The organism is Saccharopolyspora endophytica, from assembly GCF_018070075.1.
GTDB lineage: Bacteria > Actinomycetota > Actinomycetes > Mycobacteriales > Pseudonocardiaceae > Saccharopolyspora > Saccharopolyspora endophytica.
Window position 1 is genome coordinate 285,400 of sequence record NZ_JAGPXE010000006.1, and the last position, 57,671, is coordinate 343,070.

General features: G+C 68.3%; 53 protein-coding genes and 1 pseudogene (2 of these 54 only partly in view). 44 read left to right on the forward strand and 10 right to left on the reverse strand.

Translation table 11 applies throughout. The features are described 5' to 3' along the window. The 3 genes and pseudogenes from KBO27_RS16725 to KBO27_RS33705 all read left to right on the forward strand — a co-directional run. Positions 1-716: the 3' portion of a glutathione-independent formaldehyde dehydrogenase gene (locus KBO27_RS16725; RefSeq protein WP_210970918.1), read on the forward strand. 433 nt of this gene lie to the left of the window's left edge; only the last 716 of its 1,149 coding nucleotides appear in the window; the start codon falls outside the window, past its left edge; its stop codon occupies positions 714-716. A 45-nt stretch (positions 717-761) separates the two neighbouring features. Beyond that, on the forward strand, positions 762-1,064 hold the full coding sequence (locus KBO27_RS16730) for a putative quinol monooxygenase (protein WP_210970919.1): 303 nt from the start codon (positions 762-764) through the stop codon (positions 1,062-1,064). Between the two features lie 127 nt (positions 1,065-1,191). Then, positions 1,192-2,392, forward strand: a pseudogene (locus KBO27_RS33705) (IS1380 family transposase); the annotation flags it as partial. 294 nt (positions 2,393-2,686) lie between these two features. Here KBO27_RS33705 and KBO27_RS16745 read toward each other — a convergent pair. Then, positions 2,687-3,097, reverse strand: coding sequence for a hypothetical protein (locus KBO27_RS16745; protein ID WP_210970921.1), 411 nt, complete (start codon positions 3,095-3,097; stop codon positions 2,687-2,689). Between KBO27_RS16745 and KBO27_RS16750 the strand changes: the two genes are divergently transcribed. The 12 genes from KBO27_RS16750 to KBO27_RS34805 all read left to right on the forward strand — a co-directional run bounded on the left by KBO27_RS16750 (position 3,096) and on the right by KBO27_RS34805 (position 13,678). After that, entirely contained in the window at positions 3,096-3,419 is a 324-nt protein-coding gene (locus KBO27_RS16750) for a hypothetical protein (RefSeq protein WP_210970922.1), read from the forward strand. The two genes, KBO27_RS16745 and KBO27_RS16750, sit on opposite strands and share 2 nt — an antisense overlap. Beyond that, a complete protein-coding gene (locus KBO27_RS16755) occupies positions 3,416-3,946 on the forward strand; it encodes a hypothetical protein (protein WP_210970923.1) in 531 nt (176 codons plus the stop codon). Before KBO27_RS16750 ends, KBO27_RS16755 begins: the two co-directional genes overlap by 4 nt. 9 nt (positions 3,947-3,955) lie before the next feature. Then, the gene (locus KBO27_RS16760; protein WP_210970924.1) at positions 3,956-5,098 is read left to right on the forward strand and encodes a putative T7SS-secreted protein; all 1,143 of its coding nucleotides are present in this window, start codon (positions 3,956-3,958) and stop codon (positions 5,096-5,098) included. A gap of 6 nt (positions 5,099-5,104) precedes the next feature. Next, complete coding sequence (locus KBO27_RS16765; protein WP_210970925.1) at positions 5,105-5,551, forward strand: hypothetical protein; 447 nt, start codon at positions 5,105-5,107, stop codon at positions 5,549-5,551. A gap of 1,008 nt (positions 5,552-6,559) precedes the next feature. Then, on the forward strand, positions 6,560-7,363 hold the full coding sequence (locus KBO27_RS16770) for an IclR family transcriptional regulator (protein WP_307870449.1): 804 nt from the start codon (positions 6,560-6,562) through the stop codon (positions 7,361-7,363). A gap of 264 nt (positions 7,364-7,627) precedes the next feature. Then, complete coding sequence (locus KBO27_RS16775; protein ID WP_307870459.1) at positions 7,628-9,007, forward strand: FAD-dependent oxidoreductase; 1,380 nt, start codon at positions 7,628-7,630, stop codon at positions 9,005-9,007. Between the two features lie 28 nt (positions 9,008-9,035). After that, positions 9,036-10,034: a dihydroxyacetone kinase subunit DhaK gene (locus KBO27_RS16780; RefSeq protein ID WP_210970927.1), complete on the forward strand. Its 999-nt coding sequence runs from the start codon at positions 9,036-9,038 to the stop codon at positions 10,032-10,034. Further along, positions 10,031-10,696 (forward strand): DAK2 domain-containing protein, encoded by a 666-nt coding sequence (locus KBO27_RS16785; RefSeq protein ID WP_210970928.1) that lies wholly within the window; start codon positions 10,031-10,033, stop codon positions 10,694-10,696. The genes KBO27_RS16780 and KBO27_RS16785 overlap by 4 nt, the downstream gene beginning before the upstream one ends. Next, the gene (locus KBO27_RS16790; protein ID WP_210970929.1) at positions 10,689-11,960 is read left to right on the forward strand and encodes an MFS transporter; all 1,272 of its coding nucleotides are present in this window, start codon (positions 10,689-10,691) and stop codon (positions 11,958-11,960) included. The genes KBO27_RS16785 and KBO27_RS16790 overlap by 8 nt, the downstream gene beginning before the upstream one ends. Positions 11,961-12,440: 480 nt before the next feature. After that, positions 12,441-12,650, forward strand: a complete 210-nt coding sequence (locus KBO27_RS33710; protein WP_210970930.1) for a sodium:solute symporter family transporter — start codon at positions 12,441-12,443, stop codon at positions 12,648-12,650. A gap of 144 nt (positions 12,651-12,794) precedes the next feature. Next, a complete protein-coding gene (locus tag KBO27_RS33715) occupies positions 12,795-13,523 on the forward strand; it encodes a hypothetical protein (protein WP_246537437.1) in 729 nt (242 codons plus the stop codon). Beyond that, positions 13,442-13,678, forward strand: a complete 237-nt coding sequence (locus tag KBO27_RS34805) for an IclR family transcriptional regulator domain-containing protein (protein WP_372448853.1) — start codon at positions 13,442-13,444, stop codon at positions 13,676-13,678. Before KBO27_RS33715 ends, KBO27_RS34805 begins: the two co-directional genes overlap by 82 nt. A 19-nt stretch (positions 13,679-13,697) precedes the next feature. Here KBO27_RS34805 and KBO27_RS16805 read toward each other — a convergent pair whose 3' ends face one another. Then, positions 13,698-14,591, reverse strand: a complete 894-nt coding sequence (locus KBO27_RS16805) for a LysR family transcriptional regulator (protein ID WP_307870451.1) — start codon at positions 14,589-14,591, stop codon at positions 13,698-13,700. A gap of 123 nt (positions 14,592-14,714) precedes the next feature. Here KBO27_RS16805 and KBO27_RS16810 point away from each other — a divergent pair, with 123 nt between their 5' ends. Genes KBO27_RS16810 through KBO27_RS16830 form a run of 5 tightly spaced genes read left to right on the forward strand, consistent with a single transcriptional unit; the run spans position 14,715 to position 20,259 of the window. Further along, a complete protein-coding gene (locus KBO27_RS16810; RefSeq protein WP_210970933.1) occupies positions 14,715-15,641 on the forward strand; it encodes a dihydrodipicolinate synthase family protein in 927 nt (308 codons plus the stop codon). Further along, on the forward strand, positions 15,634-17,370 hold the full coding sequence (locus KBO27_RS16815) for an oxidoreductase (RefSeq protein ID WP_210970934.1): 1,737 nt from the start codon (positions 15,634-15,636) through the stop codon (positions 17,368-17,370). Before KBO27_RS16810 ends, KBO27_RS16815 begins: the two co-directional genes overlap by 8 nt. Before the next feature lie 29 nt (positions 17,371-17,399). Further along, positions 17,400-18,716, forward strand: coding sequence for an MFS transporter (locus KBO27_RS16820; RefSeq protein ID WP_307870452.1), 1,317 nt, complete (start codon positions 17,400-17,402; stop codon positions 18,714-18,716). After that, positions 18,713-19,486, forward strand: coding sequence for an SDR family oxidoreductase (locus KBO27_RS16825; protein ID WP_210971004.1), 774 nt, complete (start codon positions 18,713-18,715; stop codon positions 19,484-19,486). Before KBO27_RS16820 ends, KBO27_RS16825 begins: the two co-directional genes overlap by 4 nt. Then, positions 19,483-20,259: an SDR family NAD(P)-dependent oxidoreductase gene (locus KBO27_RS16830; RefSeq protein WP_210970936.1), complete on the forward strand. Its 777-nt coding sequence runs from the start codon at positions 19,483-19,485 to the stop codon at positions 20,257-20,259. Before KBO27_RS16825 ends, KBO27_RS16830 begins: the two co-directional genes overlap by 4 nt. 221 nt (positions 20,260-20,480) lie before the next feature. Here KBO27_RS16830 and KBO27_RS16835 read toward each other — a convergent pair whose 3' ends face one another. Further along, positions 20,481-21,500 carry a tyrosine-type recombinase/integrase gene (locus KBO27_RS16835; RefSeq protein ID WP_307870453.1) on the reverse strand — a complete coding sequence of 340 codons (1,020 nt, stop codon included), beginning with the start codon at positions 21,498-21,500 and terminating at the stop codon, positions 20,481-20,483. Between the two features lie 92 nt (positions 21,501-21,592). Then, complete coding sequence (locus tag KBO27_RS16840; RefSeq protein ID WP_210970937.1) at positions 21,593-22,063, reverse strand: hypothetical protein; 471 nt, start codon at positions 22,061-22,063, stop codon at positions 21,593-21,595. 536 nt (positions 22,064-22,599) lie between these two features. On the opposite strand from KBO27_RS16840, the gene KBO27_RS16845 reads away from it, so the two are divergent. From KBO27_RS16845 to KBO27_RS16855, 3 genes are read left to right on the forward strand one after another with little or no spacing between them, the layout of a single operon-like run. Beyond that, the gene (locus tag KBO27_RS16845; protein WP_210970938.1) at positions 22,600-23,370 is read left to right on the forward strand and encodes an SDR family NAD(P)-dependent oxidoreductase; all 771 of its coding nucleotides are present in this window, start codon (positions 22,600-22,602) and stop codon (positions 23,368-23,370) included. Then, on the forward strand, positions 23,370-23,990 hold the full coding sequence (locus KBO27_RS16850; RefSeq protein WP_210970939.1) for a UbiX family flavin prenyltransferase: 621 nt from the start codon (positions 23,370-23,372) through the stop codon (positions 23,988-23,990). The genes KBO27_RS16845 and KBO27_RS16850 overlap by 1 nt, the downstream gene beginning before the upstream one ends. Before the next feature lie 7 nt (positions 23,991-23,997). Next, positions 23,998-24,888, forward strand: coding sequence for a LysR family transcriptional regulator (locus tag KBO27_RS16855; RefSeq protein ID WP_210970940.1), 891 nt, complete (start codon positions 23,998-24,000; stop codon positions 24,886-24,888). On the opposite strand, the gene KBO27_RS16860 is transcribed toward KBO27_RS16855, so the two are convergent. Beyond that, positions 24,885-25,436 carry a PadR family transcriptional regulator gene (locus tag KBO27_RS16860; RefSeq protein ID WP_233576050.1) on the reverse strand — a complete coding sequence of 184 codons (552 nt, stop codon included), beginning with the start codon at positions 25,434-25,436 and terminating at the stop codon, positions 24,885-24,887. The genes KBO27_RS16855 and KBO27_RS16860 overlap by 4 nt on opposite strands. A gap of 106 nt (positions 25,437-25,542) precedes the next feature. Between KBO27_RS16860 and KBO27_RS16865 the strand changes: the two genes are divergently transcribed. The 9 genes from KBO27_RS16865 to KBO27_RS16905 all read left to right on the forward strand — a co-directional run bounded on the left by KBO27_RS16865 (position 25,543) and on the right by KBO27_RS16905 (position 38,140). Beyond that, the gene (locus KBO27_RS16865; protein WP_210970941.1) at positions 25,543-27,111 is read left to right on the forward strand and encodes a class I adenylate-forming enzyme family protein; all 1,569 of its coding nucleotides are present in this window, start codon (positions 25,543-25,545) and stop codon (positions 27,109-27,111) included. An 8-nt stretch (positions 27,112-27,119) separates the two neighbouring features. Further along, entirely contained in the window at positions 27,120-29,564 is a 2,445-nt protein-coding gene (locus KBO27_RS16870; protein ID WP_210970942.1) for a xanthine dehydrogenase family protein molybdopterin-binding subunit, read from the forward strand. 4 nt (positions 29,565-29,568) lie between these two features. Then, entirely contained in the window at positions 29,569-30,348 is a 780-nt protein-coding gene (locus KBO27_RS16875) for an enoyl-CoA hydratase/isomerase family protein (protein ID WP_125089099.1), read from the forward strand. Positions 30,349-30,356: 8 nt separating this feature from the next. Continuing rightward, positions 30,357-31,244 (forward strand): FAD binding domain-containing protein, encoded by an 888-nt coding sequence (locus KBO27_RS16880; protein WP_210970943.1) that lies wholly within the window; start codon positions 30,357-30,359, stop codon positions 31,242-31,244. Next, on the forward strand, positions 31,241-32,464 hold the full coding sequence (locus KBO27_RS16885) for a xanthine dehydrogenase family Fe-S subunit (RefSeq protein WP_210970944.1): 1,224 nt from the start codon (positions 31,241-31,243) through the stop codon (positions 32,462-32,464). The genes KBO27_RS16880 and KBO27_RS16885 overlap by 4 nt, the downstream gene beginning before the upstream one ends. Beyond that, positions 32,464-33,849: an aldehyde dehydrogenase family protein gene (locus KBO27_RS16890; protein WP_210970945.1), complete on the forward strand. Its 1,386-nt coding sequence runs from the start codon at positions 32,464-32,466 to the stop codon at positions 33,847-33,849. Before KBO27_RS16885 ends, KBO27_RS16890 begins: the two co-directional genes overlap by 1 nt. A gap of 110 nt (positions 33,850-33,959) precedes the next feature. After that, positions 33,960-35,360 carry a sodium:solute symporter family protein gene (locus KBO27_RS16895; protein WP_210970946.1) on the forward strand — a complete coding sequence of 467 codons (1,401 nt, stop codon included), beginning with the start codon at positions 33,960-33,962 and terminating at the stop codon, positions 35,358-35,360. Beyond that, entirely contained in the window at positions 35,357-36,742 is a 1,386-nt protein-coding gene (locus KBO27_RS16900; RefSeq protein ID WP_210970947.1) for a UbiD family decarboxylase, read from the forward strand. Before KBO27_RS16895 ends, KBO27_RS16900 begins: the two co-directional genes overlap by 4 nt. A 57-nt stretch (positions 36,743-36,799) precedes the next feature. Further along, positions 36,800-38,140: an MFS transporter gene (locus tag KBO27_RS16905; protein ID WP_210970948.1), complete on the forward strand. Its 1,341-nt coding sequence runs from the start codon at positions 36,800-36,802 to the stop codon at positions 38,138-38,140. 79 nt (positions 38,141-38,219) lie between these two features. On the opposite strand, the gene KBO27_RS16910 is transcribed toward KBO27_RS16905, so the two are convergent. After that, the gene (locus KBO27_RS16910) at positions 38,220-39,512 is read right to left on the reverse strand and encodes an ROK family protein (RefSeq protein ID WP_210970949.1); all 1,293 of its coding nucleotides are present in this window, start codon (positions 39,510-39,512) and stop codon (positions 38,220-38,222) included. Between the two features lie 109 nt (positions 39,513-39,621). Between KBO27_RS16910 and KBO27_RS16915 the strand changes: the two genes are divergently transcribed. From KBO27_RS16915 to KBO27_RS16945, 7 genes are read left to right on the forward strand one after another with little or no spacing between them, the layout of a single operon-like run. Next, complete coding sequence (locus tag KBO27_RS16915; RefSeq protein WP_210970950.1) at positions 39,622-40,440, forward strand: sugar phosphate isomerase/epimerase family protein; 819 nt, start codon at positions 39,622-39,624, stop codon at positions 40,438-40,440. Between the two features lie 43 nt (positions 40,441-40,483). Then, complete coding sequence (locus KBO27_RS16920) at positions 40,484-41,635, forward strand: substrate-binding domain-containing protein (RefSeq protein WP_210970951.1); 1,152 nt, start codon at positions 40,484-40,486, stop codon at positions 41,633-41,635. Positions 41,636-41,690: 55 nt separating this feature from the next. After that, positions 41,691-42,881, forward strand: coding sequence for a levoglucosan dehydrogenase (locus KBO27_RS16925; protein ID WP_210970952.1), 1,191 nt, complete (start codon positions 41,691-41,693; stop codon positions 42,879-42,881). A 1-nt stretch (position 42,882) separates the two neighbouring features. After that, the gene (locus tag KBO27_RS16930) at positions 42,883-44,406 is read left to right on the forward strand and encodes a sugar ABC transporter ATP-binding protein (RefSeq protein ID WP_210970953.1); all 1,524 of its coding nucleotides are present in this window, start codon (positions 42,883-42,885) and stop codon (positions 44,404-44,406) included. 7 nt (positions 44,407-44,413) lie between these two features. Continuing rightward, on the forward strand, positions 44,414-45,412 hold the full coding sequence (locus tag KBO27_RS16935; RefSeq protein ID WP_210970954.1) for an ABC transporter permease: 999 nt from the start codon (positions 44,414-44,416) through the stop codon (positions 45,410-45,412). Positions 45,413-45,464: 52 nt separating this feature from the next. Then, positions 45,465-46,532, forward strand: coding sequence for a Gfo/Idh/MocA family protein (locus KBO27_RS16940; protein WP_210970955.1), 1,068 nt, complete (start codon positions 45,465-45,467; stop codon positions 46,530-46,532). 23 nt (positions 46,533-46,555) lie between these two features. Next, positions 46,556-47,449, forward strand: a complete 894-nt coding sequence (locus KBO27_RS16945) for a sugar phosphate isomerase/epimerase family protein (protein ID WP_246537438.1) — start codon at positions 46,556-46,558, stop codon at positions 47,447-47,449. Positions 47,450-47,558: 109 nt separating this feature from the next. Here the strand turns inward: KBO27_RS16945 and KBO27_RS16950 are convergent, their stop codons facing one another. Genes KBO27_RS16950 through KBO27_RS16965 form a run of 4 tightly spaced genes read right to left on the reverse strand, consistent with a single transcriptional unit; the run spans position 47,559 to position 52,206 of the window. After that, the gene (locus tag KBO27_RS16950; RefSeq protein WP_210970957.1) at positions 47,559-48,914 is read right to left on the reverse strand and encodes an MFS transporter; all 1,356 of its coding nucleotides are present in this window, start codon (positions 48,912-48,914) and stop codon (positions 47,559-47,561) included. Between the two features lie 46 nt (positions 48,915-48,960). Beyond that, positions 48,961-50,415 (reverse strand): aldehyde dehydrogenase family protein, encoded by a 1,455-nt coding sequence (locus KBO27_RS16955; RefSeq protein WP_210970958.1) that lies wholly within the window; start codon positions 50,413-50,415, stop codon positions 48,961-48,963. Positions 50,416-50,420: 5 nt separating this feature from the next. After that, positions 50,421-51,095, reverse strand: coding sequence for an RraA family protein (locus KBO27_RS16960; RefSeq protein ID WP_210970959.1), 675 nt, complete (start codon positions 51,093-51,095; stop codon positions 50,421-50,423). Beyond that, a complete protein-coding gene (locus KBO27_RS16965; protein WP_210970960.1) occupies positions 51,088-52,206 on the reverse strand; it encodes a zinc-binding dehydrogenase in 1,119 nt (372 codons plus the stop codon). Before KBO27_RS16965 ends, KBO27_RS16960 begins: the two co-directional genes overlap by 8 nt. A 321-nt stretch (positions 52,207-52,527) precedes the next feature. Here KBO27_RS16965 and KBO27_RS16970 point away from each other — a divergent pair, with 321 nt between their 5' ends. The 5 genes from KBO27_RS16970 to KBO27_RS16990 all read left to right on the forward strand — a co-directional run. Then, on the forward strand, positions 52,528-53,697 hold the full coding sequence (locus tag KBO27_RS16970) for a CaiB/BaiF CoA transferase family protein (protein WP_210970961.1): 1,170 nt from the start codon (positions 52,528-52,530) through the stop codon (positions 53,695-53,697). 85 nt (positions 53,698-53,782) lie between these two features. Continuing rightward, complete coding sequence (locus KBO27_RS16975; RefSeq protein WP_210970962.1) at positions 53,783-54,961, forward strand: hypothetical protein; 1,179 nt, start codon at positions 53,783-53,785, stop codon at positions 54,959-54,961. Then, positions 54,961-56,130 (forward strand): acyl-CoA dehydrogenase family protein, encoded by a 1,170-nt coding sequence (locus tag KBO27_RS16980; protein WP_210970963.1) that lies wholly within the window; start codon positions 54,961-54,963, stop codon positions 56,128-56,130. Before KBO27_RS16975 ends, KBO27_RS16980 begins: the two co-directional genes overlap by 1 nt. Beyond that, on the forward strand, positions 56,127-57,143 hold the full coding sequence (locus KBO27_RS16985) for a CaiB/BaiF CoA transferase family protein (RefSeq protein WP_210970964.1): 1,017 nt from the start codon (positions 56,127-56,129) through the stop codon (positions 57,141-57,143). The genes KBO27_RS16980 and KBO27_RS16985 overlap by 4 nt, the downstream gene beginning before the upstream one ends. Continuing rightward, positions 57,144-57,671, forward strand: partial view of an IclR family transcriptional regulator gene (locus tag KBO27_RS16990; protein ID WP_210970965.1) — the 5' portion only. 255 nt of this gene lie beyond the right edge of the window; 528 of the gene's 783 nt are visible here — the first part of the coding sequence; it begins with the start codon at positions 57,144-57,146; the stop codon falls past the right edge of the window.

Genomic DNA, 57,671 nt, shown 5'->3' on the forward strand with positions numbered 1-57,671 from the left:
TGCCAGAGGACGCCCAGGAGAAGGAGGACGACTACGTCATGGTCGCCGACATCTTCCCCACCGGCTGGCACGCCACCCGACTGGCCGGGCTGCGCCCAGGGGAGTCGTGCGTCGTCTACGGCGCCGGACCGGTCGGGCTCATGGCCGCTTACTCCGCGATGATCCAGGGCGCCAAGAAGGTCATGATCGTCGACCGCCATCCGGACCGGCTGCGGCTGGCCGAGCAGGTCGGGGTCATCCCGGTCGATGATTCGAAGGGCGATCCCGTCCAGCAGATCTTGGACCAGACCAACGGCAAGGGCGCCGACCGCGGCTGCGAATGCGTCGGCTACCAGGCTCACGATCCGCAAGGCATCGAGCACTCCAACATGACCATGAACAACCTGGTGGGCTCCGTGCGCTTCACCGGCGGCATCGGCGTCGTCGGCATCTTCCTGCCAGCCGACGCCGGTTCCCAGGATGAATTGCAGCGCAATGGCCAGATCGCCTTCGACATGGGCAACTTCTGGTTCAAGGGTCAGAAGGTCGGCACGGGCCAGGCCAATGTCAAGCACTACAACCGCTATCTGCGCGACCTCATCCACGAAGGCCGCGCGAAGCCGTCCTGGATCGTCTCGCACGACCTGCCCCTGCAACGCGCGGAAGAGGCCTACGACCAGTTCGACAAGCGCGAAGACGGCTGGACCAAGGTCGTCCTCAAACCGGCCATGGCTTAGAACGCCTTCGGCCTGTCCTATCCGCCAGTGAAAGAGGTGTGACCAATGGTCAACGTTGGGTTGCTCGTGACGGTGGAAGCCAAGCCGGGTAAGGAAGCCGAGGTGGAGAAGTTCCTGCGGGACGCGCTGCCGTTGGCAGAAGGCGAACCCGCGACCGTGGCGTGGTTCGCGATCAGGCTGAGCGAATCGACGTTCGGCATCTTCGATGCCTTTCCCGACGATGCCGGCCGGAAGACCCATCTGTCCGGCCCGATCGGTCAGGCGCTCTCCGAGCGAGCCGACGAACTGTTCGCCAAACCACCGTCGATCGAGCAACTCGACGTACTCGCGAACAAGCTACCGGGTTAGCCTGACGCTTTCACGTGGTTTGAGGTGACACGTGGCTTGATATGGGCGGGAGTGCCTGTCCTGTAAGGGAAACTGGTGTTTGCGACGACAACAGTTGACCTGAGCAGGAAGGCGCCCCGCGAGAGGCGTTCTGTTGGCGCAGAGAGCCCGGGCGTGCGGCCTGGAGCGGGTGCTGTTGACGGCGTTGGGGCCATGGCGACCGCCGAGTGCGGTGCATGATCCGGCCAAGATCGTGGCCGATCTGGCGATCGCGGTCGCGCTGGGCGCGGACCGCGCGGCCGACATCGCCGTGGTGCGCGCTCAGCCCGAGGCCTTCGGGGTGGTGGCCTCGAATCCGACCGTGTCGCGGCTGATCGACAGACTGGCCGACGATGCCGATCGGGCGCTGGGTGCGATCCGCGGTACCCGCGCCGCCGCACGGGCGCGGGTGTGGGGCCAGGCGGGTACTCCGCGGCAGGCGGGGCTGGTGGTGCTGGATCTGGACGCCACCCAGGTCACCGCCCATTCGGAGAAGGAATGGGCAGCCAAGACCTGGAAGAAGGGCTTCGGGTTTCACCACCTGCTGGCCTATGTGGACCATGGTGATGGCGGCACCGGGGAGCCGGTCGCCGGTTTGCTGCGGCGGGGTAACGCGGGCTCGAATACCACCGCTGATCACATCACCGTGCTTGACGCGCTTACGCGATTACCTGAATCCGACAGAACCATCGACGAGCACGGCAGGCGGGCGATCCTGGTGCGCACAGACGCCGCCGGAGCGCCCCACGGCTTCGCCGCGCGCATCCACGAACTGGGCATGCAGTTCTCCCTCGGCGCCTATCTGCACTAGATCGACATCCCTGCCATGCTGCCGTTGGTACCGAAACACGCCTGGACCCCGCCTACAACGCCGACGGCAAACCCCGCGACGGGGCCTGGGTCACCGAGATCACCGGCATGGTCGACCTGCCAGCGTGGCCCGAGGGCACCCGGCTGATCCTGCGCAAGGAACGCCCCCGTCCCGGCGCCCAGCTGCGTTTCACCGACACCGACGGTCTACGCATCACCGGGTTCCTCACCAACACTGCGGTCGGGCAACTCCCTGACCTCGAATTGCGACACCGCCGCCATGCCCGCGCCGAGGACCGCATCCGGGCCGCCAAAGACACCGGGCTCCGCAACCTGCCCTTCCACAACGCGCCCAAAACCAGATCTGGCTGGAAATCTGCGCGCTGGCGGCCGATCTCATCGCCGGGACCCAACGCGTCGCTTGCACCTGCTGGGCCCAAGTCTCCGGGCCCAAACGACTTCGCCTGCGTCTGTTCACCGTCGCCGGCCGGCGCGTCCGCACCGGTTGAGGCCCAGGGACGCCAGAGGGGATTCGACGTTGATCGTCGGGATACGAAGGGAAACCGGATCCGAGGGCGCCATCACCGGCGCCGGGTCCGTGTCCTCGCGTTGGATGTTAGTCGCCGGTGCAGCGACTCCGGCGGTGCTCGTAGCCGGGGTCGCTGGTGGGGCGGACTCGACGGTCAGCCCTGCGGTGATCGTGGCCAGTCCGCCCACGCCCAAGACCGTGGCGAGCGCTGAGGCCATAAGGCACCGGCGCCCACCGCGGCCAACTGATCTGGTCACGCGAGGGCTCATTGCTGCTGAGGAGTTGTTTCCTCGTCACCGGCCGACCGCTGGTGAGCCGCGTAGGCCGCGGCACCGGCACCAGCGGCCAACAGTCCGGCCCCGGCACCGATCACCGCCCCGTTGGAGCCCTCGTCGGCTGTGCCGCCACCGCCGGTGTCCGCGCCACCAGCGGAGTTGAGTTCACCGTTGACACCGCTGGGGAAGAACCCGCCCTTGGTGGCAGCGCCGGGGGTGAGGTAGACGATGTTGAGGACCTCACCGGGTGTGCGGCCGAACGCGATGCCGTTGCCATTAGCCGGGACGATGTTGGCCTTGCCGTCGACCTCGATGTCTTCGTCCTTGCCGTTGTCCAACTGTCCCCGGGCCGCGGAGATCTTGTTCGCGCCCTCGATCAGAGCCAGGGTCTCCTGCCCCATGGCATACAGCGTGGTGCGGATGTTGGCCGCGTGGTACGCTTCCACGCTCGCGCTGATCGGTGAACGCGCCACCATGACAATCACACGGTTGCGCCGGGTAGTCCTTGCCACTGCGCTCTTCGACGCCTATGCCGCACGCGATGCGTTGCAGAACCAGGCAGTGTACGCCCACCTCACCAGCGACGAAAAACACGAACTCACCGGCGTACTCGCAGCATCAGGGATCGGACGACGGGCCCTTACTGCAAGTCAAAACGACGCCCTCATCTCTACGGTCTCCCGTGCCGAAAAGCAGGTGCGGACGCTACTTGAACGACGATGAAGGGTCCCGGCCACCGACGTGTCGCCGAGCTGGGTCCTGAAGATCGCAACGCTCAACGTCAAGGGCGAGACATCTGCCTGCTCTATTCGTGCGACGTGTGGTCAACACCGCCGTACTGGCTGAAGGCCAGAGCTATGGTCCTGCGCGGTCTTGTTGAAGATCATGAGGCTTGGGTCGTGTGGTGTATGGGGGCGTGGCTGTTGGATGGGGCGGGGTTTCACGTTGATGTCGAGGTCTTGGAGACCGCGGCGAGGGCGATGGGGGAGATCGCGGCTGATCAGAACGCATCTGAGCTCGCGGAGCTGTGTGACGGCGATGCGCAGGCGATCGGCAGCGACGTGATGTGTGAGGCGTTGGTGTCGTTCTGCGAAACGATGAGCCAGAGCATCGACTATCTGGTCGACAAAGCCGAGGAGACCGGTGAAGGCCTGTCCGAGGCCGCCCGGACCTACCGGGAGGCCGATCACGCCGCGATGCAACAGCTCGGTGGCGATCCGGCTGCTGCCGTGATGGACGAGCAGTTTTAGGGCGCGTGGATGGTTGACCGTCAGGAACTGGGTGAAACCGAGCGTGGCGAGGAACTCGTGCCCGGCAAGGTGGTGGCCCTGTACCGGTATGCGCAGGTCCTGCGGGATCGCGCGACCGATGTGATCGCCGACGCCGAAGCCCTCAAACGCATCGACACCGGTGCGTGGACAGGCCCTGCGTATGAGGCCTATGCCGAAGACAACGCGAACCAGTGGCCGCGATGGCTCAAACTCGGCGACGCGATGGCCTACGGCGCCCAGGCCGTTGAGAGCTACGCGAACTGCCTGGGCTGGGCCCAGATGCAAGCCAACCAAGCCGTCGAGCTCTACCGTCGCGGCCAGCAGCTATCGCAGCAGGCGCAGCAATCCCACGACAAGGCGGTGGCGGCCTACAACTCCGGTGGCGGGGAGTCGGGTGCGTTGCCGCCGGTGTTTCAGGACCCGGGGGAGGAGTACCGGCAGGCGGCCCGTGAGCTGCTTGAGCGTGCCCGCCGACAGCTGGAGGCGGTAGCCGGGGAGTCGGCGAAGGCCCTCAACGAGATGGCTGAGGCGGTGCCGACGGAGGACGAGGAGTCTACCGCCGAGACCCTCGCGCACGCTGCCACCGACGCCGCCGGCTTCATCCCGGTCATCGGCGATGCCGTCGACCTCGCTCACGCCGGGGTCTATGCCCTGCAAGGGAGAGGCACGGAAGCGGCACTGACCGCGGCGGCTGCGGTCCCGTTCGCCGGCTGGGCTGCTGGGGGCACCAAGCTCGGCAAGGCGGGCACGAAGATCGGCGAAGCCCTCGGGATCGGGGAGAAGGCCCGGTTCGGCTGGTCCGACCGGATCGGTCGAGACGCGTACCGGGCGAACTTCTTCGACGCCAACCCCGACCTCAAGGGCAAGGTGTGGGTTCACCACGCCGTCGAGCAGCAGGCGATGAAGAAGCAGTACCCGGAGCTGGACATCTCCCCGAATGAGATGCATTCCCTTGATAACCTCCGGGGGATCCCGAAAGAGATCAACGGTGATGTGCACCTGCGCAAGATCCGGTCGGAGTGGGACGAGTTCTACATCGACAACCCGAACCCGAGTAAGCAAGACCTGTTGGACAAGGCGACCGAGATTGATAACAGGTTCGGTCACCAGTTCAACCCACCCGTACGGTAGGTGATCATGTTCTATCGGTTGCGGCCCGACGTTCCGGGCGCCCTGGCGGACGAAACCGTCCTGGACACCTCGGTCCGCCCGCCCCGTGTGGAGGGGGCCCTCTACTACGAGATCGACAACTGGTTCGGCGACGACCTGATCACCGCCCACCCGTGCTTCCTCGTGACCGAGAAGATGGCCGCCGCCCTGGCCGGTTCCGGACTCGGATCCTTCGAGATTCGCGGAGCCGAGATCACCTACGGCGAAGACGCCCACGAACGCCTCGAACGCCACGGCCTGACCGAGTTCCCCGAGTTCCGCTGGCTTTTCGTCACCGGAACAGCAGGCCAAGACGACCTGGGGCTCACTCCACGAGGGCGCCTGGTCGTCTCAGATGCTGCTCTCGAGATCTTCCGCCAGGGCAACCTCGACGGATGCGAGATCGAAGAATACGACGCCGACACCCACCAGTGATCCCCACTTCGCCGACCACGCGGATCAGGTGGCCACATTCGCACTCACTTCTTGTCGGCTCGGTAGCTGCGGAGCACAGCACCCAAGCCGCGACGCTCAGCACTACGCACCTCAAGAAAGCTATGGACCTCGATTGGGTCGTGGTGCCCGCATGTGACGCCTCCCGCGAGGAAGGCCTGCGTGCAGGCCGAGAGGTCCCCACGTGACAGTGATCCTTGCTTGCCGCCGCACAGGAACCCCTACTCAGCGAGTTATCCATCTCTGGGAAGCAGGCCAACCCGGGCCAAGGGTGGTCGCGTTGTGCGGGAACGAATCCACGCCTGCTCAGCTCGAACAGTGCGGGATGGTCGGCGTGCCGTGTGAAGTCTGCCTTCTGCGCACCGGCCACCTCCACTCCGCGCACGCAGGCGGACATGAGTGAGCAACCGCCCGCGATGGGCGCCGCGATCGCCGACCTCGAACGTGCCCTCGAGGGCCGCCCGGCCGCATTCCGCTCCGCAGACCCAGCGGCCAGGCCCGGCGCGCGGGCAGGTCATCGACCCCACCCCGGGCACCGAGCTGGCGAGAACATAGCCCGCGCCGGCGGAGTGGATCGAGGAGGCCGGGTCATCGTCACTGCGAACTGGGACTGGCGGGCTCTGCCGAGCAGCCGGTTGGTGCCCTTGTCCGTCCGCGGGTCAGGCTGGAACCAGCGTCGGTCGCCAGGCGCCGGTCCCTGCAGGGCTGAAGGTCACTGACCTGCCGTGATTGATGCCGAAAGTCCCGGGCGCCCATACCGCCGGGCACGGCAGGCTGTCGGGTGCTGGGGATTGAAGGCGCGCGCCGCCGCCCACCATCAGGCGAACAGCACGAGCAGTCATCGACCGCCTGTGGAGGGCTCATCGGCGTGGCACGCGGGTTCCACGCCTGCCCGGCAGCGCATCGCGAAGGGTGCACTTGCGGCGAGCAGGACCACGGCGGCGTTGACCCGCTGACCCGCAGGCCGGTCTGACCCTCTACGTTAGAGGAGTGGTAGGAGGCGAGCGCGAGGAAACCCGGGGTAAGAACCAGCGGAACAAGCCCGCGGCGGACATGGCCGGCAAGGCGTTGACCTTGCTTAGCCTGCTTGGCGATTATCCTCACGGGGAGCAGCTGGCCCGGTTGTCGCGCGCGACCGGCTACCCGTTGACCACCACCCACAGACTCCTTCTCTCCCTGATCCGGCACGGCTACGTCGAGTACGATGAGGTCAGTCGCCGCTACTCGCTCGGGTTGCGAGTGTTCGAACTCGGACAGCGGGTTTCGCGCGCGCGGGGTTTCGCCGGCGTCGCGCTACCGGTCATGGAGAAGATCACCCGCGAAACGTCCGAGCAGACGCTGATGTCCGTGCTCGACGGGCACGAGCAGGTGTTCATCCACTCGGTGCTCGGCTCACAACGCATGCAGATCACCGGCCAGCCAGGCGCCCGTGGCCCCCTGCACTGCACGGCGATGGGTAAAGTCCTCGTCGCTTTCCAGTCGGACGTCGAGCGTGAGCGACTGCTTACGGAACTTTCGTTGCCGAGATTGACCCCTCGAACGATCGTCGATCGCCCGGAGTTCAGAGCAGAGATCGACCGCGTGCGTGCCAAGGGCTACGGCACGACCGACGAAGAACACGAGACCGGCATCCTGGCTACCGCGGTCCCGATCTTCCGGCCGAACGGCGACATCACCGCCGCGTTGGCGCTCGTGGCTCCGGCATACCGGAGCTCTCTCGATGACCTCATCCGCTTCGTGCCGGTGCTCCAGGACGCGGCCCGCGAGCTGACCGCGCTGCTCCCTGCACACTAACTACCCCGCCTGACACGCTCTTTCGTCGGCGCATCACCGTCGGGCCCGGCCGCGACGACGTCGAGTTCACCTGAATCGACCGCGCCCCGTGACGGGCTGATGCGGTCGGCCGCACCCCCACCTTCGGTTGACTCGCGTCACACCTAATCCCTACGATACGGAAGTTACTTCCGCGATGCGGTGGTTCTGGGACTGCCGCTGTTGGGTTGACGATCTACGCGACGGGAGACATCCGTGTCGGATTACCAGGACTATGACGTGATCGTGTTGGGCGGCGGAACCGCTGGGTCGATGGCGGCAATCGCTGCGGCGCGCACCGGGGCGCGCACGCTGGTCGTCGAGAAATACGGCTATCTGGGCGGACTGATGTCATTGGGCATGCACATGCTCGGCTCGCTCGACGGGGACGGGTACTGGGCGTTGGGCGGCTACGGCCGTGAGCTTCTGCTGGATCTGGTCGATTCGGGTTACGCGACCCGTCCGGACGTCGACTCGCTCTTCGGCGCGCTGAACGCGCAGGATCCTGAGGCGCTCAAGCTGCACGTCCTGAGGATGGCCGCCGATGCCGGGGTGGAGTTCCTGTTCCACTCCGTGCTGGTGGGCGCCACAGCCACCGACGGTCAGGTCAGCTCGATCTCGGTCGCCAACAAGGCCGGGATCGAGGAGTTGCGGGCCCGCACGTTCGTGGACTGCTCCGGTGACGCGGACCTCGTCGCTCGGGTCGGTGGCGAGTTCACCGCCGGTCGCGACGGCGACGGCCTGATGCAGCCGGTCAGCAACATCTTCAAGGTCAGCGGCGTCGACCTCGCCGCCACGTGGGACTACCTGGAAGCCCACCCGCAGGACCGCACCGCGCCGCAGGGATGGTCCGGCGAGGCGTACTCCATGGACTACATCCGCAACACCCCCGGCGTTCACTTTCTGGCCTTCCACCAGCTCATCAAGGCGGCGAAGAGCGCGGGCGACTTCTCAATCCCACGGCACAGTCTCGGCATCTACACCTTCCCCGACCGGGACGACGTGGGGATCAACCTCACCCGCGTGCACGGCATCGACGGCACCAACCCCCGAGACGTGTCGCGGGGTGAAGTGCTAACCCAGTTGCAGACACTCGAGAGCATCGACTTCCTGCGGAAGTACGTGCCAGGCTTCGAGACCTGCTACCTGGTGTCGGCCCCACACCAACTCGGCGTCCGGGAGACCCGCCACATCGTCGGGTCGTACACGCTGACGAGGCAGGACGTGATGGATGGTCGGGACTTCGACGACCAGGTGGGTCGCGGCGCCTACCCCCTCGACATCCACGATGTCGCACCCGGCGAGCGCGTCCTGGGACAGCAGGTCGAGGGCGGCGGGATCACGCTGTGGAAACTCGCCCACTCCTACGGGATCCCACTGCGCGCCCTCATCCCGAACGGACTGCGGAACGTGACCGTCGGGGGCCGTTGCATCAGCGCCGACCACGAAGCGGCCGGATCCGTTCGCGGGCAGGCGGTCTGCATGGTCACCGGGCACGCCGCGGGGACGATCGCGGCCATCGGGGCCAAGGAGGACTCGCCGGTCGGCGAGCTCGCCCCCGACGCGGTGCGCCAGGTCCTCCGCGAACAGTCGGCGGTCCTCGAGCGCACGGACCGGGCCGTCTGACCACGTTCCCGACGAGCCGGAGGAACTCATGCAGAAACTGATCAACGATCCGGAGCGTTTCGTCGACGAGATGCTCGACGGCCTGCTCTTGGCCCATCCCGACCTGCTCAAGGCCTCGCCCGCCGACCGTCGAGTGCTGGTCCGGGCGGACTTACCGACACCGGGACGGGTCGGCATCGTCACCGGCGGGGGCTCCGGGCACCTTCCGGTGTTCCTCGGCTACGTCGGGACGGGACTCTGCACCGCCGCGGCCGTCGGCAACGTCTTCTCCTCGCCGTCCTCCGCCCAGTTCCTCGAAGCCACCCGCGCCGCCAACGGCGGCGCGGGTGTCCTCTACCTCTACGGAAACTACGGCGGAGACGTCCTCAACGTCGACCTCGCCGCGGACGCGGCCGAGGACGAGGGGATTCCCACTCGCTCGGTCGTGGTCAGCGACGACGTCGCCGCCGCGCCGCCCGAGCGTGCGGACGACCGACGAGGTGTTGCCGGCCTCTTCTTCGCCTACAAGTGTGCGGGCGCCGCCGCCGAACGTGGCGACTCCCTGGACGAGGTGGCCAAAATCGCCGGAACGGCGGCCGAGGCCACCCGATCAATGGGGGTTGGGCTCTCCGCCGCGATCCTGCCGACGGTTGGACGGCCTACGTTCGAGCTGCAATCCGGCGAGATGGAGATTGGGATCGGGATCCATGGCGAACCGGGTGTGCACCGGGGTCCGCTCGAGCCGGCCGATGCCGTGACCGAACGTCTCGTCGGGGCTATCGCCGAGGACCTCCAGCTCGGCACGGGCGACCGGGTGGCGGTGCTGGTGAACGGCCTCGGGGCGACCCCTCGAGAAGAGCTCTACATCGTCTACCGGCACACCCGTCATATCCTCGACGGGCTCGGTGTAACGGTCGAACACCCCTACATCGGGGAGTACGCGACCAGCCTGGAGATGGCCGGCGCCTCCGTATCGATCATGCGGCTGGACGCCGACCTCGCCGAGCTGCTCGACGCGCCTGCCCGATCGCCGTTCTTCCAGCGATGAACACAACAGAGCTGGTGTCGCTTCTGGACGGCACGTTCGAACGCCTGTCCAAGTACAAAGAGGAACTGTGCGAGCTCGAGTCGGCAACCGGCGACGGTGATCTCGGGATCACCATCGCCGCCGGTGCACGAGCCGCACGAGCGGGCTTGGCCGGACTGGACGAGCGGGCGACACCGGCCGAGCTCCTCCGAACAGTCGGCGACGCGTTCGCCAACGCCAACCCGTCCACCATGGGCGCCTTGCTCGGTGGCGCCCTGCGAGCGGCCGCCCGGACACTCGACGGCGAGTGGTCAATGGGACGTGCGCAAGCCCTGCTCCTCGCGCGAACCGCCGCCGAAAGCATCGCCACTAAGGGCAAGTGCGCCGTCGGCGACAAGACGATTCTCGACGCACTCGTACCGAGCGTGGACGCGTTGCGGGACGCGGGCGACGATCCGGCGACAGCACTAACCGAGATGGTGCGCGCGGCCCGAGACGCAATTGAAAGAACAACATCAGCAGTACCGCGTAAGGGACGCGCGGCCTGGGTCGGACAGCGCGGCGTCGGGCATCCCGACCCCGGCGCCACCGCCTACCTCAGGTTGCTCGAATCCATGGCGGAGGAATGGCGTCGTGCCGCCGCCCCGCCCGGAGCGCACCGGAAAGGAGATTCCGATGACTAGGCTGGTTCCACCGCTCCTACGACGCCTTGACAGGCGCAACTGGCACGCATTCGCCGGCACCTGGATCGGTTGGACCCTCGACGGGTTCGACTTCCTGGTGATCGCGTTCGTGCTCAGCAGCATCGCCGATGAGTTCGACATCTCGTTGGCCTCCGCGACGACGCTGGTGTCGGCGGCGTTCGTGAGCCGGTGGCTCGGTGCGGCGGTGCTGGGCAGCGTCGCCGACCGCATCGGCCGCAAGAAGACCATGATTATCGGAATCGTGATCTACTCAGTGGCCACCATGATGTGTGGGTTCGCATGGGACTACTGGTCCCTGCTCGTATTCCGCCTGATCGTCGGCTTCGGCATGGCGGGCGAGTACGGCGCCGGCAGCGCGCTACTCATGGAGTCCTGGCCAGAACGCGATCGCCGAAAAGCCAGCGGGCTACTGATGTCCGGATGGGCAATGGCCGGAATCGTTGCCTCTCTTGCCTACGTCCTGATCGTTCCCGCCTTCGGATGGCGCGCCATCTTCTTCATCGGCATCATCCCCGCCGCGTCCGCCGTATATGTCCGACTCAAGGTCGACGAGAGCAGCGAATGGTTGCAACAAAAGGAACAAGGACGGACGAAGCGCATCTCCGTCTTCGAGATATTCCGCACCCGCTGGCTCGCCCCCTTCGTCCTCCTCACCATCGTCGAAGCCGGGATCTTTCTCAGCAATTACCCTGTACTGTCCCTCATGCCGACCTTCCTGAAATCCCAGGGATACACCCCGGAGCTGGTCAGCGCGCTGATGCTCGTCGGCAGCTTCGGCTATTTCGTCGGCTGCTGCGGATCTGGCTTCCTGGCCGACAAGATCGGCTACCGCTGGGCCTTCCCAACCATGATGCTCACTTCCGTGGTCTTCATCCTGCCGGTCTTCTTCACCACCACCTCCACGGTCGCCCTCGGCGGCCTGATCTGGCTGGTCGAGGTGACAAATCTCGGCGCGGCAGGCCTCGTCGTCGGGTACGTAACGTCGTACTTCGCCCCCGAGGTTCGCGCAGCTGCGCTCGGTATGACTCATAACGTAGGATCGCTCGGCGGCGCGATCGCACCGGTCATCAGCACCGTGCTGGCCACATCAATCGGACTCGGCCCTGCGATTGCGGTGGTGATGCTCGGCTCGGCGCTGCTCGTGACACTGGTCACTGGGCTGAACCTCCCTGATCGCGCCCTCGCCTGGGCGGAGCAACGAAGCGACCGGGACGACACCCTCGCAAGGGAGGCGATTTCCTGACCCACAAACGGCGGGTGCCGGCTGCTTGGCTAGCCGGTACCGCTCCCCTGGGCGATCGGCCGTGTACGGCCACCGCGGGCGGCGCCCGGGGTGGCCGTACAGGTCGGTGAGGAACTCGATCAGCGAGTCGGTGTTGTAGCTGCCGTGTTCGGCCTGGAACACCAACACGGCCTGGCTACGATCAGGCCGGTAGGCCCGGCCGGCCGACATCGACATGCGGATCCAGCCGAACCGGTGCCGCAGCACCGGGGTCCGGCCGCGGAGGCCAGGTACCCGTGACCGCCGGGATCACGGAGAATCCGCTTTCGTCTTGGAAGCCGATCCAGCCCCTCGGCGCTGGGCTCGGTGCCGGCACCACCGCGGCCATCGCGATGAGTGGGATCGGCATCGCGCTGGGGGACATCCGCGCCAAGGCGGCGGGCTGGCCGCTGCACCGGCTGCTCGGCGGTGCAGCGCGCGCGATACCCGCCTACGCGGGCGGTGCCGCGCTCGGCTACGAACCGCTCGTCGCGCTCACCGACGAAGTGCGCCAACCTGTCGAGCCTGCTCAACCTCGACCGCTCGCTCGCAATCGTGCTGGTCGGCGCACTCGCCACGGCCTACGTCAGCGTCGGCGGCATGCGCTCGGTGGTCTACACGAACGTCCTGCACGCACCGGTGAAGAGATCGGCATCATCGTGCTCGCCGTAGTGGCGGTCAACCGCGTCGGCGGCATGGGTGGGCTCACCAGCTCGCTGCCGCCGGACATGTTCTCGCTCGACGGCGTCGGTGTTTCGCAGATCCTTGCCTGGCTGAATCGCAGGAGTCGGCGCCACCTTCGCGACGCGGTACGTCGTGCAGGCCATCACCACCGTCGGAGACAGCACGAAGGCCCAGCGCGCGGGCTTCTACTCGGCGCTCATCCTCATCCCGTACGGCATCCTCGCCGCGCTGATCGGCGTGTGCGCGGCCGCGCTCTTCCCCGGCATCAAGAGTATCCAGGCCATGCCTGCGCTCATCGTGGAGCTCGACCCGCTGCCGATCGTGCTCGCCCTCTACGCCTCCGACGTGCTCGCGGTGGCCTTCCTCGCCAAGGCTCTGCGCGCAGCACTCGCGGTGCTGGTGCTGCTGATGTTCTACGCTCCGCGAGCTTGCGGGGCGCCGCGGACGCCGACCCCAGCGGCGGCCACGGTGGTCGGCTGCGGCTTCTCGCTGAGGCCGATAGGGCGAATTCGCCACCTATCATCTCCCGCGAAGCACCACGGCATACCGCTGGGGCTGACGCCCTCGCCGTCGGTCTTCATCGCGGCCGCGGCACGGTCGACCCGGTCGTATCCGCCTGGCACCCACCACATTTGTCGTCTGACCGGCCCACGTCACCTCGCGGGACAAGGTGCTCGTTGGCGAGATGCCGAGTCGTCGCGGAAACTGTGGATCTCCGAGCACAGCTTCACCAGGTTCACGTCCCAGAGCCGCACCAGTCGGCGACGTTCGCCCGCGACCTGGCGGCCTATCGGCGTGACGGCTTCGCCGTCGGCGCGCGAGAGTTCCATGATGGCGTCCATGGGTTCGCCGCCGGGGTAACCGACCGGGCCGGTGCCGGGGTGGCGGCGCTCTCCCTCACCAGTCTGGGCACCAGGCTCTCCCGCGGCGCGCGGAGAGAGATCGGTACCGTGGTGCGTGCTGCGGCGCCCGAGGTCTCTCGCAATCTGACGACGGGGCGTGCTCGGCATCGGTGACGACACATAATCTTGGTCGCTAGGTGTTGTCGTGATTTTGCCGATGCCGCATGCGCTCGGCACTGGCGACGAAGTCCGCGACCAGCGGATGCGTGGCCAGCCGCGGCCAAGCCAGCGTGATCGGCACCCGCGGCGAGTCCGCGACGAGCCGGTAGCGGATCTGCGGGTGGGTGTAGAGCCGTCCGGTGGAGGCCGGTGTCAGTCCGACGCCCCGCCCCGCCGCGATCGCCTCCATCCACTCGTCGACGTTGCGGACCCGCACGACGGTGTCCGGCCGCCGGGTCGATTCCCACAGCTCGAGCGTGGTCGTGCCCGAGACCACGTTGATCACGATCGTCTCGCCCGCGAGATCTGCCAGTACGACGTCCTCGTCGGATACCAGCGGGTGATCCGCTGGCAGCGCCACGACGCGGGGTTCGTCGGCCAGCACCAGCGTCCCGAACCGAGGGTCTCCGGGGTCGCCTGGCAGGAAGCCCACGTGGGTGCGGCCGTCGTCGAGCCCGGCCACGGTGTCGTCGTAACGCCGGATCTCCACCGTCACATCCGGATGGGCGCGTTCGAAGTCGCGCACGATCGGCGCCGTGTACTCGGCCGTGGAGCCCCAGGTGAACCCGACCCGCAAGGCGGGTGATCCGCCGGTCGCGGCGCCGACCGCCTCGTCGAGCACGGCCAGCACGCGATGCACGTGCGGCAGAAACTGCTGACCGGCCGCGGTGAGCTGCACTGTGCGGCGGTTTCGCAACAACAGGGCCGTGCCGACCAGACGCTCCAGCGACGCGACGGTGCGGCTCAGGGCGGGCTGGGTGATCTGCAGGTGCTGCGCGGCGCGGGTGAAATTGCGCTCCCGGGCCACGGCCACGAACGCGCGGAGATGCCTCATCTCCACTGCGTGCTCCGCCGGCATCTCACTCATGCGTCAGAAGCATAAGTGTTGCTGGATCGGCATTTCCACCCGCTCCGACCGCAGGCCTAGCGTCTTCTCATCGCTGATCCAACGAGGAGAGGCTGAGCTGGCAATGAGAGGACGTGACCGACGATGGTCTCCTTCCAAGGTGTGATCCCGGCGCATCTGCTCCCGTTCACCGAGGACCTGCAGATCGACGAGCCCAACCTCCGCCGCCACCTGCGCGCCCTGCTCGACGTCGAGGGCGTCGCGGGCATCACGACCAACGCGCACGCCTCGGAGGTGGCCACACTGACCGCCGACGAGCAGCGCCGCCAGCTCGACATCGTGGTGGACGAGGTCGCCGGACGGGTTCCGGTGATCTCCGGGGTCTACCAGGACGGCACGGCGAAGGCCGCGCGGATCGCCGCGGACGCCGAGGCGGCGGGTGCCGATGGCCTGCTGGTGTTCCCCAGCGTCGTTTTCGAAGGCGGCGCCCAGCTGCGCCCGGAGATGGCGGTGGGCCACTACGCCCCGATCGCCGACGCCACCTCCCTCCCGATGGTCGCGTTCGTCTATCCGGCGACGTCCGGGCTGCGGCTGGACACCGACGCACTGGTCAGGGTCTGTTCCGAGATCGACAACGTGGTCGCGGTTAAGGAGTGGTCGAACGACATCATCGCCTACGAGCGCAACTTGCGGGCTCTGCGGGCGCTGGACAAGCCGGTGTCGGTGCTGTCCAGCTTCAGCCGCTCGCTGCTCGCCTCGCTCGTGCTGGGCGCGGACGGGATCCTCTCCGGACACGGCAGCGTAGTCGTGGACCTGCAGGTAGAGCTGTTCCAAGCCGTGGAGAAGCAGGACCTGACCGAGGCACGTCGGGTCTGGGACCGCATCCAGCCCTTCGCCGAGGCCTGCTACGCCGACCCGTTCCTGGACGGGCACAACCGGATGAAGCTCGCGCTGGCGCAGCTGGGCCGGATCGACGCCGCGCACGTCAGGCCACCTCTGCAGCCGGTGTCCGACACCGAGCGGGCGACGCTGCGGGCCGCCGCCGAGCGAGCGGAGCTGCCACGTGGCTGAGGGTCCCGGCCTGTTCGATCCGATCGAGATAGGCAGCGTCCGGCTGCGCAATCGCACCCAGCTGCCCTCGATGACCACTCGCCTCGCCGACGATGCCGGGCACGTCACCGATGCGACGCTCGCCTATTACCGGGCCCGCGCCGAGGGCGGCGTCGGGCTGGTGACCGTCGAGATGGCTTCCCCCGAGATCGCCGGCAAGCACCGCTTCCGCGAGCTAGGCATCTACGACGAGAAGTTCCTGCCCGGCCTGCGGCGGCTGGTGGACACGCTGCACGAGGCAGGGGCGCGCGCGTCGATTCAGCTCGGGCACGGCGGCAGCCGCGCGCGCTCCGCGGTCTCCGGCACTACCCCCGTGGCGCCTTCGACCGTGCCCACCCCGGTCTTCGAGGTGGAGAGCGAGATCGCCATGCCGGACGCCATGTCGTCGGCCCGGCTTCGCGAGACGATGGATGCCTACGTAGCCGCCGCGGCCCGCGCGCAGCGGGCCGGATTCGACATGGTCGAGCTGCACGGTGCGCACGGCTACCTCATCTCGCAGTTCTTGTCCCCGCTGGAGAACACCCGCACCGACTCATACGGCGGATCGCTGGAGAACCGGGCGAGGTTCGGCATGGAGATCCTGCGCCGCATCAAATCCGAGATCCCAGGCCTGCCAGTGATCTTTCGGATCGGGGTGGAGGACTTCTTCCCTGGCGGGCTCACCGCCGATGAGGGCATGCAGGTCGGCCAGTGGGCCGAGCAGAACGGCGCCGACGCGGTCAGCGTAACCGCCGGGCACTACCGCTCGCTGCCGGCCGCCGAGCGGATGATCCCGCCGATGGCCTACCCCGCGGCGACGTTCGTGGAGTACGCGGCTCGAATGAAACAGCTCGTCGATGTTCCGGTGATCGGGGTCGGGCGGCTCGGTGATCCCGACCTCGCCGCCTGTGCCGTGGCCGAGGGCAAGCTCGACATCGTGGCACTGGGCCGGCCGCTGATCGCCGACCCGCACTGGGTGGCCAAGGCACAGGCCGGTGTCCCCGTCCGGCGCTGCCTTGCCTGCAACCACTGCATCACCAACATGCGCTCCGGCGCACAGCTTTCCTGCGTGGTGAACCCGGCGACCGGTCGCGAGGACGCCTATACCGGCACGAGCGCACCAACGGGCCACCGGATCGTGGTGCTCGGCGCTGGACCGGCCGGGCTGACCTACGCCTCGCTGGTCGCCGCGGACAACGACGTCACCGTGATCGACACGGCGGACCGCGCCGGCGGTGCGTTCCGGCTCACCGGGCGCGCGCCCCGATTCAACGACGTCACCGCCGCCGAACCGACGTTCGCCGCCTATGTTGACGAACTCGAACGAACCTGCCGGATCGGCGGCGTCCGGTTCCGCTACGGCTCCGAGGCCACACGCGACGACCTGCGGGGCGCCGATCTGGTCGTGGTGGCCACCGGCGCGGACTACAGGTTCGGGCTCGGCGCCGTGGTCCCCCGCCTGCTGCGCACCCGCGCCGCTCGCTCCCGGGTCGCTGCAAGGCTGTTCGCCTCGTCCAGGGTCCGCGACCGGCTCTACTACCGGCTGCGCACCGGACGCGGCACCGCACTGGCCAGCCGCCTCCCGCTCGACCCGGACACCAAGGTGCTCGTGCTTGGCGACGCCGCCAGGGCTGGCAAGGCCCACGAGGCGATCACCAGCGCGTTCGACGCAGCCCTAACGCCTAGCGCCCAACCCGCTCCCAACCCATGAGAGGCCCCAGTGCCATGACAAAGACGTCAGTGAGCGCAGTAGACACACCCCGGCGGCAGAGCAGCAAGGTCGCCTTCGCCAGCCTGATCGGAACCACCGTCGAGTGGTACGACTTCTACATCTACGGCACCGCCGCGGCGCTGGTATTCCCGAAGTTGTTCTTCCCCGCGTTCTCGCCGGGAGCGGGCCTGCTCGCGGCGCTGTCCACCTACGCGGTGGGTTTTGCAGCCCGCCCGCTCGGCGGCATCGTGTTCGGTCATTATGGCGACCGGGTCGGCCGCAAGAAGATGCTGGTGATCTCGCTGTTCGCGATGGGCCTCGCGACGGTGGGGATGGGTCTGGTCCCAGGCTTCGCCGAGATCGGCATCATGGCCCCGATCCTCATCGTGGCGCTCCGGTTCATCCAGGGCATCGCCGTCGGCGGCGAATGGGGTGGGGCGGTGCTGATGGCCGTCGAGCACGCACCGCCGGGCAAGGCCGGCTTGTACGGATCGTTGCCGCAGGTCGGCAGCCCGCTCGGGCTGGTGCTCTCCACCGCGGCCTTCTCCGCGGTGAGCGCGCTGCCCGACAAGGATTTCCTGTCCTGGGGCTGGCGGATCCCGTTCCTTGCCAGCGCGCTGCTGATCATCGTCGGGCTCATCGTGCGGCTGCGGCTGATGGAGTCCCCTGTGTTCGCACAGATGCAGTCGGCCGGAGCCACCGTGCGACTGCCCGTGCGCGACGCACTGACCAAACACCCGGGCAGCGTCTTCGGCGCCGCCGGCGCGTTCATCGTGATCAACACTGTGTTCTACCTTGTCACCGTGCTCGGCCTGTCCTGGGCTACCTCGCACCTCGGCATTGCGCGCGGCACGTTCCTAGCCGCTGTACTGGTCGCATCACTGATCATGTGCTGCACCGTGCCCCTGTTCGGCGCGCTGTCTGACCGGGTCGGCCGACGCCCGGTGTTCGCGACCGGGGCGATCCTGGTGGCGTTGTTCGCGTTCCCGCTGTTCTGGCTGATCGAGACGAAATCGACGCCGCTGCTGTTCCTCGGCATCATCGTGATCATGGGCATCGGGCACCCGCTGATGTATGGGCCGCAAGCGGTGCTGTACTCGGAGATGTTCCCGCCGGCGCTGCGCTACTCGGGCGCGTCGCTTGGCTACCAGATCGGCGGCATGCTCGGTGGACTCGTCCCGCTCGTGGCCAGCGCCCTGCTGATCACCTATGACCAGGCGTCATGGCCGATGGCCGCGCTGCTCGCCGCCATCGCCGTGATCAGCCTGCTGTCCCTGCTCACGATCCGCGCCCGCTACGCCGACCACACCCGCACCGACCACACCGCTGGGGAGGTCTCGTCGTGACCGCACTCGATCTCACCGGCCGCACCGCGGCCGTCACCGGCGCGGCCCGCGGCATCGGCCAGGCCATCGCGACGGCCCTGGCCGGGGCCGGAGCCCGGGTCGCCGTGATCGACAAGGACGCCGACGGCGCGCGGCTGATCGCCGAGAAGATCGGCGGCGTGCCGGTGTCGGCCGACCTCACTGAAGCGGCCGCCGTGGAGCGGGCGTTCGCCGAGGTCGTCGAGCAGCTCGGCGCCCCCGACGTATTCGTCAACAACGCCGGCATCCTGCGGGCCGGTGACCTGGTCACCTCCGAGATCGACGACTGGGAGGCCCAGTTCGCCGTCAACACCCGGGCGGCGTTCCTGTCCGTGCGGGCCGCCGCGGGACACATGCGGGCCCGCGGCGGGCCGGGCTCGATCGTCGTGGTCACCTCGAACTGCGCCCGGACCCCGCGGATGGACCTGGGCGCCTACTGCGCGTCCAAGGCGGCCACCGACATGATGGCCCGCTGCCTGGCCCTCGAGCTCGCCGGCGAGGGCATCCGGGTCAACACGCTGTGCCCTGGCTCCTGCGATACCGAACTGCAACGCGTCCAGTGGCGCAAACTCGGCGTCGGCCCAGAGCGCCAGATCCAAGGTGACCCCGCCAAGTACCGCACCGGCATCCCGATGGGTCGCCTCACCACACCGCAGGACGTCGCCGACCTGGCACTGGTACTCGCCTCGGACTCCACCCGGTTTGTCACCGGCCAGTCGTGGCACGTCGACGGAGGACAGACCCTGCCATGAATGACGCCACCACCAACGTCCTCGCGAACGACTTCGCCGGGCTGACCGCCGTCATTACCGGCGGGGCTTCCGGGATCGGCGCCGCCACGGCGGCCCTGTTCACCGCGCGCGGCGCCCGGGTCGCCGTACTCGACCTCGACCCGAGCGGCGTACCCGGCCCGCTGCTCGGGGTGCGCGCCGACGTCACCGACGGCGACTCCGTGACCGCCGCCGTCAACGAAGTCGTGGCGGCATTCGGTGGGATCAACATCCTGGTCAACAACGCCGGCGTCGGCGCGGCCGGCACGATAGAGGCCAACGACCTCGACGAGTGGCGGCGAGTACTCGACGTGAACCTGCTCGGGCTGGTACGCACCACCAGGGCCGCGCTGCCGGCCCTGCGCCGCGCGGGCTCGGCGGCAGTGGTCAACGTCTGCTCCATCGTGGCCACCGCCGGGCTGCCCGACCGGGCGCTGTACTCGGCGAGCAAGGGCGCCGTGCGGTCCCTGACCCGGGCCATGGCTGCGGACCACGTTAGCGAGGGGATCCGTGTCAACTGCGTATGCCCCGGCACAGTCGACACCCCGTGGATCGGTCGGTTACTCGATGCCGCCGACGACCCCGACGGCGAGCTCACGGCGTTGCGTGGCCGCCAACCGACCGGTGGCCTCGTCGGGATGGACGAGGTCGCCCGGTCCATCCTCCACCTCGCCGACCCACACCTGTACTCACTCACCGGCACCGACCTGGCCATCGACGGTGGGATGTCGGGCCTCCGCGTCCCGCGAAGATGAAAGACCGGCGCGGTTCCGTCGGCCCGGTTGGGGGCCGCCGGGATACGACCGGTACGGGCAATGGCTGTTGAGTAGTCCCTCGCGCGCAACGGACCGGCACTGCATACCGATCCGTTTCGGTGTGCATATTCGGGCAGCTCAAATTCTTGCTGTGGTGATAATGCGAGCACGCATCGCCGCTGCAGGTCAGCGGGTCGGACAGGCGCCAGGCCTCGTCGTCCCTACCACGACGGTCCTTCATTGAGGCTAGTTGTTCGTCGGGACCGGCAGCGGGCACGACATCTCGCCGTCCCTACCGGGACGTTAGTGGTTGGCATTGGTGGCGAGTGGGTGGGGTTCGTCGGTGAGGGTGGCGAGTGCGGTGGCGATTTCGGTGATGCGGCTTGGGTGTAGGTGGTGGTTCCGGTGTTGCTGTTGGTGGTGGTGTGGCCTGCGTAGGCGCGGGCGATGGTGTAGCTGTGGTTTCGTTCGACCCAGGTGCGGGTGGTGTGGCGGAGCCAGTGGGTGCTGACGCCTTGGGTGGTCACCCAGGGCAGGTGTGTGCCGATGCGGGTCCAGAGGTGGTCGTAGCGGCGTCTGGTGATGGGGGTCCCGTTGCGGTAGCGCAACAGCTGGTCGGTGGGTTTGGTGGCGCCGCGTTGCTGGGCGTGGTCGCGCAGGTGGGTCATGAGGGTGGGGGAGACCGGCTGCCAGCGGAGGGTCTCGCCCTTCTCATGGAGCCGGATCAGGCACTGGTCCGGATCGAGATCACGGAGAGTGAGAGCAAGCGCTCCGCCGCGTCGGCACGCGGTCTCGATGTGCAGTCGCAGGATGAGTGTGTCGAGCGCCGGATCATCACCGGTCGTGGCAGCAACGTGGTTGATCTCCTTGAGCCGGTTATCGGGTAGTCCCCGTCGGGTACTGGCCAGCCGTCGCGGTTTGGTGGCGTTCTTAGCGGGATTGTCGGCGTCGGTGATCAGGCGGTCGGCGACGGCGCGGTTGTAGACACAGCGAATGGCGGCAATGAGGTGCTCGGCCGCACCCCGCCCACCGCGGGCATTACGGCGGACCACGACCTGGGAGCGGATGGTTTCGGCGAGCTGCTGAATCTCCAGCGTGGTGGGCTCGTCCAGGTGCCGATCTCCCCAGTGCTCGAGGATGCGATTCCAGTAAGTGCCGTAGACCCGGCGGGTGCCGGGGGAGACGGCTTTGGCGACCTCGGGGATGTAGTCAGCGAACGTCGGCGCCTGCGGCTTCGGCACCGAGGTACCCAAGAGGTCTTCGGGTGCGACGCCGAGGCGTTCCAGCAGCAGGCGGGCGGCGTCGAGGTCGCTGGAAGCGGGGTTGTGGTGGGTCATGGGGTGTCAGCTCCGGGGGTGTGGAAGGCGGCGACCATGGCGTCGAGCGCGCGCATGGTGTGGATCAGCAGGAGGCCGGGTTCCGGGGCGGCGGCCAGCAGCACCCGGTCGCCGGGGTTGAGGCCGCACCAGCGGCGCACTGCGGCCGGCAATGGGAGGTGGGCGCGGCGCGCGAGGGTGAACACGCCGTCGGGGTCGGCCTGGACGGTCACCGTGGTGTTGGAGAGCACCTCCAGCCGCAGCCGCCGCCCGGCCTGCCAGCCCAGGGCGGTAACGATGCTGCTGTCGGCGATGCGGCCCTGCGGGTCCAGCGAGGCGATCCGATAGACCATCGAGGTGGCGCTCGGCAGGGCTGCGAGTTGGGTGAGCGGGACCCGCCAGGCCTTGCCGCGGGCGGCGAGCAGCTCGGCGCGCTCATCCACCGACAGCGGATGCAGCTCGATCGCGGGGACGGCGGACTCAGCCACGGCCCTCACCCCCGAACCAGCGCTCAGGGGCGGAAGACACGACGAGACGGCGGGTGCAATGCACCTCGCCGTCTCGTGTCTGAAACAATCTGTGGTTATGTGGGACGGATCCCACCCACTGGTGTCCGAGGACGGAGTTGCACACTATTCACCCGCCTTCTGCTTCCCGAAACAGGTTGAGGCAGGAGGTTTCGGTGTCCGCCCGTCCCTTCACCAGTCTTCCTGGGACATGGTCCGGGACAGGCTGGGACCGCCGTGTGAGCTGCAAAATGTCGGATTGGCGCGCGAAGGGACGCCCGCTGTTAGGTGTCCCTGCGTGTCCCAGACATGGATCGCGGTGGAAGGAGCGGGTGCCGGCTACCGAGGGACACGTGCGCGGTTCCACTCGCGAGATCTCGCATACGCGTTGCCTATGGCCGGAGTAGGGCATCGCTCATTGTCGGCGCCCCGCACGAGCGCTTTGACTCAGTGGATGACAGGGCGTCCGCGAGGCAACAGCGCCTGGCGGGCTCGTGCGGATGGAGAGGGGTGCGGTGATGGGTGCTGTGACCGGAAAGGTCGTCCTGCTGACGGGTGCGACCGGTGATATCGGCGTTGCGTACACCATGGCGTTGACCGGGCAGGGAGCGAACGTGGTGGCCACCGACCTGGACGGTTTCTCCGAAACGGGTCGGGAGATCGCGGAGAAGGCCACGGCGCAAGGTGCGGGTCAAGCTGTTTTCGCCGGTTGCGACATCACGTCGGACGAGGACCTGCAGCGCGTGGTGGACCTGGCCGGTGATCGGTTCGGCGGCCTGGATTGCCTGGTCAACAACGCGGCGATCTACCGGACGCTGGGACCGAAGAGGACGCTCACCGAGCTGACCAACGACGAGTGGGACCTCGTGCTCCGCGTCAACGTTCGCGGTTGCTGGCAGTCGATCCGCGCCGTTGCCCCCGCCATGCGGGAGCGGGGTGGCGGGCGGATCGTCAACATCGCCTCCGTCGTGTCCCGGACCGGGGCGGCCGGTTTCGCGCATTACGTGGCGTCCAAGGCAGCGGTCGAGGGCTTGACCAGGGCCGCGGCGCGCGAGCTGGGGCCGGAGGGCATCGCGGTGAACGCCGTCTCGCCCGGCTTGGTCGACGACGCGGCTTCTCGCGACATCAACGATGCGAACTACTTGGAACGCATGAAGACCACGCGTTCCGTGCCGCGTTCCATGGAACCCGAGGACCTGGTCGGTGCGGTGGTGTGGTTGTGCGGCGACGGCAGCGGTTTCGTGACCGGGCAGACGATCGTGGTGGACGGCGGAGGGGTGTTCGTGTGATGCGTCCCGACGAGTTCCCACCTCGCATCGTCGTCGGCATCACCGGTGCGTCCGGTGTGATCTACGGGATCCGCGCACTGGAGCTGCTCGCACAGTTGGGAGTCGAAACGCACCTGGTGCTCACCCGCGCGGCGCGGGCGACCTTGGCGCAGGAGACGTCCTGGACGGCCGCGGACGCGCGGGAGCGGGCGTCGGTGACGCACTCGGAGCACGATCTGGGGGCCGCGATCGCGAGCGGGTCGTTCCCGGTCGACGGAATGCTGGTCGCGCCGTGCAGCGTCAAGACGTTGTCGGCGATCGCCAACAGCTTCGACGACAACCTGCTGGTGCGCGCCGCCGATGTGACGTTGAAGGAGCGCAGGCCCCTGGTGCTGATGTTGCGCGAGACACCGCTGCACCCCGGGCACATCCGGTTGATGGCGCAGGCCGCCGAAGCGGGAGCGGTGCTGATGCCGCCGGTGCCGACGTTCTACACCCAGCCGTCGTCGATCGACGAGATGGTCACCCACACGGTCGCTCGCGCGCTGGACGCCCTGTCGTTGCCGCACCCGCACGCGACCCGGTGGTCCGGAGAGCGGAGCGCGCCGTCGGCTACCGATCGGCGGTCCGTTCGCGCATGATGTCGGCATGGAGCTCCACCAACTGCGCTACGTGCTCGCGGTCGCGCGCGCCGGGAGCTTCAGCCGAGCGGCCGAGGACCTCTTCCTGGCCCAGCCGTCGTTGTCGGTGCAGATCCGCAAGCTCGAGAAGGAGCTCGGCGTCGCCCTCTTCGACCGACTGGGCCGCAGGGTGGTGCTCACCGCGGCCGGTGAGGAGTTCGTCGCCCACGTCCAGCAGGCGTTGGCGCACCTCGACCGGGCGCGGGCGGGCGCCGCCGCCGTGCGCAGCCTGCAAGGCGGGCGGGTGTCGATCGGCGTGTTGCCCAGCGTCGGCGCCGGGCTGCTGCCGGGAGTGCTCGCGGACTTCCGCCGCGAGTACCCGGAGGTCGAGGTCCGGCTCACCGAGCACAACGTCTCCGCCGAGTTCGAGCGGATGGTGGAGGACGGGCGATTGGACCTCGCGGTGATCCGGGCCCCTTGGGCGCGGCCTGGACTCGTGGGCCGGTCGATCGTGCGCGAACCGATCGTCGCTCTGGTCCCGCCGGAGCATCCGCTGGCCGACCGGAGTGAAATAGCGCTGGTCGAGTTGAAGTCCGAGAAGTTCGTCGCCATGCAACGGGACTACGGGCTGCGGGAGCTGCTGGAGCAGATCTGCAACCGAGCCGGGTTCGAGCCGACGGTGACGGTGGAGACCACCCAGCTGTCGGTGCTGCAGGGCATGGTGGCCAGCGGTCTGGGCGTCTCGTTGCTGCCGGAACTCGCCGGCGCGGGCTATCCCGTCACGATCCCGATCGACGACGAGGGCGCTGCCCGGGAACTGGGCATCGTTCACCGCGCCAGGACCCCGCTGTCACCGCCTGCCGCTCTGTTCCTGGAACTGCTCGCGGACGCAGCAGCCAATCGGCCCGCGCGGGGTTAAGCCTCGAACTCGCCTCGCTCGGCGCGTTCTGCCAGCGAGGTCCAGAACCGCAGGGCCGCGTGCTCCATCTCCAGGCCGAGGCCGAGCGTGACCATGCGTCGGGAGATGGCCGACTCGTGGCCGAAGCGCTCCTGCATCTGCTCGTACTCGGCTATGCGGTCCTGGTGCTGCTTGATCTGGTCCTGCGCGAGCCGCTTGATGTCGTCGGGCTCGGCGAGCTCGTTGAAGAAGAGCTTGATCTCGGCGATGTCGCGCAGCTCGTAGTGCTGGTCGGTGGGCTCGGCCAGCCATGAGCGGAGAGCCGAGAGACCGGTGTCGGTGATCGTGTAGGTGCGGCGGCGACGGCCGTCGTCCTCCTCCTCGACTTCGAGCAGTCCCAGCTGTTCGAGCCGCTTGGGCTCGGAGTAGAGCTGGGCGTGCGGGAAGTGCCAGAAGTAGCCCACCGAGTGGCCGATGGCCCGTTTGAGGTCGTACGAGGTCGAAGGCCCGCGCATGGCGATCATCCCCAGCACGACGTACGAGGTCGTGGAAAGCCGAACCGTTGACACGCTCCAAACCCTACCGTACGTTTCCAATCATCTGTTTCAGACGATGTGAAACGGATGATCGGCTTCGGACTTGTTTCGCATCGCTGATGCTGCGAGAGGACTGAGAATGGATCTCGGGACAGTGCTGAGCTGGACCGCCGAGCGGTACCCCGCCAGACGTGCGGTTGGCGGCGAGCTCTCGATGACCTACGCGGAGTGGGACGCCCGCACCAACCAGCTGGCTCGGGCCTTGGCCGAGCTCGGCGTCGGGCACGGCGACAGGGTCGTGTTCCTGCTCGCCGGTGGCGAACCGATGGCCTCGCTGCACCTGGCCGCGCAGAAGCTCGGAGCCGTCTCGGTTCCGCTGTCGTTCCGCTTCGGTGCTGACGAGCTCGCCTACTGCTTGTCCGATGCGGCACCGAAGTTACTGGTCACCGATGATTCCACGGTCGAGACGGCGAGCGCGGCGCTGCGACTCACCGAGCCCGTGCCGCACGCGCACGTCGGTGAAGGCGCTCCGGCCGGTGTCGCAGCGCTGCTGGAACTCGCCGCCGATCAGACCGAGAGCGCGATCGACGTGCAGGTCCGCGATTCCGACACGAGCGTCATGCTCTACACCTCCGGCACCACCGGGAAGCCGAAGGGCGTTCCGCGCACGCACCGGGCGGAGTTCCACGCCGCCGTCGCGCACCTGCACCAGAGCCGGTCGGCTCCCTTCGAGACGACCCTCGGTGTGATGCCCATGTTCCACACGATGGGCCTACGCACCCTGCTCTCCAGCGTGGTCAGCGCCGGGACCTGGGTCCCGCAGGTCCGCTTCGACGCCGAGGAATCGCTGGAGCTGATCACCCGCGAGCGGGTCTCCGCGCTGTACCTGGTGCCCACGATCTACTGGAGCCTGCTCGGCACGGGCCGGCTGGGGGAGACCGGGGTCCGCAAGCTCGCCTACGCCGGAGCCGCGATGACCCCCGCGCTGGCGGAGTCGCTCGTCGACGCGCTCGAACCCGATGTGTTCGTCAACCACTTCGGAAGCACCGAGATCTACACCTTCACCATCGGGCCGGACGTCGCGGCCAAACCGGGATGCGCCGGACGCCCCGGCGTGTTCACGCGGGTTCGCCTCGTCGATCCGCACCCGCAGGCCACGCCGGACGCGCTGGTCGGTGCCGGCGAGCAGGGGCAGATCGCGATCTCGATGGAGTCGCCGGAAGCGTTCGCCGGGTACTGGAACCGGCCCGACGCCGACGCGAAATCCATCCGCGGCGGCTGGTACTTCCCCGGCGATCTCGCCGTCGCGGACGAGGACGGCGACCTGTGGGTCTCCGGACGCGTCGACGACATGATCAATTCGGGTGGCGAGAACATCTACCCCGACGAGATCGAGGACGCGCTGATCCGCTGCCCGGAGGTCGCCGACGTCGTGGTCGTCGGGATGCCGGACGACCGTTGGGGGCAGGCCGTCACCGCGTTCTTCGTCCCCGCCGCGGGGCTGACACCGCAGGACGCCGCCGCCGCGCTGAGCGCCTACATCCGTTCCGGTTCCGGGCTGCCGCCGCTCAAGCGGCCCAAGAAGGTGGTCGCGGTCGCCGAGGTCCCCAAGTCGGCGGTGGGCAAGATCCTGCGCCGCGAACTCGCCGGCGGGCGGTTCAACCCGCTGGCAGAGCTGTCCGCTGCTTCGATCGGATCGCGAAAGTGAGCACCTCGATGACCCCTGCACGCACCACGGCACGCATCGAGGACCCTGCCCTGCTGACCGGGCGCGGCCGGTTCCTCGACGACCTCGATCCGCTGCCCGGCACGTTGACCGCGGCGATCGTGCGCAGCCCGCACCCGCACGCCCGCATCCGCGGCGTCGACCTCACCCGGGCTCGCGCGCACCCCGGCGTGGCGGCGGTCATCGGACCCGACGAGGTCCTCGAAGCGCTGAACCCGTTCCCGCTGTCGCTGAAGACGCCCATGCCGTACTACCCGACGGCGACCGATCGGGCGCGCTTCGTCGGCGAACCCGTGGCGGTCGTGGTCGCGGCCGACCGCTACGCCGCCGAGGACGCCGCCGAGCTGGTCGCGGTGGACTACGAACCGCTGCCGCCGGTGGTCGACGTCGAGGCTGCGTTGCGCCCCGAGGCGCCGCGGCTTCACGAGCACGCCGATGGCAACGTCGCCACCGACCGCACGTTCCACTTCGGTCCCGTGGACGAGCTCTTCGCCGCAGCCGATCACGTCGTCAGCGGCGAGTACCGGTTCCCGCGCTATTCGTCGACACCGATGGAGTGCTACTCGGTGATCGCCGAATGGCAGGACGAAGTGGACGGTCCGGCGATCGCGGCCTGGGCGAACTTCCACGGCCCGTTCTCCATGGTCCCGGTGATCGCGGGAGCGCTGGGCGTCCCGACCTCGCGGGTGCGGCTGATGATCCCCGCCGACAACGGCGGCAGCTTCGGCATCAAGGCCGGGATCTACCCCTACGTGGTGCTGATGGCGCTGGCCAGCAAGCACGCCGGCCGGCCCGTGCGCTGGACCGAGGACCGCAGCGAACACCTGCTGGCCAGCTCGGCGGGTTCGGACCGAGCGATGCGCTTCGAAGCGGCGGTCAACGCCGAGGGCAAGGTCCAGGCGCTGCGGGCGGATCTCGTCGACAACGTCGGCGCCTACCTGCGCCCGCCGGAACCGAGCACGCTCTACCGCTGCTTCGGCAACCTCACCGGCGCCTACGACGTCGAAGCCGTGCAGATCCGCTCGCGCGCGGTGGTGACCAACAAGACGCCGACCGGCCTCAACCGCGGTTTCGGCGGCCAGCAGCTCTACTTCGGGCTGGAGCGGCTGATGGACAAGATCGCCGCGACCTGCGGGGTCGACGCCGCCGAGATCCGCCAGCGCAACCTGGTGCAGGCCGACGCGTTCCCGTACCAGACGGCGACCGGCGGCATCTACGACTCGGGTGACTACCCGCAGGCATTGGCCCTGGCGTTGAAGAACGCCGACTACCCGGCGCTGCGGCAGCGCCAGCGGGAGGCGCGGGAGCGCGGCGAGCACTTCGGCATCGGGCTGGCCACCATCGTCGACCCGTCGGCGACCAACATCGGGTACGTGGGACTGGCCACTCCGGCCGAAGAACGCCCACCGGGGCGCGGGAAGTCGGGTTCCACCGAGCACGTTCGGGTCAGCGTCGACGTCAACGGGGTCGTCTCGGTCCTGCTGGGCACCGTCCCGCAAGGCCAGGGGCACGCCACGGTCGCGCAGCAGGTCGTGGCCGACAGGCTCGGACTGCCGCTCGAGAAGGTCCGGCCAGTGGTGGAGATGGACACGGCCACCACTCCGTGGACGATCAGCTCCGGCAGCTACTCGTCGAGGTTCGCGCCACTGCTGACCAGCGCGCTGGTCGAGGCCTGCGACCGGCTCGCCCGCACGATGCGGACGGCGGCCGGGTCGATGCTGGCACTGGACCCGGAGGAACTCGAACTCGCCGATGGGCGGATCCGGCACCGCGAGGACCACTCCAGGGCGGTGGAGTTCCGCCACGCCGCGGGCGTGGTGCACTGGGATCCCGGTTCATTGCCGGACGGCACCTCGGCCCGGTTGTACGAGGAGGCGGCCTTCACGCCGCCGCAGGCCAAGGCCGCCAGCCGGGGCGACCAGATCAACTCCAGCCTGTGCTACGGCTTCGTCGCCGAGCTCGTGGTCTGCCGGATCGACCCGCAGACCTACGAGCTCACCCTGGAGCTGGTGTCCACAGTGCACGACGCGGGCACCATCCTGAACCCGGTGCTGCTGGAGGGACAGGTACACGGCGCCCTGGCGCACGCCATCGGCGGCGCGATGTACGAGGAGATGCGCTACTCCGACAACGGCCAGCCCACCTCCGCGACGTTCATGGACTACCTGTGCCCGACCACAGCGGAGGTCGGCTACGAGCTGCGCAGCGACCACCTGGAAACGCCCTCGCCGCTGACCCGCCTCGGCGCCAAGGGCTGCGGCGAAGGCAGCTGCATGAGCCTGCCCGTGGCCATCGCCAACGCGGTCGCCGACGCGCTCGCGCCGTCCGGCGCCGACATCACCACGTTGCCGATCCACGGCGACGTGATCCACCGCCTGCTCACTGCGGCGACAACGGATGTCGCGGTGCTCGAAGGAACAGAAGGGGAGAACTGACGACATGGCCCTCACCGGAGGCGAGATCAAGCTGACCCGCGGCCACGACGGCCGGGTCGCGTACCTGACGCTTGACCACGGCAAGTTCAACATCATCACCTGGGAGACCCGGCAGGTCATGGCCGACCGGTTCGCCGAGATCGACGCCGACGACGACATCCAGGTCGTGGTCATCCGAGGCGAAGGCGAGCACTTCTCCTCGGGCGGCGACATCGCCGGCTTCATGGAGGTCGACCCGATCGACTTCACCGACCTCGGCCACAACGTGACCGCGCCCTCCCGCAGCTCCAAGGTCGTCATCACCGCCGTCGACGGCTACTGCTTCGGCGTCGGGTTCGAACTCGCGCTGTCCTCGGACATCCGCGTGGCGACCGAGCGCAGCCAGTTCGCGCTGCCCGAGATGAACCTCGGCATGATCCCGGGCTCCGGCGGAACGCAACGCCTCGCCCGGCTGATCGGGCTCTCCCGCGCCAAGTACCACGTGCTGACCGCGTCCCGAATCAACGCCGCCGACGCCAAGGACTGGGGACTGGTCGCCGACCTGGCCGCCGATCGAGCGGAGCTCGACGACAAGGTGGAGAAGCTCGTGACCAAGTTGGTCGGGTTCTCCCCGCTCGCCGCGCGCACCGCCAAGGAGGTCCTCGACCGCGGCGTCGACGCCCCGCTGTACAGCGGGATCGAGCTGGAGCGCAAGGCCTACGCGATGCTGCGCTCCAGCAAGGACTTCGCCGAAGGCGTGGCCGCGTTCAACGAGAAGCGCGCCCCGAAGTTCCAGGGGCGGTGAGGATCTAGATGAAGGCCGCACCTTTCGCGTACGCACGCCCCGGGGCGTTGTCCGACGCCGTTGCCGAACTCGTCGACGCCGACGGAGGCGGCAAGGTCATCGCCGGCGGGCAATCCCTGGTGCCGGTGCTGGCCATGCGGCTGGCGCGGCCGACCACCCTGGTGGACATCAACGCGGTCACCGGGCTCGACGCGCTGCGGACGGTCGGCGACCGGCTGGAGGTCGGCGCCACCGTCCGGCAGCGTCGCGTGGAGCACGCGCCCGAGTCCGCTCGGGTGCCGCTGCTGCGGCTCGCGCTGCCCTGGGTCGGGCACCGCGAACTGCGCAGCCGCGGCACGGTCTGCGGAAGCCTGGCGCACGCCGACCCAGCCGCCGAGCTCCCGGCGGTCGCTAGCTGCCTGGACGCGGAGCTGACGCTGACGGGTCCCGGAGGCGAACGCGCCGTTCGAGCCCGTGAGTTCTTCGACGGGGCGATGACGACCGCACTGCGCCCGGAGGACGTCCTGTCGGCGGTCTCCTTCCCCGTGGCCGGGCCGCGCGAGGGCTTCGGATTCGCGGAGATCGCGCGCAGGCACGGCGACTTCGCGTTGGCCGGCGTGGCAGCGCACGTCCGCGTCGACGACGCCGGAGGCGTGTCCGCCGCGACGATGACGGCCTTCGGCGTCTCCGACCGGCCCGTCACCCGTGACCTGACCAGCCTGATCCGCACGACCGGTGGAGACCAAGCCGAACTGGCCGATGCGCTCGACGACGTGGTGCGCGAGGTCGTCGACACCGACGGCGACGTGCACGCGTCGAACGGCTACCGGCGGCGCCTCCTGCGGGCGCTGGCAGCCCGGGAAATGGCCAAGGCGCACCGCCGCGCGGTGCGCGGCACAGCGGAGGTGGAATCATGACGAGCACTGAAGAACCCGTGCAGGAGGGCCTTCGACCGGTCCGCGCAGAAGCCGGCGAGACCGTCGAGGTGAGGTTCACCGTCAACGGCACACCCGCGGTGCTGAACCTCCCCGCCCGCGTCACGCTGGCGGACGCGCTGCGCGACCACCTGGGACTGACCGGGACCCACGTCGGATGCGAGCACGGGGTCTGCGGGATGTGCACCGTGCTGGTCGACGGCGAGGCCGCCCGCGCGTGCCTGCTGTTCGCCTGCCAGCTCGACGGCGCTGAGGTCGTCACCGTCGAGGGGCTCGGGCGCCCGGACGACCTGCACCCGCTGCAGGAGTCCTTCGGCCGGAACCACGCCCTGCAATGCGGTTTCTGCACCCCGGGATTCCTGCTCAGCTCTTACGACCTGCTCAGCAACAAGCCCGAGGTCACCGACGAGGAGCTCCCCGCGGAGCTGTCCGGCGTGATCTGCCGCTGCACCGGATACCGGAACATCCTGACCGCCGTCTCCCAAACGCGCGCCGCGCACCCGGAGGGAATCCCCGAACCGGGCAACTGCGCCAGGCGGACGTTGGTCGGCCGCTCCGGCGGTCAGTCGGCGACGGTCGTCGAGGAGCGCGCGGAACCTTCGGGCGAAGCCGACAGGAACGTGGAGATCGTGCTCCCCGAGGGAGACCCGACGATCGCGGTGCAGGTGGACACCGCCTTGGACGTGCCGTTCGACGAGGTGTGGCGCGTGCTCGACGACGTGCGCGTGCTGGCGGGATGCCTCCCCGGCGCGGAGCTCACCGAGGAACTCGGCGAGCAGCTCTACGCCGGACGGGCACGGGTCGCGGTCGGTCCCATCAAGCTCTCGTTCCACGGGATCGCCCGGGTGCTCGAACAGGACCGGGAAACCGGGACGATCCGCGTGCTCGCGCAGGGGCAGGACACCGGAGGGGCGCAAACCCAGGCCGACATCACGCTGCGGGCGCACGCCACCGCAGCGGGGACGGAACTCCGCGCCGACGCGGCCGTGTACCTGACCGGCCGAATCGCCCAGTTCGGCCGAGCGCTGGCGGGCGACATCAGCCGACGCATGTTCGAGCAGTTCGCCGACTCGGTCCGCCAGGCCGCCACCACCGGAGAAGCACCGCAGCGGTCCCACGCCGCGCCGAGCGCGTTCCGGATGATGTTCGGCACCTTGCTGGACCGGATCAAGCGAATCGGCCGTCCCCGAGGTGGGAAGTGATGAAAACACCCCTCCAGCCGGTCAACCCGGCGACGCTCGAACCTCTGGAAATCGCGGAACAAGCCACGGACGCCGAGATCGGCGAAGCCGTGTCGGAAGCGACGCGCGCCATGCGCACCGGGTGGCCGCGAGATCACAGGCTCCGGGCGCAGTCCCTGAACGCCTGGGCGGACCTGCTCAGCGACCACAGCTCGGAACTCGCCGACGACCTGGTGCGAGAAACCGGGAAACCCATCGGTGAAGCGCGCAAGGAGGTCGCGGGCGCGATCGATTCCCTGCGGTTCAACGCCGGTCTCGCCAGGCTTCCGCTGGGCCGTGCCGCCGGTCTTCCCGACGGGAGCGAGGCGCACCTGGTGCGCGAACCGGTCGGCCCGACGGTGTTCATCACCCCGTGGAACTGGCCCGTGCTGCTGTTGCTGCGCGATCTGGCTCCGGCGTTCGCCGCCGGAGTGACGGCGCTCGTCAAGCCCGCCCCGCAGACCACGCACATCACCCGACGCGTGATCGCGCTCGGCCACCGGGCCGGAGTGCCACCGGAGGTGCTCCACGTGCTCCCCGGTGACGCCGAGGTGGGCGCTGAACTCGTGGCCCACCCCGACACCAGAGCCGTTGCGATCACCGGCTCGACCGAGGCCGGGCAAGCGGTCATGCGCGCCGCTGCCGCCACCATGACCAGGCCGCTGCTGGAACTGGGCGGCAAGGCCTCGATGCTCGTGCTGGCGGACGCCGACCTGGAAGCCGCGGCGGAGGCGGCCGCCCGTGCCGCCGTGATCACGAGCGGCCAGATGTGCATGGCGTGCACCAGAATCCTCGTGCACGCGCGCCACGCGAAGGACGCCGAGGAACTGCTGCGCGAACGACTGGCGGCCTTGACGCCGGGAGATCCGAGGGACGAGAGCACCGATCTCGGTCCGCTGATATCCGAAGCCGCGGTGACCAAGGTCCTCAACGCCGTCGACCGCGCGCGGGAGGACGGTCGCGTCCTCGTCGGCGGGCAACAGGCGCACCCCGACGGCCTGCCAGGTCATTTCCTCACACCCGCTCTCGTGTCCGAACTGGATCCGCGATCACCCGTGGTGCAGGAGGACCTCTTCGGTCCGCTGCTGTCGCTGGAGGTCTTCGACTCCGACGAGAACGCGATCGAATTGGCCAACGCCACGCCCTTCGGGCTCGCCGCAGCGGTGTGGACGCGTGATCTCACGCGCGGCTTCGCCGTGGCGCGCGAGCTGCAGTCCGGAACCGTGTGGCTGAACGGGTACAACCACTCCTACGCCGAGATGCCCTCCGGCGGCGTGCGGATGTCCGGGATGGGCCGCACCCGCGGTGTCGAGGGCGTCGAGCAGTTCACCGAACTCAAGCACGTGCACTTCCCGGTCGGGCTATAACCCGAGCCAATAGGAGCTATGCGCAAGAGGTTCTGGCTGGTCCTCTCACACCGGCCTAACTTCGCTTCGTAGTTTCTCTGGCCGCAACGGAGCGGCGTTGGAGGGTTCCCTTGCAATCAGGTTGGTTAGTAGTTCTCATCGTCGCGGGCTACATCGCGTTGCTCGCCCTGATCAGCTTCCTGGCCGGTCGATCGACACGTACCGCGTCAGGATTCACCAGCGGCGGCAAGAGCTTTCCCGCCGTCCTCATCGGATTCCTGCTCGCGTCCGAGTTCATCGGCACGAGCGCGAGCATCGGAACCGCGCAGGAGGCTTACGAATCCGGCATCTCGGCCGCGTGGAACATCGTCTCGCTGGGAATCGGTTTCGTGCTCTTCGCCTTCCTGCTGGCACGCAAGTTCAGCGAGTTGGGGGAGAACACGATCTCCGGTGCCCTCGACCGCTACTACGGGAGGAGGGTGCGCACCGCCACGTCGATGATCATGGTCTGCTCCTTGCTGATCGTCGCCGTCTCGGTCTACGCCAGCGGTGGTGCGATCCTGAGCGGACTCCTCGGCGTCGACCAGGACCTGGCCGTCGTCCTGGTCGGTGTGCTCGCCACGTTCTACGTGGTGGTGGGCGGCATGCGATCAGTCGTCTACACCAACGTCGTGCACGCGATCGTGAAGATGGCCGGGGTGATCATCCTCGCGATCATCGGCGCTCAGCGCGCAGGAGGCGTCGACGGGCTGCGAGCAGCGCTGCCGCCGACGATGTTCTCCTGGCACGGAGTGGGTTTCGGGCAGATATTCGCGTGGCTGATCGCCGGTGGCGGTGCCATCTTCGCGACCCAGTACGTCGTGCAGGCGATCACCACCGCAGGCAACGCCCACCGCGCGCAGCGAGCCGGGTTCTACTCGGCGCTGATCCTGGTTCCCTACGGTCTGCTCGCCGCGTTCATCGGCATGTGCAGCGCGGTGGTCTACCCGCACATCAAGAGCATCCAGGCCATGCCCGCGTTCGCCATGGACATCGACCCGGTCTTGGCCGGGATCGTCGTCGCCGGGCTCGCCGGCGCGATGTTCGGAACCATCGCGGCCCTGGTCATCGGCGCTTCCACGCTGCTACTCAAGGACTTCTACCAGCCGCACTTCAACGTCGCCGGGGACGACCGCCGCGACGTGCTGTTCCTCCGGGTGGCGACGGTGGTGACCGGCTTGGTGCCGATCGCGCTGGCGCTGTTCGCCACCGATGTGCTCACCGTGACCTTCCTGGCCAAATCGCTGCGCGCGGCATTGGCGGTGCTGGTGCTGCTGATGTTCTACGCGCCCCGGTACGGCACGAGGACCGGTGCGTTTTGGGCCATCGTGCTCGCGCTGCCGACCACCATCGGCTGGTTCCTGCTCGGTGACCCCTTCGGCATCGACAACGCCTACATCGCGGTCGCAACGCCCTTGCTGGTGATGACCTGCACCCACCTCACATCGGGCCGGTCGAAGACCGTCCCGGCGGTCACCGGGGAGAAGAGATGACGAACAACGCCCTGCCCGTCGGCGCTGATCTGCGCGGCTGGCTGGACCGCCTGCAGGCGACCGGACGCCTGTCCGCGGCCAGGCAGGGAGCGGACCTGCGGTTCGAGCTGTCGGGAATCGCCAGCCGGCTGGACGGCGACCGCGCGGTGGTCTTCGGGAAGCCCGGCGGGAAGGACATCACCGTGGTGTCCGGGCTGCTGTCGCGCCGCGAATGGATGGCGGAAGCGCTCGGGGTCGCCGAGACCGAACTCATCGACCGCTTCCAGCAGGCGTGCCAGGACCCCGTTCCGTGGACCGAGGTCGAGCACGCCCCCTGCCAGGAGGAGGTGATCCGAGAGGTCGACCTCGGCTCGTTGCCCGTTCCCACGCACAACGAGCACGACCACGGCCCGTACATCACCGCGGGCCTGCTCATCGCTCGCAACCCGACGACCGGGTCGCAGAACGTGTCCATCCACCGGCTGCAGGTCAGCGGGCCAGACCGGCTCGGGGCGCTCCTGCTGCCCAGGCACACGGCCGCGTTCTTCGGACAGGCCGAAGCCTCGGGGACCGACCTGGAGGTGGCGATCGCCATCGGCGTCGACCCGCTCACCTTGATGTCCTCGCAAGCGGCGGTACCGATCGACCACGACGAACTGGAGATCGCCGGTGCGCTGCGCGGCAGCCCGCTGCCGGTCACCAGGGCGGTCACCAACGAGGTCCGGGTTCCCGCCGACGCGGAGATCGTGCTGGAAGGCAGGCTGCTCGCCGATGTCCGGGAGCCGGAGGGGCCGTTCGGTGAATTCCCCCAGTACTACGGCCCTCGCGCCGACCGCCACGTGGTGCGCATCGACGCGATGACGCACCGCCGAGACCCGATCTACCACACCATCGTCGGCGGTGGACTGGAACACCTGCTGCTGGGGTGCATTCCGCGCGAAGGCTCCTTCCTGGCGCACCTGAGGCAGAACTTCCAGTGCGTGCGGGCCGTGCACCTGCCGCGCGGTGGCGTGTGCCGCTACCACCTCTACGTGCAGGTCCGCGATCCCGAACCCGGCGAGGTGAAGAACCTGATCCTCGCGGCGCTGGGCACGCACTACGACATCAAGCACGTGACGGTGGTCGACTCCGATGTGGACGTCTTCGACCCCAACGAGGTCGAGTGGGCCGTCGCCACCCGCTTCCAGGCCGATCGCGACCTGGTGCTCGTCGGTGGTGCGCAAGGCTCACGGCTCGATCCGTCCACAACGGACGGTGTTGGCGCGAAGATGGGTCTCGACGCGACGATTCCGCCCGTCGACGACGAAGACCGGTTCACCAGGATCCGCGTTCCGGGGGCGGAGGAGATCGACCTGGAACGCGCAGTGACCCCCGCGCCGGCGAACTGGCGCTCCGCACGTTGAACCGCACGGACTCCTTTCCGCAACACCACACCAACAGACCTCGATGAGGAGGTGGACATGTCCACGACGAACACCGGACTGTCCAGAAGAGCCACGCTGTACGCGAGCTTCGCCTCGGTAGCGGGGTGGGCGTTCGACCTGTTCGATCTGTTCATCCTGCTCTACGTCGCCAGTACCGTCGGCGACCTGATCTTCCCGGTGGCGAGCCCGACCTTGAGCCTCGCCGCGGTCTACGCCTCGTTCGCGGTGAGCGTGCTGCTCCGCCCGGCCGGAGCGGCGATCTTCGGAGCGGTCGCCGACCGCAACGGGCGCAAGCAGACGATGGTGATCGTGCTGGCCGGCGTGGGGTTGTCCACCGCCGCGATGGGAGCAGTGCCGACCTACGCGGCAGCCGGTATCGCCGCACCGCTGCTGTTCCTGGCGCTGCGCCTGGTGCAGGGCGTGTTCGTCGGCGGTGTCGTCGCGGCGACGCACACGCTGGGCACCGAGAGCGTCGGGCAGCGCTGGCGAGGCCTGATGTCCGGGCTGATCGGTGGCGGCGGCGCGGGCATCGGTGCGGCCCTGGCCAGCGGCGTGTTCATCCTGGTCAGCGCGATCTTCCCGGGCGAGCAGTTCAACGTCTGGGGGTGGCGCGTCATGTTCTTCGCCGGGCTCATGGCAGCGTTGATCAGCTTCATCGTGCTCCGCGGGGTCGAGGAATCGCCGCTGTGGAAAGCGCAGCAGCAGACTCCCGGTCCGAAGACGCGCTTCACCGACCTGGCCCGTGGCGGCAGGGGAGGGCTGCTCGTGCTGAACCTGGTGCTGGTCTCCGGCGCCGGTTCGCAGTACTACCTGACCTCCGGTTTCCTCCCCACGCTGCTGGGCAAGGTCAGCGGGGTCGCCCAGAGCGCTCAGGGCACGATCCTGCTGGTCTCGAGTCTGGGCGTGATCGTGGCCGCGGTTGCCGCGGGCGAGCTCAGCGAGCACTTCGGACGCCGGCGCACGATGCTGGTGATCGGGTCGTTCAACCTCGTCGCTCTGCCCTTGCTGGTGTGGCTGATCACCAGCACCGATCCGGCGAGCACCAGCCTGATCATGTTCTACGCGTCGGCCCTGGCCTTCTTTGCCAACGCCGCCTACGCCCCGGTCCTGGTGTTCCTCAACGAACGCTATCCGACGGCTCTGCGAGGACGGGGAACCGCGATCTGCTGGAACCTCGGTTTCATGATCGGTGGTCTGATGCCGAGCTTCGTCAACCTCGCCAGCCCGCAGCTGGCGGACGTGCCCGGTCGACTCATGGTGTTCCTGTTCGTGATGGTCCTGGTCTTCATCGTCGCGGGAGCGCTGAGCCCGGAGACCCGTGGCGCCATGAACGCGGAGGAGACCGAGCGGCGAGAGGTGCAGCCGTCGGTGGAGTGAGGGTTGCCTGGTCGTCGCGCGCAAGGCGGGCGGTCCCAGTGCTGCTGGGACCGCCCGTGCGCCGTCGGACGTCGCGGACTCAAGCGGTGGTGTCGGCCAGCGCCGGGCTGCCGTGGGGGGTGGTGGTGTCGAGCCATCGGGCAAGGCGAGCGGGGGTGAACAGTTCGTCGAGGACCATGAAAGCCGCTCCGGTGAGCCCGGCGTGATCGTGCAGGGTGGACTGCTCGATGCGGAGTTCGCGGGTGGCCAGGGGGAGCGAGCGCTGGTAGACGTTCTGCCGGATGGTGGCCAGCAGCAGATCGCCCGCCTTGGCGACGCCGCCGCCGATGACGACCAGCGATGGGTTGTAGAAGCTGACCAGGGTTGCCAGCAACGTGCCGATGTGGTGAGCGGCGGCGACGAGCAGCTCCACGGCCGTGCGATCGCCGCAGGTGGCCGCGTGGACGACGTCGGAGGCTTCGACGCGCCCACGTTCGCGGAGCGCTTCCGCGAGCACCGCGCTGCGGCCGGTTTCGGCTGCACGCGTGCCGTCTCGGGCAAGGGCTGCGCCAGCGGCGACGGCTTCGAGGCAGCCGGTGTTGCCGCACCGGCAGACGATCGACTCGTCGTCGAGGACCGCGGCGTGCCCGATGTCGCCAGCGCACCCTTGGCGACCGCGGTGCAGGCGTCCACCGGAGACCAGCCCGGCTCCTATTCCCGTGCCGATCTTGACGTAGAGGATGTCGTCGTGCCGGCCTCCCGACCCGGCGCGCACCTCCCCGAGCGCCATCAGGTTCACCTCGTTGTCCACCCACACGGGAGCGTCGAAGACGCCGCCGAGCCGGTCGCGGACGGGGTAGCCGTCCCAGCCGGGCATGATCGGCGGCGCGATGGGGCGTCCGGTGGCGAACTCGACGGGACCAGGCAGGCCGATCCCGATGCCCCAGACGTCGGCCGAGCGTGCCTCGATCTTGTCGAGGATCTCGTGGAACAGCGCCTCGACCCGGCCGAGCACGGAGTGCGGGCCGTCGGCGATGTCGCAGGCCTCGTCGTGGAACTCGATTACCTCGCCGGCCAGGTTGGCCACGCCGATGGTCAGGCTGGTGGCCCCCAGCTCGGCGACCAGCACGAGACCGCCCTCCGCTCGGAAGCGCAGCTGTCGGGCAGCGCGTCCTCCCGTGGACGGTGCGAGGTCTCCCTCTTCGACCAGCCCCGAGCGGGCGAGCTGAGCCACCCGCTGATTGATCACGGTGCGTCCGAGGCCGGAGTGCCTGGTCAGCGCGGGGCGAGTCGTTGCTCTGCCGGAACGCACCAGGTCGAGGACGGTGACGAGGTGTCGGAAGTCCTCCGGGTGGGTGCCGTTGTGGTCGGGGCTGGGACGTGGTTCAGACACCTCTTCATCTTGCCAGAAACAGACTTATGCGCGCTGCATGTTGACTTCTGCACGCGGTAAATAGAAGATTGCCCAACATGACCAGAACGACGTCGTTCGGGAGGCAATGATGCGGCTCGGTTACCACTCGATTACCTGGGGTGGCGTCGTCGGCGAGGCCGCCGGCGTCACCAGCGCGAAGGACCTGCACTACCGCGCGAACGGATCGATGGCGGAAGCGATCCGGGACATCGGCGCGGCCGGGTACGAGGGCGTCGAGATGTTCGAGGGCAACGTCGCGGACTACGCGGACGAGCCCGAGGTGCTGCGCGGGATGCTCGCCACCAGCGGTCTGGAGCTGGTCAGCGTGTACACCGGGGCGAACTTCATCTACGCCGATGCCCTGCCCGACGAGATGAGCAAGGTGACCAGGACGGCGGATCTCGCCGCGGAGTTCGGGGCGAGACACCTCGTCGTGGGCGGCGGCGCCCGGCGCGCGGCCGGCACCGCGCGGAGCGACTACGACCGGCTCGGTGACGCGCTGGATCAGGTCGTCGAGATCGCGGAGGCCCGGGGGCTGACCGCGAGCTACCACCCGCACCTAGGCACGATCGTGGAGAACCCGGACGAGATCGAGGAAGTCATGAGCCGTTCGCGGATCGGGTTCTGCCCGGACACGGCTCACCTCGCCGCCGGTGGTGGCAACCCCGGCGATCTCGTGCGCAGCTACCCGGATCGCGTGCGGTTCGTCCACCTCAAGGACTTCCGCCCAGACCCGGTCACGTTCCTCCCCCTGGGGCACGGCGATCTCGATCTCGCCGACGTCGTCAGCGCCGTTCGCGAGGCCGGATACGACGACTGGCTGATGGTCGAACTCGACTCCTACGACGGCGATCCCCGCATCGCGGCTGAGATCAGCAAGGCCTACCTCGACAAGCTGCTCGGCTGACCCGTTCCGGGTCACGACAGGCCGCATCACCCCTGGAGAAGCGATGCAACGACGCCGCTACTTGTCCGCCCTGGCCTTGCTGTCCGCCGCGATGATCGCCACGAGCGGGTGCTCCTACACCGACGCCGACGTTCCGGTGCGCGGCGACCGGACCGCAGCAGCCTCGCTGGAGGGCATGCGCGGACAGGTTCTGAGCAAAGGCCCTTACGAGGAAACTCCCGCGTTGGCCGGCGACATCAGCCTGACCCCGGACGAGGTCGCGAAGGTCCGGTCTCGGAAGGCCACGGCCGCCATCTCGATGCACTACACCGGCGATGACTGGACGGCGGCCCAGCTCGCCGGGATGCAGAAGCAGTTCGACGCCCTCGGTATCAAGGTCATCGCCGTCACCGATGCCAACCGGAAACCCGAGAAGCAGGTCTCGGACATCGAGACCATCATGGCCAAGCACCCCGACATCCTGGTGTCCATCCCCACCGACGGGGTCGCCACCGCCAAGGCGTTCCAGAAGGCCGCCGACGAAGGCGTGCACCTGGTGTTCATGGACAACGTCCCGAAGAACATGAAGCCGGGGAACGGATACGTCTCGGTGGTCTCCGCGGACAACTTCGGAAACGGGGTCGTATCCGCACACCTCATGGCCGATGCGCTGGGCGGGCGCGGGAAGATCGGCGTGGTCTTCTACCAGTCCGACTACCTGGTGACCCAGCGCCGCTACGACGGGTTCACCTCGACGATCAAACGCGACTACCCCGGGATCCAGATCGTCGAGGAGAAGGGCTTCTCCGGACCCGACTACGCCGGCCAGTCGCTGGTGGCCGCCAACGCCATGGTGTCGAAACACCCCGATCTCGCCGGGATCTGGGGGGTGTGGGACATCCCGACCGAGGGCATCGTCTCCGCCGCCCGGTCCAGCGAGCGGCCCGACCTGGTCATCACCACCCAGGACCTGGGCAAGAACGTCGCGATCGCCATGGCCCGGCAGCGCAACATCACCGGCCTGGGCGCGCAACGACCGTACGACCAGGGCGTCACCGAAGCCACGCTCGGCGCCTACGGCCTGATCGGCAAACCCGCTCCGCCGTTCGTCGCTCTGGCCCCGCTGGCCGTCACCCGGGACAACCTCGCCCAGGCATGGCGCGAGGTGTACCGCAGCGACGCGCCGCCGGAGGTGCAGCGGTGGCTGCATCCCTGAGCCCAGACCAGTTAGCCACCCGGAAACCTGGACATCAGTGAAAGGACTCCTTGACATGCGCACCATCAACGTCGGCCTCATCGGCGCCGGATTCATGGGCAAAGCCCACTCCTTGGCTTACGCCGCCATGCCCATGTTCTTCTGGCCCGCACCGGCCGTTCCGCACCGCAAGATCATCTGCGACGTCACCGAGGAAGCCGCTGCGGAAGGTGCCCAGCGCTACGGGTTCGACGAGTCCACCGCGGACTGGAAGCGCGTCGTCGAGCACCCGGACGTCGAGGTCGTCGACATCGCCACCCCCAACAACATGCACGCGGAGATCGCGCAGGCGGCTGCCGCTGCGGGCAAGCACATCATCTGCGAGAAACCCCTCGCGCGCACCGCAGAGGAAGCGCGGACGATGTACGAGGCCGTGCGCGACGCCGGCGTGGTGAACATGGTCGCGTTCAACTACCGCCGCACGCCCGCTGTCGCCCTGGCCAAGCGCTACATCGACGAAGGCGCGATCGGTGAGCTCATCAGCTTCCGCGGAACCTACCTGCAGGACTGGTCGGCCGATCCGGAATCGCCCCTGTCCTGGCGGTTCCAGCGCGAGATCGCCGGATCGGGGGCGCTCGGCGACATCGGCACGCACGTGGTCGACCTCGCGCGCTACCTCGTCGGCGAGATCAGCGGGGTCAACGCGATGCTCAAGACCTGGGTTCCGGAGCGGCCGCTGTCCGCAGGCGGTGCCGACCAGCTCGGCACCGGGCGCTCCGCGGGCGACGCGCCGCGCGGGCCGGTCGACGTCGACGACGAGCTGATCACGATGTTGCGGTTCTCCAACGGGGCGATCGGTTCGCTGGAAGCCACCCGCAACGGCCACGGCCGGAACAACTTCCTCACCTTCGAGCTGCACGGTACCGAAGGATCGATCGTGTTCAACTACGAACGCCGCGATGAGCTGCAGGTGTGCTTCGCCTCCGACGGCAACGACCGCAAGGGTTTCCGCACCGTCTACACCGGAGCCCCGCACCCCTACGGCGAGGCCCTCTGGCCGATTCCGGCGCTGGGCATCGGCTACGGCGAGACCAAGATCGTCGAGTGCCACGACCTGTTCCAGGCCATCACCACCCAGCAGGCCGTCAGCCCGGACTTCGGCGACGGGTACCAGATCGCGCGGATCTCGGACGCCATCGTCGAGTCGTCGGAGACCGAGTCCTGGATCAGTGTGCCGCCGCTGGACGCGACCCCCGAGCGAGGCTGAGATGTCAGCCGACGATGAGTCCACGAAGGACGAAGCACCGGCCGTCGCGCTGCGCGGGATCCACAAGTCCTTCAACGAAGTGTCCGTCCTGCGCGGCGTGGACTTCGAGGTGGCGCCGTGCGAGGTGCACGCGCTGGCAGGTGAGAACGGCGCGGGGAAGTCCACGCTGATGAAGATCCTGCAAGGCGTGCACCGGCAGGACTCCGGAGAGATCCGGATCCGGGGGCGCCAACAGCAGTTCTCGTCCACCAAGGACGCCCGCGCAGCGGGGATCGGGATGGTGTTCCAGGAGTTCAGCCTGGTTCCCACGCTGACCGTGGCGCAGAACATCTTCCTCAACTACGAGCCGAGGCGGCGCGGGCTGATCGACGACCGCGAAGCCGTCGAGCGAGCGCGGGCGCTGCTGGCCGACATGGGTGTGGACCTGGATCCGACGGCGCAAGTCGGCTCCCTGTCCACCGGGGCCTGGCAGTTGACCGAGATCGCGAAAGCCCTGGCCCAGCAGGCCAGCGTGCTGATCATGGACGAGCCGACCGCCAGCCTGGCCAAGGACGAGGTCGATGCGCTGTTCACGCTCATCTCTCGGCTCACCCACCGCGGTATCTCCATCATCTACATCAGCCACCGGATGGAGGAGGTCTACCGCATAGCGGATCGGATCACGGTCCTGCGCGACGGAACGCGCGTGCTGACCGACGCGCTGTCCCGGCTGTCTCCCGAGCAGATCGTGGAGGCCATCGTCGGCCGCACCATGGAGAACGCACTCCAGTGGGAGCCGCGAGCGGTCGACCGCGCAAGTGCCCCGCTCCTGGAGGCGCGGAACCTGCGGTCGCAGACCGGCGTGAGCGACGTGTCGCTGGAGGTGCACCGGGGCGAGATCGTCGGACTGGCCGGGCTGATGGGAAGCGGCCGCACCGAGGTCGCACGCTGCTTGTTCGGCGTGGACAAGCTGGAGTCGGGCGAGATCCTGCTGCACGGCCGGCGGTGCGACATCACCTCGCCGACTTCCGCGATCGATCAGGGCATTGCGATGGTGCCCGAAGACCGCAGGCTGCAAGGCTTGGTCTTGGACCACACGATCCGCGACAACCTCCTCCTGCCGCTGCTCGACGGGTTGCGGCGGGGCCCGTTCGTCGATGACGGGCGAGGAACCAGCACGGTCGCCACCCTCGTCGACAAGCTCCAGATCCGCGCGGCCTCGGTCAACAAGCCGGTCCGGCTGCTCTCCGGCGGCAACCAGCAGAAGGTCGTCATCGCCAAATGGCTGGCCACCGACCCGGAGCTGCTCATCCTCGACGAACCGACTGCCGGGGTCGACGTGGGCACCAAACAGGAAATCATCGAACTCATCCGCGGTCTGGCGGACGACGGCAAGGGGATCATCGTCATCTCCTCCGAACTGCCGGAGCTGCTGGCCATCAGCGACCGCGTGCTCGTGCTGAGGCACGGCACCGTCGCTGCGGACCTCGATCGCGCTGGCATCGCCGACGAGGAATCCCTGCAACTCGCCATCCAAGGAGTCTGATGCCGTCATGTCCTTGCAGACCCCATCCCCAGGCACCACCCGGCACAACCCGGCGTCGGGCACGGCGGGCCTGACCACCGCCCTGCGCGGCCTCGACTGGCGCAACTACGCGATCTTCATCGGGTTCGCCGTCGTCTTCGCGCTGTTCGCGGTCCTGCTGGCCGACGACGGATTCCTCACCTCCGTCAACCTGCTCAACATCTTCCGTCAGACCGCGATGATCTCGGTGATGGCCGTCGCGGTCACCTTCGTGATCGCCGCGGCCCAGATCGACCTGTCGGTCGGGTCCGTGGCGGGTCTGGCCAGCGTCGTCGCCGCCATGGCCATGTCCAGCGGGAACACGCTGACCGGCGTGCTGGCCGGACTCGCGGTCGGCGTCGTGGTCGGCGCGATCAACGGGGGGTTGGTGACGTTCTTCGGGATCCCGTCCTTTCTCGTGACGCTGGCCATGATGGGCATCGCTCTCGGTGTCGCGCAGTGGATCAGCAACTCCGGACCGGTGCCGATCCTCAACGACAGCTTCAACAGCATCTTCGGCGGCGGCAACATCGGTCCGATCCCGTCGCTGCTGGTGTGGACGGTCGCGTTCGTCGCCGTCGGCGCGGTCGTGCTGTCCAAGACGCGCTTCGGCCGCCAGGTGCTGGCCACCGGCGGTAATCGCGTTGCCGCCGCGTTCACCGGCGTCAACACGCAGCGGATCACCTTCAGCGTCATGATGCTGTCCGCGGTCGCGGCCAGCATCGCGGGGATGCTCTACGCCGGGCGGCTGGAATCCGGCCGCTACCAATGGGGCGACGGCGACGAGCTGTCGGTCATCGCGGCCGTCATCCTCGGCGGCACCAGCCTGTTCGGCGGCAACGGCAGCGTCGTGCGAGCTCTCTTCGGCTCGCTGCTCGTCGGGGTCATCAACAACGGACTCGTCCTCGCCGGCCTCGACGTCAGCCAACAGCAGGTCGTCCGCGGCGCCATCATCATCATCGCGGTGGCGCTGACCCGACGGAAGTAACACCCGCCCAGGCGACTGCCGCGGCTCGCCAGGAACCAACGGAGATGACCACATGACCGACCAGCTGCGCGCCGGTCTCCTCGGAGCCGGATTCATGGGCAGCGTCCACGCCCACGCCATCCGCGCCGCAGGCGCCACCATCACCGCCGTCTCGGCATCGACGCCCGAACGCTCCGAGCGGGCGGCGAGCGAGGTCGGTGCCGGCCGGGCCGTGGCCTGCGCTGACGAGCTCATCCACGCCGACGACGTGGACGTCGTCCACATCTGCACGCCCAACGCGCTGCACGTGCCGCAAGCTCTTGCCGCACTGGACGCGGGAAAGCACGTCATCTGCGAAAAGCCCCTGGCCACCACTGAGGCCGAAGCGCGCCAACTCGCCGACGCGGCCCGCGATTCCGACGTGGTCACCGCGGTCCCGTTCATCTACCGCTTCTACCCCTCCGTCCGGGAAGCGCGGGCCCGCATCGCCGCCGGAGAGGCTGGTGCGCTGCGGCTGATCCACGGTTCGTACCTCCAGGACTGGATGGCCCCCGCCGACGCGGGGAACTGGCGCTCCGACGCCTCCCTCGGAGGGGCATCCCGCGCCTTCGCCGACATCGGCATCCATTGGTGCGACCTGATCGAATTCACCACCGGTCACCGCATCACCCGGCTCATCGCCTGCACCGTTGCAACGTCGTCCGACGCTGACGGTGAGGACGCGACGACGCTGCTGTTCGAAACCGACCGCGGTGCCGCCGGTTCCGCCGTGATCAGCCAGGTCAGCCAAGGACGGAAGAACCGTCTGTGGTTCTCCATCGATGGTGCGACTGCCGCCTACTCGTTCAACCAGGAGCAGCCAGACACGCTGTGGATCGGAGGCCAAGCCGACAACCGCGTGCTCCACCGAGGGAGCGCGGCCGAAGGACGTGACGCCGTGCGGTATTCCGCGCTCCCGGCCGGACATCCCCAGGGATATCAGGACTGCTTCAACGCCTTCGTCCGCGACACCTACGCCTCGATCAGCGACCACGCTCCGGACAGCCTGCCCACCTTCGACGACGGGCTGCGCGCCGCCGCCCTCACCCAGGCCGTCCTCAAGTCCGCGGACACCAAGACTTGGGTGGAGGTACCACGATGAAACTCGGTTTTCTCACCGCTTGCATGCCCGACCGCCGTCTGGAGCACATCGTCGAATGGGCCGCCGACCGCCGGTTCGAGGCCCTGGAAGTCGCCGCCTGGCCGAGCTTGGGCGACCGCCCGTTCACCGCGAGCCATCTCGCCGTTGAACGATTCGGTCAGGCCGACGCCGACCGCACCAACGAGCTGTTCAGCAACAACGGCCTGACCTTGTCCTCCGTGGCCTACTACGACAACAACCTCCACCCCGACCCGGCGCAGCGCCAGGCCATCAACGAGCACGTCGCCGCGTGCATCGACGCCGCCGGACTCCTCGGATGCCCCACGGTGGGCACCTTCATCGGCCGCGACCCCAGCAAGAGCGTCGCGGACAACCTCCGCGACGCCGAGCGCATCTTCCGCCCGCTGGTGGAACGCGCAGGAGAACGCGGGGTCAAGCTGGTCATCGAGAACTGCGTGATGGAGGGCTGGCACCCCGACGGTTACCCCGGGAACCTCGCTTACTCCCCGGAACTCTGGGAATGGATGTTCTCGCTGGGCCTCTACCTCAACTACGATCCGTCGCACCTGGTCTGGATGGGCATCGACCCCGTGACGGCGCTGCGCCCGTACGTCGACCGCATTCCGCACGCCCAGGCCAAGGACATCCAACTGTTCCCTGAACGCCGCAACCGCTACGGCTACCCGGGCAAGGCGATCAACCGCACCGATCCCTGGGACACCGGCTGGTGGCGCTACCGAGTCCCCGGACTCGGTGACGTCGATTGGCGCGAGGTCATCGACGCCCTCTACGAAGGCGGCTTCGACGGAGTGCTCTCCGTCGAACACGAAGACCCGATCTGGGGAGGCACACCCGACAAGGTCGACACCGGACTGGACATCGCCCACCGCACCTTGCGCCCCTTGATCGTGGCCTGAGGAGCGCTCACCGCCCGGTTGCGGCACGAGGTGGGGCGTGGCGTTCGGGAAACCGCCGCGCCCCACCAACGTGCTACGAGTGCGCAACTGGACTCGTCGGCGAGCGGGTTCAGCGTCCCGCGGCGGTTCCGTCGCTCCCGCCGCCTGATCGGGTGGGTGCCCGCAGCTCGGAGGAATCGGAAAGCGCCACCGGTGTCGGCTGCTGCCGCGCGCGCAGGGCCAGAACTCCTGCCGCTGCCAGGGAGAGGGATAGCAGCGCGACGCCGTGCTGCGCTGTGCCCGTGGCCTCGGTGATCAGCCCGAGGAGGTACGGGCCGACGAAGCCGCTGAGATTGCCCAGCGAGTTGATCAGCGCGATCCCGCTGGCGGCGGCCACCCCGGTGAGCGCAGCCGTGGGGAGGTTCCAGAAGACCGGCACGGCCGCCATGAGACCGACCAACGCTACCGCCGTCCCCGCCAGGGCTAGGTAGGGCTGGGCGAGGTACGCGCTGCTGAAGAATCCCGCAGCGCTCACGAAGCAAGGAATGGCCAGATGCCAGCGTCGTTCGCCGGTTCTGTCGGAATTCCAGGAGACCGGCACGATCGCCAGGAGTGCGACGAGCCACGGGGCGGCGGAGAGCATGCTGATCTGGAAGTGGCTCGCGTCGGCGAACCGCTGGGCGAGAATCTGGGGGAGCCAGAAGCCGATTCCCCATTGGCCGAGGATGATGCAGAAGTACAGCAGGGACAGGAACCAGACCGACGGGTTGGAGAACGAGGCGCGAAGCGTGTGGTTCCCGCTGCTGCGCTTCTGATCGGACTCGGCTCGCATGCGTTCGAGGAGCCAGGAGCGCTCCTCGCTGCTCAGCCACCTGGCCTCATCGGGGCCGTCGGGCAGGAAGAACCAGATGACGAACCCGTAGGCGATCGCCACGCCGCCGGTCACGACGAAGATCCATTGCCAGCCGTGCAGGCCGGAGAGCCCGTCCAGGTGGAGCAACGCTCCGGTGCCGACGGAACCGAAGGCGAAGCTGATCGGTACCGCGACCTGGAACCAGGAGAACGACTTCCCGCGCTCCCTGGCGGGGAACCAGTAGCTCAGGTACAAGATGACGCCCGGGACGAAGCCCGCCTCGGCCGCCCCCAGCAGGGCGCGCAGCACGTAGAAGCTGATCGGACCGCTGACGAACATCATCGCGACGGTGACCACACCCCACGTCCACATGATGCGCGCGATCCATCTTCGGGCGCCCACGCGGTGCAGGACGAGATTGCTCGGGACTTCGAAGAAGAAGTACGCGATGAAGAAGATCCCGGCGCCGAGGCCGAACGAGGCCGCGCTGAGCCCGGTGTCCGCGCGCATCTCCAGGGCGCCGATGCTGATGTTGAGTCGGTCCAGGTAGGCGACGACGAATGCGGCCATCAGGATGGGCAGCAGTCTCCACATCGCCTTCCGGACAACGCGCCGTTGCGTTGTCTGGCTCATCGGTTCTCACCTCTTCGCTTTCCGGGCTGGTGTTGAGCGGGTCCGGTCATGGGACGACCGGGCTCAGGTAGACGACTTTGAGCTGGGTGAAGAAGTCCGTGGTGGTGTGGCCGATGGAGTAGTCGCCCACACCGGAGTCGCCGATGCCGCCGAAGGGCACGTGCGGCTGGCTGGTCGTGCCGTGGTTGACGTGGACCATGCCGGCGCGGACCGCGCTGGTGAAGCGCATCGCGACGTCGACGTGCTCGCTGAACACGACACCGGCCAGCCCGTAGTCGCTGTGGTTGGCCACTCTGATCGCTTCGTCCACGTCGGAGACCCGGATGACGGTCACCACGGGACCGAAGATCTCCTCCCGCGCGACGACCATCTCCGGTGTCACGTGGTCGAGCACCGTCGGAACGAAGTACGGCCCATCGGGGAGGGGGCGGTCCGGGGTGGTGCGGACAGCACCTTCGTCGAGGCCCTTCCGCACGTACCCATCGACGCGTTCCTGCTGAGCGTGGTTCACCAGCGGGCCGACTTGCGCCGACGGATCCATCCCCGGGCCGACCGACAACGCCGCGTACCTGTCGGTGAGCAGCCGCACCAACTCGTCGGCGATCTCGTCCTGGACGATGACCCGGCTGATGGCCGTGCACCGCTGGCCGGAGGTCTGCGCGGCGGCACTCGTGATCTGCTCGACGACCTTGCCGAGGTCCTCCGCGCTGTGCACGTAGGCCGCGTTCTTCCCGCCCAGCTCCAGCTGGACGACGCCGAGGCGACGGGCCACGCTCTCGGCGATCTGCCTGCCGACGGCGGTTGATCCGGTGAAGGAGACGCCCGCGACGTCGGGATGCGCGGCGAGGTGCGCTCCGGCGAGGGAACCGCGACCGCAGACCACGTTGAGCACTCCTGCCGGCAGACCGGCGTCGCGTGCCAGTGCGGCCAGGGCCAGGGCGGTCAGCGGGGTTTCCAGCGCGGGTTTGAGCACGACGGTGCATCCCGCGGCCAGTGCCGGGCCCAGCTTGCGGATCGGTGCCACGGCCGGGAAGTTCCAAGGCGTGATCGCCGCGACGACGCCCAGGGGTTCTCGGACGGTGTAGACGAGCTGCCCCGCCGTCCGGCTCGGGATCGTGGTTCCGTGCAGCCGGGTGGTTTCCCCGGCGGCGTAGTCGAGTTCGAGCCGCGCCCTGGAGAGCTCTCCTCTGGACTCGGCCAGCGGCTTGCCCATCTCCCGCGTCATCAGCTCGGCGAGCTCGTCGGCGTGCTGTCCGATCAGCTCGTTCCATCGGCGCAGGACGTCCCCGCGCTCCGGTGCGGGCCTGGCCGCCCATTCCGGAGCCGCTTTCTTGGCCGCGGAGACCGCCTCGGCGACGTCGGCAGGGGAGGAGTTGGGCGTGGCGGGCAGGGCGTCGTGCGGATCGGCGGGATTGCGGGACGCGACTTGGTCGCTTTCGGACGGCGTCCAGCGGTTGGCGATGAAGTTCGCCGGTTCCGCGCGTTCCAGAACCTCGTGCACGGTGATCAACTCTCCTCGTCGTCGATCCGGGTGATGGTCAAGGACGCGTCGATCCACGAGCGGTCCCAAGTGCCGCGGTCGATGGCGTCGACCGCGGCCGCTTCTGCGCGCAGGAGCTCTTCGGCCGCCGTCGCGATGGCGTCGGCACGTGCGGCGGGGACGGCGATCACACCGTCGGCATCACCCACCACGACGTCGCCGGAGCGTACGGTCATGCCTGCGATCGACACCGATCCGCCGATTTCACCTGGACCGTTCTTGTAGGGCCCGAGGTGTGAGACGGCGCGGGCGAAGACCGGCAGCCCGAGCTCGTGGAGCTCGACGACGTCCCGCGCGGCGCCGTCCAGGACGATCCCGGCGAGGCCTCGCGAGGCCGCGTAGCGGCAGAGCAGGTCACCGACGATGGCGCGAGCGGTGTCGCCGCCCGCGTCGATCACGAGCACCTCGCCGGGCCTGGCGAGGTCGACGGCCTTGTGCACGACGAGGTTGTCGCCGGGGCGGGTCCGCACGGCCAGGGCCGGACCGACGAGCCTGCACCCGCTGAACAACGGCAGCACGCCGGGGGCGCCGGGCAGACGTCGCATCGAGTCGGACAGCGCCGAAGTCGGAAGCGGGTCCAACCGGGACAGAGTCGCTTCGTCGGGCCCGTCAGCGCGCGGGTGGATCACGCATTCACTCATCGCTCACCCGCAGAACGGCTTTCAACACCGCGCCGGCCTTGACGTCGTCGATCGCGGAGTTGGCATCGGTGAGCGGGTATTCGGACACGAGCCGACCGAGGTCGAACCGCTCCAGCAACTGGGGCAGGGAGGAGACGTAGCCGATGTAGTGGCGGGCGCCGAAGCCCCAGGAACCGGAGATGTTGAGGTTCTTGCGAGTGATCAGGTGCGGGTTGATCGGCGTGGTTCCGTGATCGGTGTACTGGCCGACCACGCTGATGGATCCGTCCGGCCGGGCGTACTCGATGGCCTCCGCGACGGCGCTCGGCGCCCCGGTCGCCTCGATCACCACGTCCGCGCCCGCGTTCCCGTCGGTCCTGCGGCGCACCTGCTCAACCCGCTCGGCGGGATCGGTGACCTCGAAGATGTCCAGGTGGTGGTGGCCGATGCCGAGTTGTTCGGTCAGCTCCAGGCGTGCTGCCGGGCCCCCGACGACGATGACCTGCGCGGCACCGGCCAGCTGTGCGTACATCGCGGAGGCGAGACCGACCGGGCCGCTGCCTTGAACCACCACGGTGTCACCGAAGCGCACCCGCACTTCGTCGAGCACGCCGTGCACGGCCGTCGGCCCGGCACAGCCGAGCGAGATGACCTGCTGCGGCGTGGCGACCTCCGGCATCTTCACCAGCACGGTGCCGGGCTGCAGGTAGATGTAGTCGCTCCAACCACCGGACAGATGAGGCCACGCGTCCGAGGACTGGTTGATGCCGTAGATCTTGCGGTTGCCCGTGCAGAGCGTGGGCTGGTGCTCGACTAGGCAGAAGCGGCAACGTCCGCATGCGACGTTGTTGAGCCAGGACACCCAGTCGCCTTCGTGCAACGGGTTGCCGAGCACGTCATGCGTCAAGCCCTTCCCCAGGGCGGAGACCTGGCCGACCGCCTCGTGCCCGAGCACCACCGGAGTGGGGACGGGAAGCTTGCCCGCCCGCAGGTGGACGTCCGTGCCGCACACTCCCGCGTACCCGACTCGCACGACCGCGGACATCTCTCCAGGATCCGGTACGTCGAACTCGCGGAGTTGTAGTGGCCTGCCGAACTCTTCGAGCACGACGGCCCGACTGCGTGTTGTCATCGAAGCCCTCTTTCCGGTGATCGCGGACCCGGCTGTCCGTGTGCGAGGGAGGCCCCTCCCGTGCTCGCTGCGTCGGACAGAACTGCGGTTCATCTAGCTGAACCTGGTTCGCAGACGCTAGCTGATGCTCTTCTGGGAGTTCAAGACCTGAATTATCGCCGGTTCTTGCACGTATTTCGGTGATCTCGTCTGAATCGAGGAGAGGAGCGAACTTCGGGAAGATCGTTCAGCCTGCGCTGCCCCAGCGCTTGTCACTGCGGTTTCGGGCGTCTAGGTTCGAACTGCGTTCAGTCACATGAACTAGCTCTGGAGGTGGAGAGCGTGTCGTCAGTGGAATTGCCCTTGGCCGGGATCACCGTGATCGACGTCAGTCATCTTGCCGCCGGTCCGTGGTGCACGATGGTTCTCGCCGACCTCGGCGCGGACGTGATCAAGATCGAACGCCCGGGCGTCGGCGACATGTCTCGCCAGGCCGGTGGGGTGTACGCGGGCGAGGAGAGCGCGGTGTTCCTCTCCTTCAACCGCAACAAGCGCAGCGTTGCGCTGGATCTGAAGGAACCGCGTGGCCGGGAAGTCCTTTACCGGCTGGTGGAGCGCGCGGACGTGTTCGTGGAGAACCTGCGTGCGGGCAAGACCGCGCAGCTCGGCATCGACCACGCCACGTTGGCGAACCTGAACCCCGCACTGGTCTACGCCTCGATCTCGGCGTTCGGAGACGACGGTCCGTACGTGGACCTTCCCGGCAACGACCCGATCATCCAGGCGTTGTCGGGTGCCATGAGCCTGACGGGGGAGCCGGATGGACCGCCGGCGCGGCAGGGGGTGAGCGTCCCCGATTTCGGTGCCGGGATGATGGCCGCGTTCTCCATCGTGGCGGCACTGCTCGGTCGGCAGACCACCGGACGCGGTTGCAAGCTCGACCTGAACCTGCTCGACGTCGAGATCTTCGCGCTCGGGCCGCGCGCGCAGGAACACCTGATCACCGGCGAGGACCAGCCGAGACTCGGCAGCGCCCACCCGCAGTTCGCGCCTTACCAGGCCTTCCGCTGCCGCGACGGACGCTACCTCTACATCGCCGCGATCAACGAGAAGTTCTGGCACCTGCTGTGCGAAGCGTTGAAATCGCCCGAACTCGCGGACGATCCGCGTTACGCGACGAACCCCGACCGCTGTCGCCATCGCTCCACGCTCGTCTCGACGCTGGAGGAGGCGCTGGCGCATCGCGACCGCGACGACTGGTTGGCGCTGCTGAACGAGCACGGGGTTCCCTGTGGTGCGGTCAACTCGCTGACCGAAGCGATGGGCGACCCGCAGGTCCAGCACAACGAACTGCTCCAGCGCATGCGCCACGCAGGCGTCGGAGACCTCACGACCGTCGCCATGCCGCTGCACCTGGACGGTCAGCGGTTGCCGATCCGCTCCGCACCACCACGCCTGGGCGAGCACACCGACGAGGTGCTCGCCGAGCTCGGAACCGAGGTGGTCCCGTGACGACCGCGCAGACGTTCCCGAGCACGCCCGAAGCGCTGGACCGCCGAGAGGACGTCCGCACTGCTGACCGCGAAAAGAGCACACGGTGAAGCACAACGATGAGATCGCCGCGGCGTTCGACTCGATCCGCATCGGAGCGAGCGACGTCCTCAGCTTGATCGAAACCACCGCTCCAGGCGGGATACCGACCTTCAGCTACCTCACCGGCGGGTACGAACGGGGGGAGTCCTACGACCCCGATCATTGGGCGAGCTTCCAATGGGCGGGTTTTCTGACCGGACGACTGTGGCTGACCGCCCAGCACTTCTCCGACGACCGCATCCGGCAGGCCGCCGATGTGGTCAGCCGCACGGTCGCCCGGACGTTGGCGGCCAGGCCGCCGAAGTTCTCGGCCGCGGGTAGCGATCTGTTCTACTCGGCCTGTCTCGGAGCCCGGGTCACGGGTGACAGCGACCTCGCGGACGCAGCGCTGGCCGCGACCCGCCGGTACGCCGAGAACTTCGTCCCCGAGATCGACGCCTTCCTGCAGGTTCCGGGAGTCAACCGGGCGGTCATCGACACCGGTCTGAACCTGCTGCCGTTCTACTGGGCCGCGGAACGCGAACCCGCGCTGCTCGACTTCGCGGTGTGCCACAACCGGGCTCTGCTCCGGGCGGGAATCGTCCGGGACGACGGCTCGGTGTACCAAGCGATCGAGTTCCGGCCGGGCACCGCCGAGCCTCGACGGCGCTACAACATGCAGGGATGTTCGGACTCGACCACGTGGGCGCGTGGGCAGTCGTGGGCGATGCACAACTACACCAACGCGTTCGAGGCCACCGGCGACGCCGAATTCCTCGACGTCGCGCGGGCTGCGAGCCGGTGGTACGTCGAGCACCTGCCGGCGGACAACGTTCCCCACTACGACTTCGGCGACCCGGCGATCCCGCACGTGCCCCGGGATTCTTGCAGCGCGGCGATCTCGGCGAACGCGCTGCTGAAGCTCGCAGCGCTGGACCCGGCATCCGCGTCCTGGGCGCTGCCCGCAGGAAGGGCGATCATCGACGAGCTCGTGGCTCACTACCTCTCGCCCGGCGGGGTCCTGCTGCGAGGCAGCTGGGGGCGGCTGCCACCGGAGAAGGCCGGTGCGGGGATCTCGCGATTCCCGCTCGAGGACGTCATGCCCTACGGGAACTACTGGATCGTCGAGGCGCTCTACCGCTGCTCGCACGATGACTGGTCGCTGTTGTCCCTGTCCACCAACAACGAGGAGCGCATCCGCTGATGACCGCCCAGACCCATCCCACGGCTCAGTACAGCCTCACCGAAGACCAGGTGCGGTTCCAACTCGCCACCAGGGAACTCGCTCGCGACAAGGTCGCACCGGGCGCCCGTGAGCGCGACCAGCGCAAGCAGTACCCGCAGGACATGCTGGAACTGCTCCTCGCGCAGGACGCGCTCGGCCTGCCCTTCCCCGTCGAACTGGGTGGTTCCGGCGAAGGCATGCTCACCTGTTGCCTGGTGATCGAGGAACTCACCCGCGTCTGCTACAACACCTCGTACCTGCTGGTCATGACCTGGCAGCCGTTCTACGCCATCTCGCACGCCGGGACGCCGGAGCAGAAGGAGCGCTTCCTGCCGCCGCTGCTCCGCGGTGAGTGCAAGTTCTCGACGGCCAACACCGAACCGGAGGCGGGATCGGACATGGCCTCGCTGCAGTCACGCGCCGAGCGGGTTCCGGGTGGGTACCGGATCACCGGGAACAAGGTGTTCGCGAGCAACGCGGCCGTGGCGGACCACTTCGTCACGTTCGCGAAAACGGATCCGGCAGCCGGCGGCAAGGGGATCACCGCGTTCATCGTCGACGCCAACGCCGACGGTGTGCAGATCGCGAAACCCGAGGACAAGATCGGTGGGCGGGCGATCCCCTCGTGCGCGGTGTCGTTCGACGACGTGTTCGTCCCCGATGACAACAGGCTCGGGGCGGAAGGACAGGGATTCATCACCGCAGCGACCTGCTTCACCAAGGTTCGCCCGCTGGTCGGTGCACGAGCGATCGGTCTGGCGCAGGGCGCGCTGGACAACGCGGTCGACTACGCGAAGAACCGCGTCGCTTTCGGCAGAACGATCTCCGAGCACCAAGGATTGCAGTGGATGCTCGCCGACATGCGCATCCAGATCGAAGCGGCCAGACAACTGCTCTACACCTCGGCGGCGGCGTTGGACGCCGGAGCGTCGACGAAGGACGCGGCACCGCTGATCGGGATGGCCAAGACCTTCGCGACCGACATGGCCATGCAGGTCACCGTCGACGCGCTTCAAGTCCTCGGCGGCTACGGCTGCACCACGGACTACCCGATGGAGCGCTTCATGCGTGAGGCCAAGGGGCTGCAGATCGTGGAGGGCACCAATCAGATCCAGCGCAACATCATCGCGCGGTCGTTGCTGTCATGAGCTCCGCCGCCGTGGACGACTCCGCAGGCGCGGCCTTGCCGCTCGAGGGCGTGCGAGTCGTCGATTTCACCCACTTCGTCGCCGGCCCCTGGTGCACGATGCTGCTCGCCGACCTCGGCGCGGAGGTGGTCAAGATCGAACCACCCCGCGTCGGCGAGATCGGCAGACGCATGGGAGCCGTCTACCAGGGGCCGCACAGCGCGATCTACCTTGCCTTCAACCGCAACAAGCGCAGCGTCGAGCTGGACCTGAAACAACCCGAGGGCCGGGCGGTGGCGCACCGGCTCGTGACCGCGGCCGATGTGGTGGTGCAGAACTTCCGGCCCTCCGTCGCCCCGAAGCTCCAGATGGACGCCACCCGGCTCAGGGGGGAGAACCCGCAACTCGTCTACTGCGCGATCTCCGCGTTCGGCCAGACCGGGCCGTACGCGGCGAGACCGGGCAACGACCCGATCGTCCAAGCGCTCTCCGGGGCGATGTTGCTCGGCTGCGCACAAGGCGAACGCCCGCTCCGAATGGCGGTCAGCCTGCCCGATTTCGCTGCGGGAGTGATGGCGGCGCTGAGCATCAGCAGCGCGCTGGTGCGCAGGCGTCGCACTGGACGCGGGGCCCTGCTCGAGTTGAACCTCCTGGACGCGGAGCTGTTCGCGCAGGTCGACCACGTGCTGAGCCTGGCCCTCGGCCGCTCCGCGGAGAGCGGGGCGGGGCGAGCGGAGCTACCCGTGCGCGGCCCGAGCGAGGCCCTGCGGTCGCGTCCCGGCATCACCGCCCACGTCGAGATGCCGGACGCCGGCCGATTGGAGGTCCTTCGAACGCCGGTGCGAGCCGAACCGGAATGGCCGGTGGCGCACGTGGCACCCCCGGCGCTCGGGGCGGACACCGCTGCGGTTCTCGGTGAGCTCGGCTACTCGGCTGGTGAGATCGAGACGCTGAGGGCGAACGGCGTGGTCGGTGAGGGTCGCGGACCGGACCGGTATTGTTATCCCAGCACGGACGTGGGTGAGGAGGGGTAGATGGCCGCCAGCGACGGTGCGGTGAAGTCGGCGGAGCGCGTCGCCGCCCTGCTCGAACTGCTCGGGGAACGCAGAACCCCGATGCGGCTGATGGAGGTCGCTCAGGCGCTCGACATTCCCAAGAGCAGTGCGCACGGGCTTCTGCAGACCCTGGCGGCCCGAGGGTTCGTCGTTCGTGACGACCTGCAGCGATACCGGATCGGCTTGAAGCTGTTCTCGCTCGCGGCCACAGCCCTCGAGTTCATGGACATCCGCGAGATCGCCAGGCCGGCGATGGAGGTCCTCGCCGAGCGCGAACGCGCGACCTGCAACCTCGCGGTGCTCGACGGGCACGACGTGCTCTACATCGAGAAGGTGGAGGACCGCTCCAACCCGGTCCGCCTGGTGACCCACGTGGGCACCCGGCTCCCAGCGCACGTCACCTCGCTCGGCAAGGTCCTGGTCGCCGAACTCCCCCCGGCGGCCCGCAAGCTGTGGCTCTCGGAGCACGAGTTCAGCAAGCTCACCTCGCAGACCCGAACGAGCGCC

Coding starts and splice junctions, on each gene's coding strand:
- KBO27_RS16730 (WP_210970919.1), top strand. CDS start 762: ATGGTCAACGTTGGGTTGCTCGTGACGGTGGAAGCCAAGCCGGGTAAG.
- KBO27_RS16750 (WP_210970922.1), top strand. CDS start 3,096: ATGGCATACAGCGTGGTGCGGATGTTGGCCGCGTGGTACGCTTCCACG.
- KBO27_RS16745 (WP_210970921.1), bottom strand. CDS start 3,097: ATGGGGCAGGAGACCCTGGCTCTGATCGAGGGCGCGAACAAGATCTCC.
- KBO27_RS16755 (WP_210970923.1), top strand. CDS start 3,416: ATGAAGGGTCCCGGCCACCGACGTGTCGCCGAGCTGGGTCCTGAAGAT.
- KBO27_RS16760 (WP_210970924.1), top strand. CDS start 3,956: ATGGTTGACCGTCAGGAACTGGGTGAAACCGAGCGTGGCGAGGAACTC.
- KBO27_RS16765 (WP_210970925.1), top strand. CDS start 5,105: ATGTTCTATCGGTTGCGGCCCGACGTTCCGGGCGCCCTGGCGGACGAA.
- KBO27_RS16780 (WP_210970927.1), top strand. CDS start 9,036: ATGCAGAAACTGATCAACGATCCGGAGCGTTTCGTCGACGAGATGCTC.
- KBO27_RS16785 (WP_210970928.1), top strand. CDS start 10,031: ATGAACACAACAGAGCTGGTGTCGCTTCTGGACGGCACGTTCGAACGC.
- KBO27_RS16790 (WP_210970929.1), top strand. CDS start 10,689: ATGACTAGGCTGGTTCCACCGCTCCTACGACGCCTTGACAGGCGCAAC.
- KBO27_RS16805 (WP_307870451.1), bottom strand. CDS start 14,591: ATGAGTGAGATGCCGGCGGAGCACGCAGTGGAGATGAGGCATCTCCGC.
- KBO27_RS16810 (WP_210970933.1), top strand. CDS start 14,715: ATGGTCTCCTTCCAAGGTGTGATCCCGGCGCATCTGCTCCCGTTCACC.
- KBO27_RS16830 (WP_210970936.1), top strand. CDS start 19,483: ATGAATGACGCCACCACCAACGTCCTCGCGAACGACTTCGCCGGGCTG.
- KBO27_RS16845 (WP_210970938.1), top strand. CDS start 22,600: ATGGGTGCTGTGACCGGAAAGGTCGTCCTGCTGACGGGTGCGACCGGT.
- KBO27_RS16850 (WP_210970939.1), top strand. CDS start 23,370: ATGCGTCCCGACGAGTTCCCACCTCGCATCGTCGTCGGCATCACCGGT.
- KBO27_RS16855 (WP_210970940.1), top strand. CDS start 23,998: ATGGAGCTCCACCAACTGCGCTACGTGCTCGCGGTCGCGCGCGCCGGG.
- KBO27_RS16865 (WP_210970941.1), top strand. CDS start 25,543: ATGGATCTCGGGACAGTGCTGAGCTGGACCGCCGAGCGGTACCCCGCC.
- KBO27_RS16870 (WP_210970942.1), top strand. CDS start 27,120: ATGACCCCTGCACGCACCACGGCACGCATCGAGGACCCTGCCCTGCTG.
- KBO27_RS16875 (WP_125089099.1), top strand. CDS start 29,569: ATGGCCCTCACCGGAGGCGAGATCAAGCTGACCCGCGGCCACGACGGC.
- KBO27_RS16880 (WP_210970943.1), top strand. CDS start 30,357: ATGAAGGCCGCACCTTTCGCGTACGCACGCCCCGGGGCGTTGTCCGAC.
- KBO27_RS16885 (WP_210970944.1), top strand. CDS start 31,241: ATGACGAGCACTGAAGAACCCGTGCAGGAGGGCCTTCGACCGGTCCGC.
- KBO27_RS16890 (WP_210970945.1), top strand. CDS start 32,464: ATGAAAACACCCCTCCAGCCGGTCAACCCGGCGACGCTCGAACCTCTG.
- KBO27_RS16900 (WP_210970947.1), top strand. CDS start 35,357: ATGACGAACAACGCCCTGCCCGTCGGCGCTGATCTGCGCGGCTGGCTG.
- KBO27_RS16905 (WP_210970948.1), top strand. CDS start 36,800: ATGTCCACGACGAACACCGGACTGTCCAGAAGAGCCACGCTGTACGCG.
- KBO27_RS16915 (WP_210970950.1), top strand. CDS start 39,622: ATGCGGCTCGGTTACCACTCGATTACCTGGGGTGGCGTCGTCGGCGAG.
- KBO27_RS16920 (WP_210970951.1), top strand. CDS start 40,484: ATGCAACGACGCCGCTACTTGTCCGCCCTGGCCTTGCTGTCCGCCGCG.
- KBO27_RS16925 (WP_210970952.1), top strand. CDS start 41,691: ATGCGCACCATCAACGTCGGCCTCATCGGCGCCGGATTCATGGGCAAA.
- KBO27_RS16930 (WP_210970953.1), top strand. CDS start 42,883: ATGTCAGCCGACGATGAGTCCACGAAGGACGAAGCACCGGCCGTCGCG.
- KBO27_RS16935 (WP_210970954.1), top strand. CDS start 44,414: ATGTCCTTGCAGACCCCATCCCCAGGCACCACCCGGCACAACCCGGCG.
- KBO27_RS16940 (WP_210970955.1), top strand. CDS start 45,465: ATGACCGACCAGCTGCGCGCCGGTCTCCTCGGAGCCGGATTCATGGGC.
- KBO27_RS16945 (WP_246537438.1), top strand. CDS start 46,556: ATGCCCGACCGCCGTCTGGAGCACATCGTCGAATGGGCCGCCGACCGC.
- KBO27_RS16950 (WP_210970957.1), bottom strand. CDS start 48,914: ATGAGCCAGACAACGCAACGGCGCGTTGTCCGGAAGGCGATGTGGAGA.
- KBO27_RS16960 (WP_210970959.1), bottom strand. CDS start 51,095: ATGAGTGAATGCGTGATCCACCCGCGCGCTGACGGGCCCGACGAAGCG.
- KBO27_RS16965 (WP_210970960.1), bottom strand. CDS start 52,206: ATGACAACACGCAGTCGGGCCGTCGTGCTCGAAGAGTTCGGCAGGCCA.
- KBO27_RS16980 (WP_210970963.1), top strand. CDS start 54,961: ATGACCGCCCAGACCCATCCCACGGCTCAGTACAGCCTCACCGAAGAC.
- KBO27_RS16985 (WP_210970964.1), top strand. CDS start 56,127: ATGAGCTCCGCCGCCGTGGACGACTCCGCAGGCGCGGCCTTGCCGCTC.